Source organism: Colwellia sp. BRX8-9, from assembly GCF_014077245.1.
Classification (GTDB): Bacteria; Pseudomonadota; Gammaproteobacteria; order Enterobacterales; family Alteromonadaceae; genus Colwellia_A.
The window spans coordinates 115,344-156,405 of the sequence record NZ_JACGVN010000011.1; the positions used below are offsets into that span (position 1 = coordinate 115,344).

The following is a 41,062-nucleotide window of genomic DNA, read 5'->3' on the forward strand; positions in this document are numbered from 1 at the left end:
ATGCCTTTATAGCGTTTTTCTATGGGTAGTGTTGCCATGGTTAGATACTTCGAAACCTTATGGCTTTTACCGAACACTTTATTGGCAATCCCTGCAAAGAAGTTACTACCTGTTTGACCAACTACCGCGCGATATTTGTCTAATACATTCATATACTGATATAAATCGTAACCACCAAAAATTTCGTCTGAACCTTCACCAGACAAAGCTACTGTTACTTTTTCTTTGGCTAATTTAGCGACAAAAAACAATGAAATAGCAGCAGCTTCGGTAACAGGCTCATCCATTAACGCAATATACTCAGGAATAAATTCTTTGAACTGCGCAGGTGTTATTTTTATTTCATGATGATCTGTTTTAAATTTATCAGCAATAATTTGTGCATAGGGTGTTTCATCAAAGCCTTTACCAAAATCATAACCAATTGAAAATGTTTTAAGAGGTTCTTTAACTTTATCTGCAAGCAAACCAACTACTGCACTAGAATCAATACCACCACTTAAAAATATACCAAGAGGTACATCGCTGCGTAAACGTAAATCAATAGCGCTTTCTAATAATTTTTTACTACCATCAACATAATAATCAAAGCCTTTATCCTGACTATTGCTGTTGTTGAATTTAAGATCCCAATATTGGGCAATGGTTAATTCTTGCTTATTAGGCTCTTCACCATTTACCTCACCGCTTTTAAGAACAGCATAATGACCGGGCATCAAGCGTTTAATACCTTGATGCAAAGTGTTCTCACCAGGAATATATCCGAAGCTCATATAACTATCTATTAACTGTACATTAAGTGCTGGTTTTTTACCCAGCCCTTTTAAGATAGCTTTAGTTTCAGAGGCGAAAGTAAATTCATCTTCGTTATGTAAATAATAGAGTGGTTTTATACCAAGACGATCTCGCGCTAGAAATAATTCTTTTTTATCGCCATCCCAAATAGCAATGGCAAACATACCGTTAAAATGTTTTAAGCAATCATGACCATATTCAATATAAGCTTTCAGTACCACTTCAGTATCGGCGCCTGTTTCAAAGGTATAACCTTTAGTTTCTAATTCAGCACGTATTTCAAGATAATTATAAACTTCGCCGTTATAAGAAATAACACAATTATGCGCCGTTTCAACCCGAGGCTGATGTCCTGCTGGGGTAGGGTCAAGAATACTTAAACGTAAATGTGCCAAAGCTATTTTTTCAGCATCGTCAAACCAAAAGCCATTACTGTCTGGACCACGATAAGGCATAGTATCGCGCATAGCTTTGAAACGACATTTGTCGATTGTCCCTATAAAATTAATTTTTCCTAAAATACCGCACATTATTTAAAGAAACCTTTTTATTAAAAATTGTAAAACCATATAAAATAAGTCAAGTGACTTAGTGACCAAAAAATTTGCTCCTTATATTATTGTTTATCAACCGTAAAGACAAAAAACGTCTGAGCAATTCTTTAGGCTGTTTCAGTAACGCTTTTTTATAAAAAAAATGTTCAAACAAACCGCTAGACTTACTATGGGCGTCACTGTGACCTATTCTATAAATAGCCCCATTAAAAGGTAACTTTAACAATGGTGTCCCATTTTCATCTAAGGCTTTCTTTATTTTTATATGACTACCAAACATATCTTTAATATAATTCATATCTGCATTTTCTAAACTACTTGGGAGCTTAATTAATTTGGCTTTAATTATGTGGGATGTACCACAGTACAAATAAAACTTTGAATGTTTTAGTAGAAATTTTCCTCCATCTCCCCAAACATAACCATCGTAAAAGTACCAACCGTTTTCCTTTGAATTACAACTTACAAATTTAACTAAATCTCGATGAATAAAATCATCATCATCAACAACCATAAAGTAGTCCAATGTTTGTGCGTATAAAAGACCTAATAGAATACGGCTACCTTTATCTAACCTTACGGCTTCCCAGAAATCTTCTTTGCATGCATCTCCTTGTAAATGGTGTTTATTTGGCGGTAAATCAACTCGACAAACTTCAAATTTCGCTGGTAATTTGGGTAATTCAGAACCCACATTAGCAACGATGATACAGCGCCAAGAGTTTTCAGTTTGCGCATTAATTGAAGCTATCGTAGCTTCTAAATTACGTATTGTGTTCTGCCAGTTAGGTGCACTTTCATGGTGTCGGATGGGAATAATAAATGTAAGTTTTTGTTTCATTTTAAAACGATCCTTATTATGTCATTACAAGTTTATACAAACTTAAACTAATTATTATCTATGGGTATTTTAATTCTTTACTTTGAAATTCATGAAAGACCTCTTTCAATCTCTCTTTTTTACTATTAATAATTAGAGAATCAGAAAGCACAAAATATTTACTGTTTTTTAATTTATTTAGTTGATTTTTTGCAATCATATTTTTGAGAGAGGTTTTAAGTTTGGAGCTCATTGTGACTTCAGCATGCTCCCACAATGGAGTTAATCTAAATGGTTTATAATCTAGTTCCATCGATAAACACCAATCTTCCCATTTAAATGGAAGAATATCTTCAGCAGTAATGACGGGCAGCCAAGGAACCCTTAAAGTATCAGCGAGTATCGCACCATGCATAGCGGAGCATAGAAGTTTTTCTGATTGATGTATATTATCTAATACTCTTGTCATCGACCATTTAGGAGAAATATAATTTATTCCTATTTCTTCACAAACAAGCTGATATCGGTAAGAATCTATATCAACATGAGGCATAAATGAATAGTTATACTTTTTAACGTTCGACTCAAATTTTACAAAATCGCTTATAAGTATTGCAGGATCAGATATAGCTAAACTTTTTTCTACTCCTAAGGCTTTGGCACTTAATGGTCCTCGAACACAATGAATACTCCATTTATTTCTATTTTTGGGAATTGTTGTTCCATACCCGACCCCACTCCCTAAAATATGGTACCGATTATCACTGTCTAAACTTTCATTAATTAAAGTCCCAATACCGACAGCAATTTCATTTATATTACCTTTTGATTGCCACTCATCTCCAAATACTTTATTCCAGAACCATGGGTTTAAAACATCTCCGAAATTATTTAAGGGAGATTTATGATAGTGTAATTTCAAAATATATTTCTCTTTATTATGTTATTCACAAGCACTCACATAAAGCTGTGAGTAACAAAAAAACTATTATTAATTAAACTTCAATAATGATGAAAAAAGCTGTTTCCAGCAAGCTTTTGAGTTCGGTAAAAATCTCAAAACTCTCAATGTATAACTAAATAATCCATAAAAATCACCTTCTTCACGGAGGTAATACGCATACCCCATAAACTCTATAACTAATTTATCTTTCAATCTAGCTTTGTAGCGTTTATCAAAATAAGGGGCATTTAATTGCAACATCCTTAAATTACAAGCACCTTGGTACTTTTTCCCTAAGTTTGAAGTCGCACTATTTGGTCTTAGCCTATATCCAGCCATGCATTTATCAACAAACGCTAAATGGGAGCCTATACACAGTTTATACCAAAGCTCTTCATCTTCACCATGTGTTAAAGTTTCATCAAAAAAACCTACGTTGTTAAAATGGGATTTCCTGATCATAACTGCACCCATCCAAATAACACAAAATTTGTCAATAAAATAACCGATGGGGTCATCAAATATATATTCACATTCGAAGTTAGGAGTGCCTATTTTTTCAAAGGTTTTCTTGCAATAACCTCGGGCATCAACAAGGTTTGCTATTTCAGTGAATTGAATAAAATCACCTGTTACTATATTTATTTCTGAATTTCTTTCTAAGTACTCCACCCTTATAGCTAGACTATTATTTAACACTACATCGTCAGAATCTAAAAAGGCTATATATTCACCTTTAGCGATACCTAGTCCGGTATTTCTTGCACCGGAAACCCCTTTTTTTCTATTATTTTTGATGAACTTTATTATATTAGGAAATTTTCTTGCTATAGCGTTAACAATTTTAGGTCCATCATCTGTAGAGCCATCATCAATAACAATGATTTCATAATGTTCAATCCCATTGTCAATAATAGAAAGGATGCACTCTTCAATGTAATTTTCTGTATTATATAATGGGACTATAATTGAAAGTTTCATCTTAAATGGCCATGTGATTTATAACGTTAAAAATTTTTAATGAATACATCTTACTACCTTTGTTATTCTAAATTAAACATCATGTCATCTGTTTATTTTCTCCACAACGTTAACAGTTATAAATAAAATATTAAGCCACCTAATAACATGATGATTACATTTGTGAATAAGTATTTTATTTTGTGTATTTAATAAAATACTTTAAAATACTTTTAATTAAAAGTGAGCAAGCTAAAGATGTAACTTTAGCTTTATATCCTCTGTTCTTTTTATAAGAAATTAAAACTTGAAAAGGGGTGATATTACTAGAATGATAAAGTAACTCAGTTATTAATGTGTTTCTTTTTTTCACCAACAAAATTATATGATTGCTATTTAAGTCTTCATATTTATGCAGAATGTAATCTGTTACATCAATTTGCTTTTGCAAAGTCAGGTATTTATTTTGCGGGTGGCTAGTATTATCACTATGGTGATAAACTGTAGACAAAACTTTATTAACCGCAATATAATTATGATTAAGCGCCAAGCGAAACCAAAGTTCAAAATCTTCTGAGACGCTAAACCTTTCATTAAAGCCACCTGCTTCTATAAAGGTAGCTCTTCGTATTGCTGCTGAACACATAGGTATTAAACTACCTTCAATTAGAAACTCAGAAAAAGATTGACCAAACTGAATACAACCATCATTTTCAGTCCAAAACTCGCCTCTATCAAGAAAACGAGGTAGGTAATTATCATAACTAGCCCACGAACTATCATCTCTTACAATTACGCTGTCACCAAAAAAACAATTAATATGATTGTACCTTTCAATGGCCTTGCTAAATTCAAACAAATGCTCTTTATGGAATTCATCATCAGCATCTAAAAAACAAACAAAGTCACTATTGCTTTTTGTAACACCTAAATTACGCGCTGAACTCCTACCATTATTTTCAGTGTTAATTAGTTTAATTGATATTTTATGATTCTGGTTATTTATATAAGACTCTACAACTTGTTGGGTATTATCCGTTGAACCGTCATTTACAACAATCACCTCATGATCTTGAAATGTTTGCTCTAATGCACTGGTTAATGCACGAATAATAACTTTCTCCCCATTATAAACAGGGACTATTATTGAGAATTTCATGATTCACTCACGGTTGTGTAGTTAAAAAAGAAAAATAGGAGTTTGCTAGGTATTTTGCCGGCTAAATTTTTTGACAATACCTTTTTAAGCTCAAGTGACAACATGTATCGGGTTAAAATAAACACATAAATTAACGTACCCAAGATACAAGTTATTAGAATATTTACATAACTGTTAATTTCAAATAAGCTCGAAATTTCATATAAAATATAAAGCATACTTATGCCATATAACCAATGCTTTATTATCATTTCCCAATAACTCCAGCGGTTTAATTCAACAATGGAACATGCATAACTCACTTGTAAAAGCCTAAATACTATTGAGGAAAAAAACGTTCCAAGTGCAACACCTATTAGACCAAAATTCATCGTTAAATAGATACTTAAACATAAATTCAAAACGCCTTCATATATATTCCAATATGCAATTTTTTTGTGGGTTGCCGTTGCATAAAATAGAGGGATAGTTGCCCTTGCAGAACTTCCAAATAGCATAGTTGCAATAAATACGACTAAAACATCAAAACTCTGATGGTAGTCTTCTCCCATCCAAAGCAGAATAAACTCTTCGCCAACTAGGAACATGAAGACAGAGATAAAGGTTACTAAGGTCACACAAACTTCCGCAAAAAGTAAAAAATTCTGCCTTAGAACGTCTACTCCTTGTTTATCGTTCTGTGAAAAAACGGTCATAACACCACCGAGTAGGTTACTGACCATTTGACCTGCATAAGTAAATAAACTAAATGCAATCGCATAAGTTGTTACAAATGACAACCCAAGCATTTTGGCAATAACAAAATCATCAACTTTGCTCTTCAACAAATTGCTCGTTTCAATTACAAATGTGAATTTTCCAAACTTAAATAACTCTTTAGCGAATACTTTATCAAAATATTTTTTGCCGTAGTTGGCTTCTGGGTATATGTTAACTGCGAATAGACTAATGGCGACAAAAGCACACATTTCACAGATAAAAGTAATTAGAGCTAGCGATACTATGCCGTAATCAAAGGTTAAATAAACCACAATGAGGATTGAGCGCAATATGTTTTTAGATATTTCAATGTATGAGGCAAGATCAAACCGTAGCTTGGCACTGAGCATGCCATTAAAAACCATTAACGGTAGTGTTAAAACTGTTTTTGCACCTAGAATAATAATGAGCCAACGCATTGTCGTAACTACTTCTGAATCATTCACCAAATAAGGGGTTACATATAAAAAAACAACAACAAAAAACGCTGCTACTACACTTAATAAACAAAGCACACAAAAAGCGGTGTTAATGACTTTATTCAACATTTCTTTTTCATATAAATATCGAGCTAAGTATCTTTGTGTTGCTGACAGCAAACCAAAGTCTACTACCATGTAATAGCCCATTAAGGAGCCAACTAAAACCCATAGCCCGTACCATTTATCTCCGATAGAATGGACAATAAACGGCATCATAAAAAAACTAATTATTATGGTAATAACTAAACTAATTGTTCTTAAAATACTACCTGATAACAAGCGATTAAAGGTTGTTGACATAAATAATTCTTATATGATTTTTTAAAAGAAATAGCGTACTTATAAATAATAAACTGCTTACTTTTTAAGTCCGCTTAATTGCCTTTTCATTGTTACATTTTGGGCTACTATTATAAGCGCAATAATCCAAATGGTTATTTCTAATACCTTACTATTGGCAAATTGACTAGCGGCCATTACTCCAATCATTCCCCCGGTTAGACCGAACATTATTAACCTTAGGTCGCGGTCATGCTCTTTGTTTCTTGAAACGGATAAACCTGTTTTTATCACACTAAGAATAATGAGAAAAAACAGTGTTCCACCTATAATTCCATGGTCAGCCAACATTGTCATTGTTAAGTTATGTGAGCCGCGCAATGCTCCTGCTGCAGTGTTAGTTAAATACTTTTGATCAATATACACAGGGCTTAATAGCAGTGTTGTGCGGTGCCCATTACCTATTAACATATTCTCATTAAACATTTCTATTTGGGCATTAATAATAACCATTCTTGACTGCGCGCTGATATCCACTTCCTCAGCACTTTCAGCTTCTGTAATAGACGCTATTCTTTGAACAATTAAATCTATTGAAACAAATGTTAAAGCTATTACTACAACAGCCCCCCATTTTATTAACCTCCCCCTAAATTCTTTTGCAGAAAACAAGATTAAAAACAAACCTGTTACTGCTAATGCTCCTATCGCGCCACGACTGCCCGACATAATAATTAAGTTGCCGGCAAAGGCTAATGGTATAAGTAGCCAGTATTTCTTTTTAACAGCACCACTAAGGAATAAAAATGCTCCGGCAACCACTATAGGAATAACGTGTATCGCGAGTAAATTTGAGTCATTTATGCTCGGTAAGCCAGCACGTTCAAACCTACCGCCGGCATGTGTTTGTAATGCCGTAAAACCAATGTAAGCACAGCCAATAAGGTTCGCTATAATGACCATAACAAGTTTTTCTTTAGTATTGATTATTGTTATCAATAAAAAATACAAAATAAGAAGTTTTACTAATAATATAAAGTAAACTTGATGCCAGCCTGTACTTAACACAAAAGGAAATTGAAGCCCCACAAATACCAAAAAGGCTATCAGTAATTTTGTTTCTTTAAACTTGAGCCAGTCACCTTTATTTTTTTCATGAATAAACACACTGATTAACGTTAATACCGCAACAATTAATGTCCATCTTATTTCAGGTAAAAAGCTACCCCAATATTTGCCAGGGGGGTGCATATAAAAACAAAAAAAATAAAGCAAAATTCCTGCTAAAGGTTTTTTCAAGGTAAATAGCGACCCAACCATAAAAACAAGAACAAACCCAATAGCAGTAATTGGCATAAATTATCTCTTAATCTCAGGGTTAGCAGCTTTAAATAACTCAACTACTCGCTTGGCATTTTCTTGCCAAATAAATTGTTTGTCTAACACACTCGTTTTAACTGCGCTGCGCATTTCATTTAGTTCATTAATATGTTCAATGGCATACACCAGCTTTTCAATAAATGACGCTTGATCACCCTTTTCAAAAAACAATGCTGTATCGTCACTTAATATCTCTCGTATGTTTGGGCAGTCTGGTGCAATAATGACACTACCCACAGCCATATATTCAAACATTTTAAGGGGTGATGCATATGCAGTAACATCTGGCTGTAAAGCAATATCGAATTGCTGAACATAGTCTAATACTTTATCACGAGTTACTAAGCCGGCGAATTCAATTTTATCGGCTATACCTAACTCTTTCGCTAATGCTTTTAGTTCAGGTAAAATATTGCCATCGCCAACGCAAATAAGCTTTAGCGGTAGGTTTTTATGCTTAGCTATAGCTTCAATGGCTTTGTCCATACCATGCCATGGGTGAATAAAACCGGTAAAGCCGATAACAATTTCTTTTTTATTGTTTGCTATTGGTTTGGCTAACATTTCATCTATAAATTGCTGATTAACGCCATTATGAATAACGGTGATATTTTGCTCTTTAACGCCAACTTTTCTTAAGTGATCGGCAAGTACATCGGTAACAGGTAAGGTATGAGTAGCGTTTTTCCACGTATAGTTTTCTATCCACTTTGCAAACTTAACTAATGCTAAACCACTATAGGTTTTTCGCTCATAAACTAACGGAGCATTTACTTCTAAAATTAGGGGAATGTTAAATAGCTTACTTGCCCAAATGCCCGCAGGTTGGAAAAGGTTGTAGCGTTCATAAATAAATTCAGGTTTGAATTGTTTAATCGCAATAACAAGTTTGATGAATATCCAAAGACTATAAGAAAGCTCTAATAATTCATATAGCGCTCTTGGGAGTAATTTTTTTAGTTTAGTTACAAAACCGCCATCGTGACCAAAGTCACTGTTTTCGTTTAATGATGGGGCTACAAACTTTAGTTCGTTACCTTGCTCTATGAAGGCGTTTGTTAGCTCTTCTACGTGAACAAACTGGCCGTCTTTTGAGGCGATTCGGTGGTGGTAAAGTATTTTCATTTCAATTTTGTTCTTTTTTTAAGAATGATGCTAATACAAGTAGTGCCCATATCAGTACGCCGTTATTAATGGTTCGAGCTTGGTGAGCTTCAATAGTTGCTTTTAATTCATTTATATTAAAAATATTTAGCGATACTAGCGGTTTTGATAAAATTCTTTTTTCCAAGGTTGCCTGTGGTATTTGTCTTATCCATTCATCTAATGGTGAGGTAAAGCCCATTTTTTTTCGTTCTAATACAAAGTTAGGTAGTAATCCTTTCAATGAATTTGCCAGTACTTTTTTAACTTGTTGACCTTTTAGGTTTAGTTTTTCATTTAATCCTAAGCCCCATTCTACCAATTTATAATCTAAGAAAGGCACTCTAACTTCTAATGAACAAGCCATACTTGCTCGGTCTACTTTCGTTAGAATATCACCGGGTAAGTAGGTTTTAAAATCAATATATTGAACTTGTTTTACTGGGCTTAAATTATTAACTTCTTCTGCTAACGATTTAAATTGATTTAAAGCACTGTAACCCGCCAACTGACTTTTAAACTGATAAGAATATAACTTATCCAAAGTATTCTTATCAGATAAAGACATTGCGTTGTAAAAACTGGTGATAGGGTCACTTGCTAGTGCTTTAAAAGTAGATTTTGCCCGTAAAAAACGTGGCGCTTTATCAAGCTTCGGGTAATGTTGAGCCAAAAGTGTAAAAATGGGTTTAGTTAGTTTATTTACAAAAATAGAACGAAGTTTTTCTTCAAAATTTAACATTTGATAATTGCGGTAACCAAAAAACAATTCGTCGCTGCCATCACCCGAAAGCGCTACTTTCACTTTCTCTCGTGTTACTTTACTTAATATCAAGGTAGGAATAGCTGAGTTATCAGCAAAAGGCTCGTCAAAGGTATTTACAACGAGATCGACCATTGATAAGTCGTTTACTGATACATTAGTCGTCGAATGCTTAGTCTTAAAATGCTGAGAAACTTTTTCAGCAAAAAAAGACTCATCATACTTTGAAAGATCGAAGCCAATTGAACTCGTTATAATAGGTTCAGCACTTAGTTGGCTCATAAAAGCAACAATAGCAGACGAGTCTAATCCTCCCGACAGAAAAGCGCCTAGCGGCACATCGGCCATCATTCTGTCTTGTACTGTTTGACTTAAGTGGGCGTGTACATCATCAATATTATAATTTTTTGTATTGCTTGTTATATGGTCTTTTAAATCCCAGTAAGCTTTATTTATAAACAGCTCAGGCGAGTTTTGATCTAAAAGAATATAGTGCCCAGGCAGTAACTTGTTTATGGCTAAATAGATAGATTTTGGCTCTAAAATATAACCAAGAGACATGTAATCTTCTATTGATTTTAAATTAATATTTAGCGGTATTTGAAGATGTTTTTTTAATGCTTTTATTTCTGAAGCAAAAACAATTTGGTTGTCAGGCGTTTTTGCCCAATGAAGTGGCTTAATACCAAGTCTGTCTCTTGCTGCAAACATTTGCTTTGTATTTTTATCAAAAAGAACGAAAGCAAACATACCATTGAGTTTCTCTACACACTGGGTGTGCCATTCTAGCCAAGCATTTACAATAACTTCGGTATCGCTGTTCGTATTAAACTTATAACCTAAAGCTATTAGCTCGTTACGTAGCGCTTTATAATTATAAATTTCTCCGTTGTAAGTTATGCCAACGGTATTGGTTTGATCAAATAAGGGTTGCTCTCCGCCTTCTAAATCAATTATTGCCAAACGTGTATGCGCTAAAGCAATACCATTGGCAATATAACTCCCATTTCCATCTGGTCCACGGTGAGTTTGGCTTTTGTTCATTTGTTCTACGGTATTTTTGTCTATATCAAATAAATGATCATGATGAAAAATAGCAACAACACCGCACATTTATCTGTAAACCTAACTAAATCTATTTAATCGTTTGTAAAGGTTGGTTAAACCCCAGAAATATTTATGCTTATTCATTAGATAAAAAAGTCCTTTTAAATGAGAAAAATGAAACATTGAAAGCTTGAAACCACGAGACAACTCTTGGGCGTCATGAATGACTTTAGCTGAAGGAATATAAGTAATTTTAAAACCGTTTTCCCAAACACGTAAACAATAATCTACGTCTTCTGGTGAATAGAATATATTCTCATCAAACAAGCCGATTTTATCAACCGCCTCTTTCGTTAACAACCAACAGGCTGAAATGGCATAGTCTACATTTGTAGGTATAGTAGTTGACTGTAATGCATGTGGTTTTGATTCAATTTTTTTCAAAAATAAGAAACGCTTTAACTTATGAATAAGCGTTGGAAATACGTCGCAAGACAATTGAAAATTACCACTATTGTAAGAAAGTCTTGGTACGGCCATACCCACATCTTTGTTAGCTTCTAAGTAAGTAATTAAGCTTTTTATGGCATCGTGGTTAATATAAGCATCAGAATCTAATACTAAAACAAATTTTCCTTTGGCTTTTTTTAATGCGGCATTTCTAGAATAGGTAGTACCTGTGTTTTCACTAAAAAAGATAGGTTTAATTAACTCTGAATGTGATTCTTGATATTTATTCTCATATTGTTTAATTAACTCTACACTGCCATCTTTTGAGCCATTGTCTACAATAAAAACTTCACTTTCTTCATCAAATTTTAAAAGCGAACTTATTAGTTCGTCTAAACAACGTTGTATTGGGTTAACAGAATTATAAGAAAGAATAACGGTAGAAATGAGCATAATGTAATATAATCCCTTATTTAGCCAAAGTTAGCTGTTGTTTAATATCAAAAAAGTGCTGAAACATAAATAAATCTAATTGTTTATCTGCTTCGTGCTTACTCGCTGAAGACAATACAATAACCTCTCCGCCAAAGTCAGTCATCATTATTTTATTCATAAGTTGTAATAACTTAAATTTAATTTTATTTGCTGATAAAATACTATTTACTTTATATATAACCCTAACCTTACGCTCTTGGCCTTGCATGTTTACAATAGTAAAAGAGCTATAAGGTATTAGCTCACCCTTTGCAGTTGTTATTTCATTAGCTGAAATGCTTTTAATTGACCAGAAATCAACATCAAACAATCTGTTTTTATAACTGATAATTTCTTTATCATCAGTTTCATAAAGGTATTTAGCGACAAATATATCGATATTACTTTCGGTTGATGATGAGATATAAGTAGCATCGGCATCAGGAAAGGTTGGCATCCAATTATGATTAAACTTAGTAAGAATCATTGAGCTCAAAGGAGAATGAGAAGCCGATTTATTGATTTGCTGAGAAGACAGTTCAGCTATATGATTTTCATATTTATACTTTAATACGGGACCAATAAGTAAAAATGATAAAGCTATAGCGATGAAGGGTAATGAAGGAAACTTTTGAGAAGCGCATTTCTCGTTGGTGTTAATGGGCTTTTCTATTTCGTTTATTGGATCCGACATATAGTAGCCGATGATAAATAGAACAACTAAAATAATACTGAAAAACACACCACCATAAACGAAGTGATCAAAACCTACGGCGGCTTGCATGTTAGACAAATGGCCAATAAGTATCATTAAAAAAGCTCTAAGACCATTACCTACGATAGAAACAATACAACAGAGCAATACAAATAGTATTTGCTTATATAATTTACTAAAATTTAGGTAAGAATATAAAACACCAATGGTAATTGTTGAAATCAAAAAGCGTATACCACTACATGCTTCTGCAACAAGAAAGTTTCCATTAGGTATTTGTATGTACATACCGTCTCGAAATACTGGTATTCCAAAGACTTTAATCATAAAAACAGATATGTCGGCAGTAATAAACTGCAGATAAGGGATTAAAAAATCCCCAATAGGAATTGAAAGGTATAAAAATGATAAAGGAAATTTTAACGATAGTACTATTTTCCAGCCAAAAAAGGCCCATGTTAAAACAATGAATAAACTGAATAGGGCAAATTGCTCAACAACATTAATATAAGATAAAGCACTAATAAACCAAAAAAATGAAGTTAAACCAACAAAGAACAGTGCTAATACAGAAGGTTGAGTGCCTACTTTTGCAAGCAAGTGTTTTTTGCGATACACCAACCATAAAACGATGGGTAAAATTAAAAAACCATGCCCATAGGTATTAGAGCTTTGCCAAATATCAATAAGTTTACTAAAAGAGCTATTAAAAGCAAAAAACATGCATAATATTATGCCACTGGTGAGTGAAACATTAGTAACAAACTTATTGTTTAGCATAGTTAAGTCATTCCATTTTCTTTGGTATTTTTATTTAAATAAACACTCTTCATTGTGTCCCACTGATAATCCTTTAGCAGTCGTTCTAATTTACCTTCCATACGCGACAAATTTATGTAGTGCCTGAACTTTGATTTGAGTGGTGCGTCTTTCACCCTTGGTTGGTCAGGGTCTATCTCCCAAGGATGAAAATAAAAGCTGTAAGGTTTTTGTTCCTGTTGGTGGAATTTATCAATACGTTTCTTAGAAAGCCAATATGGATATAAACGAAAATAACCGCCACCACCAATACCTGTATTGATATTATTCTTACGCAGGGTTGGTATGGGTATTTCAATTATTTTTTGTCCACCAAAGCTTTCTGAACGTTCATGTATAAAACGAGGCCAATTCGGCACCCCATATAAGTCGTGTTGAATGGGATAAGTACTCGAGCTATATTGGAAGCCTAATTCAATTAATTTTTCATAAACCCATGTATTAGTATCATTAAGTGAAAAACTTGGCGCACGATAACCTATAACTTCAGTGCCAGACAATTGTTCTAAAATATTTTTACTCTTTACAACATCAGTAACAAAATCGTCTTTACTCATTTCAGTGATACGTTGATGTGCAAAACCATGGCTGGCTAATTCATGTCCTTGGTCAACTATCGCTTTAATCAAGTTAGGGCAACGTTCTGCGACCCAACCTAGTGTAAAAAAAGTACTTTTGACACCATGTTTTTCAAATAATTCAAGTAACCGATAAGTATTGTGTTCGACACGTAAAGGTGTTTTTTCCCAATCGGTTTTAGCAATAGTATTTTCAAACGCAGATACGTGAAAGTAATCTTCAACATCGACTGTCATCGCATTAATAATTTGGCTCACAAATATAACCCTTGTTCCAATATAATATTACTCACAGCAAGTAGAAAAAGCATTTTATTTATCTTCCTTTACCAAACAAAACAATTTCAACCGTTCTAATTAAAATTAATAAGTCCAACATAAAGCTACGGTGCTTAATATAATACAAGTCATATTTAAGCTTTTCTAATGAATCTTCTTCTGTTGAACCATAAGGGTACTTTAATTGTGCCCAGCCTGTTAATCCTGGCTTAACATTATGACGTTCGTTGTAGTAAGGTAAGTTTTTAATAAGCTGCTGAACAAATTCAGGACGCTCAGGACGCGGGCCAACAAAGCCCATATCTCCACGTATTACATTGAGTATCTGTGGTAATTCGTCGACACGGTATTTACGAATGAATTTACCAATAGATGTCGTGCGGTCATCATTTTCAGAAGCCATTTGCGCACCATTTTTCTCCGCATCGATTCGCATACTTCTAAATTTATAAATATTAAAAGCTTGTCCATCTAAGCCAACGCGCTCTTGCAGATAAAAGATAGGGGCTTTCATCCCTTCGTCTAATTTAATAAGAATGGCTGTTATTAGCATAACTGGCCAAGTAACTAAGGTTAAAGCAATAGCAATAGCCGCGTTAAAAACCCAATCTAAGGTATTGCGTAAATGGTTGCCTGAAGCAAAACCATTTGAATAGATCACCCAACTTGGATAAATAAGGTTTACGGCAATTTGGCCTGTTTCACGCTCGATAAAATCGAGAATTTCGGTAATTTCTACACCACGTATTTTACAGGCAAAAAGTTCATCAACCGGTAAATTATCGCGGCGTTCATCGCTGGCAACAACAATTTCGTCGATACCATGCTCTAGTGCATAATTCACCAATGAACCTTCTAATGCAATACGGTTTTCGTTGACGATACCTGTTTCGGTGTCACCTGGCATAATAACAAAGCCATGCATGTAAAACCCTTGCCTGTCGACATCTCGACGCATGCGTTTTTCAATGATAGAGGCTCTGTCGCCAGCGCCAAGTACTAACACTACCCGCTTACTAAAGCCAAAAAAGTCCACTTGCAGGGTAAAATAACGAAAAGCACTATCAATAATAAGACTAAATAATGCAGCAATTGCAAGTAATTCAATTTTTAAGGCGTGTTGACCATATAAGGGATTGATTAAGGTGACAATAAAGAAGCCAATCGCTACTGAAACAAGCAAACGCCTGACAATACCACGGTAATTTTCACGTAGCTTCGAGTTGTATAAACCTAAGGCTAATAACGATAGTTGCACAACAAGAGCAAAAACAATCGCACAAATAGCCAATAAATTAGTAGGGATATTTTGATGCTCGACAAATAAAAACAAGCTATTTAAATAGACGGTCAGTAATAATGAACCCGCGAAAAAAATCAGTTCAATAATAACTAAAGATTTACTACCCGAAGATAGATCTCGAAACTTTGGGCTAGACATATGAATTAATTATTCCCTTTATTATTAATAGATTCAACTTGTTCATTTATGATTTTTAGTAAAAAACACCCAAAACATAAGCGTGTAAGATAATAGCAATAATCATAAGTTTTTTACACCTATTAAATGTTGTGCAACCTTTGTAAAAATCACATACAATCAGATAGCTTAGTATCAATTTAATAAATTCGATGTATAAAGAAGGTTATAACCATGGAAAAGAATATGCTCGGTCAACTAAAAACAGCAATACTACTAACTATAGCTTATGTTATTTCAGGTTGTAGTACATTAACCTTACCACCAGCAACCATACACCAATCGAATACGGTTGATGTTAGCACTTATAAATATTTAATTGGTGCCGGTGATGTTGTTAATATATTCGTATGGCGTAACCCTGAAGTTTCAGGCACATTTGTTGTGCGTCCCGACGGCATGATAACCACCTCTTTAGTTGAAGATATACCTGTATCAGGCAAAACACCTACCGAACTCGCTCGAACTATTGAAGAAATTCTAGCAACTTACTTGAGAGAGCCCGTAGTTACCGTAACCGTAAATAATTTTGTTGGCCCATTTAGTGAGCAGATACGTGTTATTGGTGAAGCTGCAGAACCTAAGTCAATCAATTATATTCAGCAAATGACATTACTCGATGTAATGATTCAGGTCGGTGGCTTAACTGAATTTGCTGATGGTAATGATGCTATTTTAGTAAGAGTGGAAAATGGCAAACAAAAACAATATGAAATTTATATTGAAGACTTAATTAAGAATGGCGAGATAGCGGCTAACGTTGACGTTTTGCCAGGTGATATAATTGTTATCCCTGAAACTTGGTTTTAGTTTTAGTTTTAGTTAAATAAGAAAACAATCGCCTATTTTATTAATTGCCTGTATTTAGAGGTCAGGAATGCAAGAAACACTTGAACAAATTTTAGATTATTTAAAAGGTATGTGGATAAAACGCCGCTATCTTATGATTGCTACTTGGCTTATTTGCCCTTTAGGTTGGTTCGCCGTTTCACAGCTACAAGATATTTATGAATCAGAAGCGCGAGTATTTGCCGATACTCAATCTATTTTAGGTCCTTTGTTAAGAGGGATGACGGTTGAGTCGAATCCTGATGTACAAATCAGCTTAATGGTAAAAACATTGCTCAACCGCCCAAATTTAGAGCGTATTGCTCGGATGACCGATCTAGATGTTCAAGCTAATACCCCGCAACAATTTAATAACTTAATTGAAAGATTAAACAAGGGTATTTCAATTAAAAAGACTGGTGGCAGCAGACAAAACATTTTCAATATTACGTTCTCTGATACAGACCCAGCAATGGCACGCGATGTTGTGCAAGCGGTTATCACGGTGTTTATTGAAACGACTCGAGGTGAAAATCGTCGGGATTCTGATTCTGCACAAAAATTTCTTGATAGCCAAATTAATGAATACGAAAATCGCTTATTAAAAGACGAAGCCAGGTTAACTAATTTTAAACAGAAATACAGTGAAGTGCTGCCTAACCAGTACGGTGGTTATTACCAAAAGCTAAATAACTCAAAAGAACAATTAAAAACTATTGAACTGATTTTACTAGAAACAAAAACACAATTAGCTGGCTCAAAAGCTAAATTGACACAATCTTCAACGTCAGAATCTAATCAGCAAAATAATATTGTTGATTCGAACAGCATAAAAACGACTTTTGATGACCGTATTGCTGAGTTAGAAGGACAATTAGATTCACTACAGCTTAGATATACCGAGCAACATCCTGATGTGAAAGAAGTTCAACGTCGCCTTGAGCATTTATCAAAGAAAAGAGATGATGAAATTGAACAGTATTTAACAAGCAGTAATGATGCAGGTAGTGACTACACGCCAATAAGTCAGAACCCAGTAATTCAAGATATTCAAATTCAAGTGAATCAACTTGAAGGACAAGTTGCTTCAATGGAAGTAAGAGCTAATAATTACAGAAATACTGTCAGAGATCTTGAAAACAAAATTCATACTTTGCCTGAAATCGAAGCAGAATTAGTGGCACTTAATCGCGGCTACGATATTACTAAAAAACAATATGAAGACTTGCTACAACGTAAAGAAAAAGCACAAATAGGTCAGTCAGCTAACGAAACGACCAGTAAAATAAATTTCAAAGTGATTGATCCTCCTCGTGCACCTTTACAACCTACAGGTCCTAAAAGGTATCTATTTTATGTAGTTGTTACCTTTTTAGGGGTAGGTGTTGGATTGGGATTTTCCTTTTTATTCAGTCAAATTAACCCTGTTGTAACTTCGAGCAGCCAAGTAGCTCGGGCAACGGGCATTCCTATTTTTGGTATTGTTTCGGCTACTGAAAATTTAGGTCTACAAAGTAAAGATAAACGTAAAACAATACTGTTTTTTGTCTCTAACAGCTTATTAATTTTAATATTATGCTTTTTTATCGCTTATTCGTTATTTCCGGATGCAATACAAGCGCCAATACATAGGATTTTTAATTTATGAGTACCATAGAAAAAGCACTCGCTAAACAAAAGATGGCTCAACAAGACAAAGCACCGGCTGTTACTGACAATGTAACGATTGATAAACCAACTAAAACCGTTGATAGCTCGACAGCTCCAGTAAATTCTGAAAATAATGATGTTTTAGTGCTTAATAAGAATGATCTTGAAAGTCGTGGTTTCTTAATCGATAACGGTACCAGAAAAAGTATTAAAGATGAGTTTCGTCAAATTAAACGTAAGCTCTTAAATAATGCCTTTGGCTCAGGCTCTAAAACGCTTAAAAACAGTAATTTGGTTATGATAAGTAGCTCTAAACCAAATGAAGGCAAAACTTTTATCTCAATAAACTTAGCGCTCAGTATTGCTTTAGAACAAGATAAAACAGTGTTATTAATTGACGCCGATGTTCTACGCCCAAGCATAAATAGAGAATTAGGTTTTAAGCAAGTCCCCGGCTTGATTGAATACTTACTGGGTGAGAAGCAGGATATTTCTGAAATAATTTACAGTACCAATATTGATAAGCTTAAAATAATACCTGCAGGTGAACCTCATCATCTTTCTAATGAATTACTCGCCAGTGACCGTATGGAGTCTTTAGCTAAAGAACTTGCAGAGCGCTACCCTGACCGTATTGTAATATTTGACTGTCCACCGTTAATTGGTGTTACAGAAACGATGGTCTTAGCCAACTTAATGGGCCAAGCGCTGGTCGTAGTTGAAGAATCAAAAACGCTCTTAGCAGATATTCAAAAAGCGACAGAAAACCTCAACGAAGATTTAGCACTGGGTTTAGTGCTAAACAAAGCAATCAGATCTCACAAGGATATGTATGGCTATTATGGTTATGGATACGGCACTAAATAAGACAGTATTAGCTGCAGCAATCTTTGCCATTTTATCTGCAAATACTTTCGCAGGGGAATGGCAGTTTACACCACAGTTGATTATTGATGAAACCTATACAGATAATGTTAATTTATCTGTTAACGACACAACAGCAAGTTTAGTTAGTCAAACAGGTGTTGAATTAAGTACGCTGTTTTCATCAAAAAAATTAGATTTTACTTTTGATGCAAAAAGTCTTTATGCAATGTACACCCATGACCATGATACCGATGATGACTATCATACATTGGACAGTTCTTTTCGCTTAAAGCTAGGTCCTAAAGGACTTTCTTTAATCGGTAGTGCTGCAATATCAAACCAAGCACGTAATAATTCCAGTAATGCGCTTGCAGATATTGTTTCTGGTGACACTATTAGAGTTGAAAATTATTCGGGTGGTTTTCAGTACACGATTAATAATAGTGACTTTATTGTTGGTTCGGGTATTCAATACCAAACAACTAAATCACAAGACGGTATAGGTGAACGAGAAGGCTATGCAGTACAGTTTTTGAGTAAAAATGGCTCTGCTGCTCGAAATGTATATTGGGATGCGTCATCTGAATATTCTGATGCGACTAATCAAGGCCGAGACGGACAGTTATTCAAAGGCGAAGTTAAAATCGGTTTGATTACGGGTTATAAGATAACTCCGTTTATACGATATTATGATGAAACTAATGAAGGTGATCTTGTTAATAATAGTTCATCACTTGAGTCAGACTCTTATGGCGGCGGCTTACGCTGGTTAATAAGCCCTAGGCTCCTATTAGACCTATCTTATAACACACCTACTGGTACTCAGCTAGACCTCGATGGTAAAGAACAACAAGACTATGCTGCGGCCACAATTCGCTGGGAGCCTAGTCAAAGAACGACCTTAATAGTTGATTACGGCCAACGCTTTTACGGAGAAAGTTATGGATTTGACTTTGTACATAAAAACAAGCGTTTAACCAATACCATTACTTATGTTGAAGAGGTTAAAGCATTTACCCGTAATAATTATGAAAGTGTCGCCTTAGGTAGCTTTTGGTGTCCACAAGGCGACATAACTGACTCTTCAAGTTGTTTTGTCAATAATAATGATAATATCGATTTTGATAATTATCAGCTAGTCAACTTAAATGATTTTGTTTTAGTGGAAGATTTGGGCCTTTCATTAAACAAAGAGTTACTGTGGTCTTCAGAATTAGCACTACCGCGAACCACTTTCAGCGTTGAGCTATCAAAATTGACCCGTGAAAATTTAAATACCCGTACCCAAGATGAAAATAAAAAAGCATCATTTGCGATTAAACGCAAAGTGAGTGGTAAATCAAATATAAATTTCATGCTTGAATATACTGACACCCACTATTTACTTGCACAAGATAATGGCCGTCAAGATCGCTACCGACGTTATAGTCTTGAGTATGACAAATCCTTAAATAGTAAACTAACTGTTAAATTAGGTGTAAGCCATCTTAACCGCAGTTCTACGACGCAATCATTCAATTATGAGGAAGACAGAATCACCCTCAAATTCAGTAAAGGTTTTTAGCAGTATGTACGAAAATTATTATGGTTTTAAAGAGCGTCCTTTTCAGTTAAGTCCCGACCCACGTTTCTTTTTCGCGTCAAGCAATCACCAAAGAGCAATGTCTTATTTACAATATGGTTTAGATCAAGGCGAAGGCTTTATCGTAGTTACTGGGCCTATAGGCACGGGTAAAACAACAATAGCGCGTAACCTTTTAAACAATATTGCTGACGATTCAATTGTTGCCGCTCAACTTGTCACGACTAAGCTCGACCCGCAGGAATTACTTGAACTTGTTGCTTTTGAATTTAAGATCTCGGTTAAAGGTAAAAGTAAAGCTGAGTTACTACAGTCAATTGAACAGTTTCTTATTGATTTGAATCGCCAAGGTAAGCGCGCTTTGTTGATTGTTGATGAAGCACAAAATTTGCCGATAGAAACTGTTGAAGAACTGCGCATGTTATCTAATTTTCAACTGGATAATAAGCCATTGATACAAAGTTTTCTTCTCGGACAAGAAGAACTTAAAGATATTATTCAAGCGCCTAATATGGAGCAATTTCGTCAACGTATCATTGCATCTGCGCATTTAAAACCACTGACTAGTGACGAAGTTAAAGAATATATTAATCATAGATTGCAGCAAGCAGGTTGTATTAAAGAGGCACTTTTCTCAGATGAAGGCTTTAATGTTATTCATGAAAAAACTTTAGGCGTTCCCAGAAAAATCAATATTTTTGTTGACCGTTTATTATTGTTTGGATTTTTAGAAGAGCTAGCTTGTATTGATGTTGACGCAATTAACGAAGTCGCGTTAGAGATGCAAGTAGAGTTAACCGGTTCACTGCATAAAGTACAATTAGCCAGTAATGAACCTAGCCAGGCAAGCGCACAGCTCATCGTTAATTCAACTGAAAATGTTGAAAACATGAAAGAAATATTAAGAGAAGTAGAAGAGATATTAGAGTCGTCGATTAAGCAGAAAATTAAAATGGCGCGTTATGTTGATAAACTCCTTAAACAGAAGAGTCGTTTATATGCTGAAAGTAATATCGATGAAAGTATTGAAGCCAACTCAGAGCTAACGGCTGACACAATTGCCGATACTGATTCTGATTCTGAACGAAGTAGTGAAAACGATAAGAGTTAACATCCTTATTTAATGGAGAAGACTTTATAACAAAACCTTCTCCGTATTTCAAATCATCTAGGTTTCGTTAATTGTTAGGCCATATTTTTCAATTAATGAATACAATGTTGGTCTAGTAACACCCAGTAATTCTGCAGCTTTTGACATATTGCCTTCGGCTAACGCATAAGCTTTTTGAATAGCCAGTGACTCTGCTTTTTCTCGCACCGAACGCAAATTCAAAGACAGCCCAAGTTCAGTACTCGTATGATCAAAAAAGCCTAAGTCAAAGGCGGTCACTTGTGTGCCAGTCGTCATAATTACCGAACTTTTTACTTTATTTTGTAACTCACGAATATTACCCGGCCATTTATGAGCCTTAATAGCACTTAAACCGTCTTCTGAAAAACTTTTTACATTTCGTTTATATTCAAGTGCGTACATCTGTAAAAAATATTGAGCCAGAATTAATACGTCTTCATCTCGGTCACGTAGCGGGGGGATATTTAAGGTTATTTCACTAACGCGATAAAATAAGTCTTCACGGAAAGTTTTATCTTTAACCATTTGTTCTAAGTTTTGATTGGTTGCACAAACCACTCGAACATCAACATTAATTTCTTGTCGACCACCAAGGCGTTCAATCGTTTTTTCTTGTAAGAATCGTAATAGTTTTGCTTGCAAGCTAAAAGGCATATCACCAATTTCATCAAGAAATAATGTACCGCCTTCTGCACACTCTATTTTACCTTTAGTCGCACGATGAGCACCGGTAAAAGCTCCTTTTTCAAAACCAAATAATTCACTTTCTAATAAGTTTTCAGGGATAGAAGCACAGTTGATGGCAACAAAGGGCTTATTACTGCGCTCACTGGCAATATGCACGGCATTGGCGGTTACTTCTTTACCTGTGCCGCTTTCGCCCAGTAATAAGGCTGTTATTTGTGTTGGCGCAATACGCTTTACCATCATGCGGAGACGGTCAATAGCTTCACTGTTACCAATAATGCCGATATCACTACCCGCGACTTGACGCATCTTACGGTTTTCTTCTTCAATTGCCGAAACACTAAAAGCTCGAGCAATAATGACATTGATCACATCAGCATCTATTGGCTTTTGATAAAAGTCGTAGGCACCCGCAGAAATAGCTTTTAACGCATTAGTACGATCGTCATTGCCGGTGATCACTATCACCTTAGTATGAGGCGCTATGGTCAAAATTTCCTGTAATGCCGCTAAACCTTCAGTAGCATTAGCTTCATCTGGCGGTAAACCTAAATCAAGCGTAACAACTTTGGGTTCAAAGCGACGTACTGCAGCAATAGCACTTTCACGATCACCTGCTAATACAGCCTCATAATCAGATAAGCTCCACTTAAGTTGCTTTTGTATTCCTTTATCATCATCAATGATCAGTAACTTTTCCATACGACTAAAACCCTTTTATTATTTATACGCTTTATTTGAGCGCGTAGTTCTGAATTCATGTACGTCGTACTGAATCGAAGTACGTCATTCTTAATCGAAGTACGTCATCCTGAATTTATTTCAGGATCTCAGCCCGGATACTGAAACGAGTTCAGCATGACGGGAAAGAACAACCTCATCTGTCGTCATTATAAATTCACAAATGTTATTCTGAATCCACGAGCGTCATCCTGAATTTATTTCAGGATCTCAACCCAGATACTGAATCGAGTTCAGCATGACGGGGAAAACAACCTTACCTATCATCGTCATGAAACCACAAACGTTATACTGAATCTACGTACGTGATCCTGAATTCATGTACGTCATCTTAAATCCACGTACGTCATCCTGAATTTATTTCAGGATCTCAACCCAGATACTGAAACGAGTTCAGCATGACGGAGGAAAACAACCTTACCTATCGTCGTCATGAAACCACAAACGTTATACAGAATCCACGTACGTGATCCTGAATTCATGTACGTCATCCTAAATCCACATACGTCATCTTAAATCCACGTACGTCATCTTAAATCCATGAACGTCATCCTGAATTTATTTCAGGATCTTAACCCAGATACTGAAACGAGTTCAGCATGACGGAGGAAAACAACCTTACCTATCGTCGTTCTGAAACCACACACGTCATCCTGAATCCATGAACGTCATCCTGAATCCTCGTACGTCATCCTGAATTTATTTCAGGATCTTAACCCAGATACTGAAACGAGTTCAACATGACGAGGAAAAACAACCTTACCTATCGTCGTCATGAAACCACACACGTTATACTGAATCCACGAGCGTTAGCCCAAATCAGCGTACGTCATACTGAATCCACTACGTCATCCTGAATTTATTTCAGGATCTCAACCCGGATACTGAAACGAGTTCAGCATGACGGGGAAAAACAACCTTATCTGTCGTCGTCCTGATTCCACGTACGTCATCCTGAATTTATTTCAGGATCTCAGCCCGGATACTGAAACGAGTTCAGCATGACGGGGAAAAACAACCTTACCTGTCGTCAGCCTAAATCCATGAACGTCATCCTGAATTTATTTCAGGATCTGTATTCTACGGTAATATATCATTTATAAACTTGGGTTTATTGGTAAGTCTATTATAAAAACAGTGCCTTTATCTTCAATACTCTCGACTTTAATTATTCCGGCGATACCTTCAACAAATTGCTTGGCCTCAAAGACACCAATGCCCATACCCGCATTACCTTTAGTGGTATCAAAAGGTTTGAATAGTCGATTATTAATAAAGTCTACCGACATACCACAGCCATTATCAGAAATTTTAATGCCTATATGGTTTTCTCTCTGAGTAAGCTCTACTTTAACCCAGCCATCTTTGCTTGTCGCTTCCTGTGCATTCTGTATTAAGTGATTGAGCACTGAATGAAAAGTTTCATTATCAATAGCCATTTCGCAATGGTTGATTTTATCAAAGGTCACCTTAGGTAACTCAATATTTCTCTGCTCTATTACACTGTTAATGACTGCTGAGATATCAACCAACTCACTTTTAGGTTGAGCTGCTTGCTTATTACGTAATTGCGAAAGTACTTTAGATAAGCGTTCTGTCGCTGACTCTACCGTTTCAAAAACATCAGCAATAAACTCTGGGTTATCTCGGTGTTTTTCTGCATTAGAGGTAATAAGTGCTAACTGTGCTTGAACATTTTTCAAATCATGCACTAAAAAGGCGGACATACGGTTAAAGGCATCAAACTGTTTTGATTCTGCTAATTTATCATTAGCTTCATGTAAAGAAACGAAATTTCCTAACTGTTTTGATATAGCAAACAGTAAATCTCTGTCTTCCCAATTTAATTGCTTAACTTGGTTTTTTCCCGCTAAAATAAACATCCCATAGAATGCTTTACCAATAAAAATAGGGACTATAATTCTGATACTTTGGGTATCGAATAACGATAAGTCTAGAGATAAGCCAGGATAAACAGTTGGTGTTTGGCGATATTCTTCAACATCAATTATCCAACCTTGGCGCTGACAAAAAAGACTGCACTCGACCAGTTGCTGATTAAAGGTATCATCTAGAAGCAACTTTTCAGAATATTGAACACTGAAACGTTGACCTGTTACTTTTTTCAAAATAGCGCCAGCATAAGCATCTACTTTTGACATCATTATTTGAGTTGCCATTTGGTAATAACTTTCTGCATTGGTGGTTTCTATTTTTCCGATAAGATTTAACCATTCATCGCGGTATTCGTATTTATTAGCAAAAAAGTTTTTTGCTATAAACACTTTTAATTTCCGGCGCAACGATTCGGTAATAAATAAAGCGACTAATACAAAAGCACTTAACATTAGAAAACCGATACTAACAACGCTGCCCCACTCTCCACCTATGTAGTTAATAACATAGCCAGCAAAGGCCATAACCAACAAATATATACCGGCAATCATCAACATTGAGCTATAAAAAACAACATGTCGAGAAACAAAAATTCTTACTGCACCATTACGAATCCGTCGAGTACTGATCAGTAATAAAGGCACAATAATAAGAGAGATAAAGCCACGACTAAACCAAAAATCAAAATCAATACCGTCAACCATAGTGGCTTGTGCATATAAAACAAAGTCAAAAATCGCAACGCTGGCTAATGCAATAACCATCGGCCAAATAGCCCAGCGCACTTGTGAATCAGCACTTCGGTATAACTGCTCTAATAGCACTAAACTCCATAAATTAAGCACAATAAAAAGTAGGAATAAATACTCATAAGAATAATTCAATAAGACACTCGCCAACCAGCAAGCAACCATTAATATGGTCCAAATTTTGATATATTGACGAATATGTGAATTGGCAATAACCGCCCGAAAAGAGCGTTGTTCTGTGTTACAAAGCAAGATTAACAACGACCAGCAAGCTACTTTAAAGCCATCTGCAAGCATCGCCCACTGCAAGCTAAAGCCTAACTTTATTTGTAAGGCCGCAACCCCATTAGCAATAACAGTGACAAATACAGAAACTAATACCCAGCGAGCGAGCGTTGTCTTATTTCGTGCAGCAAAAATCAGTAGCGCAAAAACTAAATATGCAATGCCAGCTAATGAATAACCAAATAGACCTAATGAATCCATAATATAAACTTCTTATTGAGTTTTTGTTTAGTCGGTGTTTTGTTTTTTATCTTCAGTAAATACGTCAGTTAATACCGGTACTAATAAAAAGCTCGCGATAGCCGATACACATAAGCCTGAAATAATAACAGTGCCTAAAGGCTGCCATAACGCACCACCAAAAATAGTTAAGGGCAACAGTCCACCAATAGTTGTTAGCGTTGTTAATAATATTGGGGTAAAACGGCTTGCGCTAGCCGTTATAATGGCTTCTTTTAAGTTAGCTGACTCTGCAAGGTTTCGATTGGTGGTATCAATTAATATTATGGCATTATTGACCACTATCCCAAACAGACTAATTAAACCAATAAATGCCATCATTGAAAATGATTGTCCGGTTAAATATAAACCTATTACCGAGCCTGCCATAGCAAAGGGAATTGAAGTAAAAATTACGATGGGTTGTAAAAATGACTTAAACTGTAAGACCAGCACCGCGAAAATGCCAATAGCAGTAACAAGCATGATTTGAGTGAGCCCAGAGAAATTTTCTTGACGAGATTCTTCTTCTCCTCCCAAATTATAACTAACACCATTTGGCATTTTATACTCATCTAAGTACGCAATAACGTTAGCCGTAAGCTCACTTACCGTATAATTTTCATCTACATCTGCAGATACTTTTGCCATACGTAATTTTTGATAATGGTAGAATTCAGTGCGACCTTTTTGCAGTTTAGTACTAATAAATTGATTAAGCGGAATAGCTTCACCTAATCGATTAGTAACATTAATATCAGCTAAACCATCAATATCTGGATTTTTACGACGCACAATAATAGGATAATTTTCACCGTTATCATCATTAAATTGTCCGACGGATGTTCCAGAAAGTATCGTCTGTAAAGTAGTATCAAGGGTATTGATATCTATATTGCTTAAACCTGCTTTTTCATAATTGATATCCAGCAGAAGCTCTGTATTAGCAACACCAATTGGGTTATCAATATTTATGATGCCTTTTGTATTTGCCATCATATTGGCAAGATCATTAGCAACCTGCTCTAAGTCAGACAGTGACTCACTCATTAACCTAACGCTTATGGGTAAGTCAGTAACCGGACCTTGGGTAAACTCACTAACCGTAATTTTAGCTTCCTGCCACTGACCGAACTCTTCACGCAGTTCACTAACGAAACTAGAGACTCTTACCGCGTCATATTCAGCCAAGACAACAATAACCTGGCCATAAGTTGCCACACCACGTTTAGGAATTTGATTGTAATAAATACGAGGGTTGGCACTACCAACATTTAAAGCAACTTTTTCTACTAAATCATTTTTCTCGATGATTTTAGTCATTTTTTGCATGACTTTATCAGTATAAGCTAACGATGAATTAGGCGGTGTTTCAACATCAAGCATGATCATTGGCTTTTCCGCTTTAGGGAAAAGACTCACGCCCACCTTGCCAAATAATGACAACATGCCCACTAAGCATAAAACTGCAATAACAATAACAATCCAGCGTAAATTGATAAACCGACTTAACCATTTTGCATAAGTCTGCTCGGCAAATATATTAACATAATGCTGCAAAGTCTTTATTTTAGAGGTGTTTTTATCTGTATTGGTTGCAAAAAATCGGCTCGCTAACAGTGGCGTTAACGTTAGTGCAATTAACAAAGAAGCGAGTAACACTAATACCACAGTAACAGGCATTGAGCGAACAAAGTCACCGGTACTGCTCGCTAACATTAGCATAGGTAAAAACGCTAACATCGTGGTAACAGTGCCACTGGTTATTGCCCAGCCAACCTTGCTTGTACCAGATGCAGCCGCGTCACTAAGAGGAGTGACTTTTTTCTTTTCGCGATGAATACTCTCGGTAACAACAATGGCATTATCAACTAGCAAACCTAATGCGATGATCAATCCGACAATCGACATTTGTTGCAAACCGAAGCCAATAAAATCTAACCAACCTATTGCCACTAAAAATGACAACGGAATCACCGCGATGACTACTAAAGATTCACGTAACCCTAAGAATATTAGCGACATAATGCCAACTAAGACTAGTCCTTGCCAAAGGTTATCAAAGAAACCATTTACTCTTGATTCAACACTATTCGCTTGTTTAAACAACACATCAACATTCATGTTGTCAGGTAAACTTTTGGTGAAACTTGCTATTTCATTATCAATACTTTCAGTTAACACAAAAATATTCGTATCGGGTCGTTGCTCTACGGTCAGAAAAATAACCGGTTTATTATCATAATATGCTAAATAATTAGGCTCTAATCCAGAAAATTCAATTGTCGCAACATCTTTTAAACGCAGTATAAAACTATCATCAGAGCGAATAACCGTTTCACCTAACTCGGCCAATTGCACGAAATTCCCACTGGCTTTTACATTAAAACGCCTTGAACTTGCATCAACATAACCTGGGGTAATATTTACCGCACGGCCTTGCAAAATTGCGTTGATATCGGTAACAGATAAACCGTAATGCTTTAACAAGGCTAAATTAACGTCAATCGCAACAATTTGCTGAGGATATCCCCATATATTCGCTTTTCGAACATCGTTAATCGCTTCTAAACGTTTTTCTAACTGTTTGGCGTAAAACTCCATAACTTTATAATCAATCGGCTCACTCCACAGTGCCAGTTGCATAATAGCGACACCAGAGGGTGTTGCTTTTAAAACAAGTAAGTCATGAACACCTTGAGGTAAACTGGGTTTAACGGATGAAACCGCTTGCTTTACTTTGTTAAAAGCAGCTTCAGAGTCTGTGCCATATAAAAAGGTAATTTCAATACGAGCTCCACCATTTTTGACCTGAGATTCAATTTTTTTGATGTTTTCTATATCAGAAAATTCTTCCTCAAGTGGATTTATCACTAAAGTTTCAATGTCTGCGGGTGAGGCACCAGGATAAATCACTTCAATTAAGGTGATGGGCATATCAAATTGCGGGTCTTCTGAACGTGGCATTTGAAAGTATGAAACAATACCAACCAGTACTAATAGCACCACTATTGTTAGAGTAAACTGAGCGTTTTTTATGGCGAGTTTAGGTAGTAGCATAAAATTACTTACCTATTGAAATATGTTGCCAACCACTCGTCACTATTTGTAAGGGTTGGTCATCAACCGAAGCAAACAGATAAACAAACTGATTATCTAAACGATAAATATCATAAGATTGATACGTAAGGTCTTGCTCATTCCTTACAATAACAACGGCCTGACCATTATTATTAACAGTTACCAATGCCGATATTGGTAAGCGATACACAAAGTTATCACTGGTAAAGTCGATAGTAATTTCAGCAATTTGACCAGCAACAATACCATTGTTCAAATTAATATTTGGCAGTAACACTTCTATAATAAACATATTGCCTTCGGTATTAGCAATAGCAGGTATTTTGCTTACCTCGCCAATAACACCGCCAAGTGCTTGTAAAGAAACATTCACTTTTTGACCTAAACGCACTTGGCTGACTTCGTTACCTGTTAAGGCAACTTTTACCACCCAATTTTGCTCTAAAGCGGCTATTTTTAGTACATTACTTCCTGGCGATTGTAGTTCACCTAGTTCGGTATAACGATTTAATACCACGCCTGAAAATGGCGCAAAGATTTGTGCTTTTTCAAAATGATAAAAGGCAACTTGATAGTTAGCTCTGCTTGTTTCAACACGAGTTAAGGCAAGATCAAGATCTTGTTCTGAGCTTAATTTATTTTCGAGTAGTTTTTGTTGGCGGTTAACTTCGCGCTTTGCTTGTAATAATTCAGCATAAGTGGCGTTTTTATTTTGCAGTAATTCACGAGTGTCTAAAGAAGCAATGAGCTGATCTTTTTCAAAGTACTGCCCTTCATCAACGGCTAACTCAGCTAAATATCCACTACTTTTAAATGACAAATTTAACGTTCGTTTAAAATCAAGTTTCCCTGTCCGTTTTATCGTGTCGGCATAGGGCTCAACAATGATCTGTTCAAAATCGTAACTCTGTGACAATGTAAAAAATGATGCGGAAAGTGTTATTCCTATCATCAAAAACTTAATAAAACTATTCCATGATTTCATATGCAATTCTATAACGCGTTAAATTAACTGATTTTATTATAGCCAATACTTTAGGGTTGTTGCGGAATAAAGTACATCTTTTTCCATTATTTATCCTTAGCTTGACTAAGAACTATAGAATTAACCCCTGTACCTAAAATAAAGACGACAAAGCTAGACAATTTTCACGATTAATTATAGTATTTGCCGCGCTTAACACAGCAAACCACCCGTAGCTCAGCTGGATAGAGTTCACGCCTCCGAAGCGTGAGGTCACAGGTTCAAGTCCTGTCGGGTGGACCACTTTTTTCCTAAAAAAAATTCACATTAAATAAACAGTTTCATTTTTACAATGACCGCTTATCTATTTTACTACATCACTCATTCGCTATAGTAAGCTGTTACTGCGGCTAAAAACGCTTCAATCTTATCTTTAGCAAGCGCATTGATTCCAGCGGCAGCGGCACGTCCACCTCCTGTAGCAAACTGACTACAAATATCTCCAGCACCTTGTTTATTCGCTAATGGCGCTCTTAAAGAAACCGTATAGGTGTTATCTGTATTTATTGTAAAAATAGCGTGTGCTTTCTTTGGGTTTATATTGGCTAATTCATTGCCAAACACACCACTTATTCTTCTGGCCCATGTTTCATCCGGTAATTCAAATGTAGTTAATAACGCTGTGTCATAAAATGCTTTGGTGTTAACGGCTTTTAAATGGTCTTGGTTATATAGTTTTTGCAAAATATAATAAGGGGAGTCTGCATCTTTAATCGCATCAAAAGGGCTTGAGTAAGCTAACAGTAATTCGTATAACCTTGCCGGATGAAAATGCAAATCGTCAATATGTGAACCATAACCATTGTAGTTAATTAAGGTACCTAACGTTTCTAACTGCTCGCATTCGTTATCGTTTAAACCCGCTAACTTGGCTAACTTGGTCGCTTTAGCAATAAGATTGTCACCAAAAGCCGCACAAATTGCCCAATGGTGAAACTTCCCAGCTAAAATCTTATCAACGATTAAAGCCGTACAAGTATTTGCATCTAAATCAATATGCGTTTGTAAATTTACATGTTCCGGAATGTCACCCGCACGGTGATGATCGATATAAGTTACGTTGCCGCCTTCAGCTAATAAGGTATTCAATGCGTCTTTATTTTTTTCCATTGAAATATCTAAAACGCGGATAACACTCTCGTCTCTACTATTGCCTTGAGCATTTGTTATTTCAACGACCTGTTGCAGTAAAGCAATATCACGTTTAACGCCGGTAATTTTGACACTTACTGTCGGATTGGCTAATTGCAATTGCAGCAAGGCGATAATACCGTCGGCATCACCATTAAATACGTCATAATTCACAGATAAATCCTTTATTTTTAGTCTTTACAATTATTTTTTCGATAAAGCCATGGGTAAAAACTATGATTTTATAATTTGTTTTTTTATTAAAGCGTCAATCACTAAATCAGCACATTGCTCAATAGACAAATGCGCTGTTTCGATATGTATTTCAGCAGCTTCAGGGGCTTCATAAGCCGAACTTATCCCGGTAAAATTAGCGATTTCACCCGCTCTGGCTTTTTTATATAAACCTTTAGGATCACGGCTTTCGCAAACATCTAAAGGCGTATCAATAAATACCTCTAAAAATAACGCGTCTTTGAGTAACGCTCTGGCTTGGTCTCTGTCTTTTTGAAAAGGCGAAATAAAGGCCGTGGAAACAAGTAAACCTGCGTCTACAAATAACTTAGCAACTTCACCTATCCTGCGTATATTTTCAATACGGTCTTCGTCAGTGAACCCTAAATCGTTATTTAAACCGTGGCGAACATTGTCACCGTCAAGTAAATAACTGTGACAGCCACGTTCCAGTAATTTTTGCTCAACTGCATTGGCAACGGTAGATTTACCCGAACCACTTAGGCCGGTATACCATAGTAATACCGCTTTATGGCCCTTTAATTGAGACTTTTGCTCAGCAGTGACACTCTGTTGATGCCAAACCACATCTGACGATTTTTCTGTGTTGTTTTTTTCTATATAAGGACTTGCTGGGTTATTTTTTTTCATAATTCACATTTATCATTGAACGCTATTAATAGCTAAAAAGGGAAGAAATATAAAATACTACAAATCGCAGTAGTGCAATATATAACGCTAATGGGCACACCTATTTTTATAAAATCTATCAACTGGTATTGCCCGGCACTAAAGACCATTAAATTGGTTTGATACCCGTATGGGCTAATAAAACTAGCGCTGGCACCAAAGGCTACAGCCATAATAAAGGGAGTAATATTAACGCCATAGTTCAACGCTATACTATAAGCTATTGGGAATATTAGCGCAGCTGCGGCATTATTAGTGACCAACTCGGTTAATAATACCGTTAATAAAAATATAATAATTAAGGCGACGGTCGGCGTAATACTGCCCGACAAAGAAGTAATCGTTTCAAGAGACGTTAGTAATCCACTATTTATTAATGCACTGGCAAGCATTAGCGCCGTAGAAATAATCAGCCAAATTTGTATTGGAAAACGTCTAATCACTTCATCTTTAGACAAGCAATTCGACAATAAGAAAAAAGAAAATAGCACTAACATTCCTTTGAATAAAGAAATAATTCCTAGTGCACTTAATGCTACGGTTAAGAAAAAACTTATAATAACAAAAGGTTCTTTTTTACCGGTCAGTTTTGATTCTGGCTCAACGCCATTGACGACAATAAAGTTTTTATCAACATTATTTCTGGCTTTAAAATCTTGGCCCGTTGCTAACACTAAGTAATCACCCGGACGAATGCTAACATCGCCAAGCTTACCTGTAACGGCTTGCCCGTCTCTTTTCATTGCTACCACAGCAGCGTCAAACTTAGCTCTAAAGCCAACACCTTTTAATGTTTTATTAATGAGTACACTTTCAGAACGAACAAAGACTTCCGTTAAGTTGTCATCAGACAAGCCTTGTTTGTGTGCAAAAACAGTTAAACCATCAAACTGCTTAAGTTGGTTTACTTTAGTAACGTCACCATTAAAAATAAGCTTATCGTTGGCACTAATAACTTGGTCGGGAGAAACAGGGGTAATCGTTTGCCCAGCGCGAATTATTTCAATCAAAAATAAAGAGTCTAAATGTCTTAAAGCGTTTTCTTCTACGGTTTTGCCAATCAATGCCGAGTTAAGTTCTACTTTAGCATCTAATAAATATGAACTTTCTAGCGTTGAATTAATATCTGTTTCTGGGAGATATTTAGATAAAAACCACAGCGCACAGCCACAAGTAATGACGATAAAAACACCTACCGGGAAAAAATCAAAAAAGCCTAAGGCAGGTAAATCAGCATTTAAGACTAAACTGTTAACAATTAAGTTAGTAGACGTGCCAATTAAGGTTAGCGTACCGCCAAAAATAGCCGCATAAGATAAGGGTAATAATAATCGACTGGCAGAATGATAAGGGTTATTGCGAATCGGCGCCAGCATGGTAGAGACAACAGCGGTATTATTTAACAAGGCTGAAGAAACAACCGTTAAACTAAAAAGCCTGATCCATGTTTTGCCATAACTGGAGAATAAAACTTTGCTGGCGAGTATACGCAGTAAGCGGGTTTTTTCTAACGCTAAAGAACACAGTATTAACAAAATAAGCGTTATTAAGCCTTTATTAGACATACTGGCTAACACCGCTTCATTTGAAACTTGTCCGCTAATAATAAGGGCAATAAAAGTAAAGCCAAAAACCTTTCCAGGCTGCTTTTGAAACTTTAATAAACCTATAATTGTACTAATAAAAATTAATAGTACGAACGCTGCATCTATATTCAAATATATAAACCCTGTTAACTTTTAACAGCTAATCTTAAGAAAAATTAGAGACAAATAATAACTAAGAGCAAAGCGGCTGAGTAAAAAACTGAGATATTGCTAGCTGTTTTTTACACGACCTCATTGCCCTTAGTTTACATCTTTTAGTCTCGTTACTTTTTAGCTAAGTTTTTAGCTCCCCAATGAGGAAAGTGCTTACAAACAAACGCATTAAGTTCAAGTTCGTAATCACTGTACTTTTTAGGCTGTCCTTTTTCCAATTGCGTCAGTTGTGAAGCTATCATGCCAGCGCCAACCGTTGCATTGGTCAAACGGTCAATAATAATAAAAGCACCTGTTTGACGGTTCTCTTGATAAGCATCAAACTGCACAGGCTCGTTTAACGTGAAGTTACAGCGCCCTATTTCATTCAACGCTAAATGCTGTACGTCTTGCTTTTCCATGGTATTAACATTAACGCTATATTCTATTTTATCAACAGAGCCAAACGTAGCATGAGTGCCCACTTTAATAATGTATTCACGGTCTATTTGTAGTGCCGCTTCATCCATCCACACAACATCTGCACTAAAGGTATTAGAAGAAGCGGGTTGCTCATGCGGTCGCACAATCATATCACCGCGACTAACATCTATCTCATCTTCAAGCGTCAGTGTTACAGCCATATCGGCATAAGCCGTTTCAAGTTCGCCATCAAAAGTTACTATCGACTTAATTTTACTTTGCTTACCTGAAGGTAGTGCAACAATAGTATCACCAACACGAATTTCACCTGAGGCGATCGTACCGGCAAATCCTCTAAAGTCTAAATTAGGACGGTTAACGTATTGAACAGGAAAACGAAAAGCACTATTTTTTTCACCGCTAATTTGCACGGTATTCAATAACTTAAGCAAAGGTGAACCCGGGTACCAAGGCATATGCTCGCTTTCGTTGACTACGTTATCGCCGCGTAAAGCTGAAATAGGCACAAAACGCACATCTTCAATTTTTAATGATTTAGCAAATTCACGGTAATCACTTTTAATTTTTTGGTATGTCTTTTGGTCATAATCTACTGCATCCATTTTATTAATAGCAATAACCACATGCTTAATACCTAATAATGAACAGATATATGAATGACGTCGTGTTTGTACTTGCACGCCATGACGCGCATCAATTAATATAATGGCTAAGTCACATGTAGAAGCACCCGTTGCCATGTTACGTGTGTACTGCTCATGCCCTGGAGTATCGGCAATAATAAATTTACGTTGCTCGGTAGCAAAGTAACGATACGCAACATCTATAGTAATCCCCTGTTCGCGTTCAGACTGTAAACCGTCAACGAGTAACGCTAAATCAAAGTCACCATCTGTGGTATTAAACTTTTTAGAATCTTTTTCAATAGCAGCCATCTGATCTTCAAAAATCATTTTGCTATCAAAAAGTAAGCGGCCTATTAATGTCGACTTTCCGTCATCGACACTGCCACAGGTGATAAAACGCAGCATATCTTTGTTTTCATGCTGTTTTAAGTAGCCTTCAATATCTGTTGCCAATAATGTTTGTTCAGTGTTCATTAAAAGTACCCTTCCATTTTTTTCTTTTCCATTGAACCAGCTGAATCATTATCAATGACTCGGCCTTGTCGTTCAGAAGTGGTTGTTAAAAGCATTTCTTGAATAATTTCAGGCAATGTTGTTGCAGTCGATTCAATAGCGCCAGTAAGTGGATAACAACCTAGTGTTCTAAAACGTACTGATTTCATTTCAGGCACTTCGCCCTCATTTAGAGGCATGCGTTCATCATCTACCATGATTAACGAGCCATCACGCTTAACAACAGGTCTTTTGGCTGCAAAATAAAGTGGAACCATTTCAATATCTTCTTGATAAATATACTGCCAAATATCAAGCTCGGTCCAATTAGACAATGGGAACACACGAATACTTTCGCCTTGATCAACTTTAGAGTTATAAATATTCCAAAGCTCTGGACGTTGATTTTTCGGATCCCAACGATGATTTTTATCACGAAATGAGTAAACACGTTCTTTAGCACGAGACTTTTCTTCATCACGACGAGCACCACCAAAAGCGGCGTCAAAACCATGCATGTCTAATGCTTGCTTTAAACCTTGTGTTTTCATGATGTCGGTATGTTTTGCACTACCATGAGTAAACGGACCTACACCCATAGCAAGCCCTTCAGGATTTTTATGGACGATTAAATCGAAGTCATACTTTTCTGCTAGATTATTACGAAATTCAATCATTTCTTTGAATTTCCAATCAGTATCAACGTGCATTAATGGGAAGGGAATTTTACCCGGATAAAAAGCTTTACGCGCTAAATGCAAAAGAACAGAAGAATCTTTCCCTATTGAATACAACATAACAGGATTATCAAATTCAGCAGCAACTTCACGCATTATTTGAATTGATTCAGCTTCCAGTGCTTTTAAATGTGTTAATTTATTCTTATTCATATATGCCCTATTTTACATTTTTGATGTCAAAATCTTACAAAAAAGTATATCAAACCAAAATGAAATAGCGAAATAACTAAATAACTTAGGTTATAACTAGCTTGCAATAATCTAACTATAGATAAACTAAAGCTAACTTAGACAATTAAATTAAAACGACTTAAATAAAAGTAAAAGCACGACTATTACAAACGCTATGCTGGTATTATTAAAGATGGCTATCATGCAATGATTATGGCGGTGGCGGGGTTGTTCGGCAATTAAATATTTAGCTGATTATACTGATCTATTTTTCTATATTTAGCGTTATTATTGAGGATTTCTGGCAAAAAAAAACCGATAGACAAATCTATCGGTTTTTATTCAGATAATAGTTACTGGGATTAGTTACCGCCAGTACCACCTGTACCGCCAGTACCACCTGTACCGCCAGTAATGTCGTCATCTAGATCAACAGAAGCTGCGATATCATCAGGATTGATTACGTCAGGAATATTTACAATACCGACAGCATTACCTGTATCGCCTGCAATAACTGATGCTAAATCTTTAATTGCTTGCGAAACTTTAGCTTGAACAGCATTAATTCTTGCCATTGCCGCTACTGAGTCAGCATCTAATGCTGCACTAGGGTTATTAATAATCGCTTTAGTAACTAGTTTAACAGCAGCGATATAAGTTTTAATTGCATCAGCAAGAGTTTCATCAGTGCCTGGCTCTAAACCTGAAAGCGAACCGTTAATAAGCGTTAACGTTGCTGCTATCATATCGTCTGTTGATACATTTGCAGATACAGAAGCATCAACAATTACAACGTCAAAAATGTTAGTTTCAGATAAATCTAAACCTAGAGTAGCACCAATCACTCGAGAAGCATCTACTTGAAACGCTTCAAAAACTTCTGGGTCAGAAAGGTCGATATCTGCATCGTCTTCAATTACAGCTAAAATAGTTTCAGTTGCAAGTGTTGTTAATGCGTTAACTTCAGCAGAGATTGTACCGCTACCGTCAGAATTACTCATGGTTGAAAGTTCTAAGCCCACTAATTGTGATGCTGGAACAACGCCACCTCTAACTACGTCACCACAAGCTGGAGCATCACAAATCATTGTAGTATCTTCGTCAGCACTTACGCGTACGAAAAAAGTACCTGTGATTGCTTCACCAGAAGCATCAGTTAATGAAAGTGTGTAATCACCATTTTCATCTGTTTGAGTGTTAGCTAGAGCAGTTTCTACATCTGAGCTATCAAAAACTTCAACTAAAGCGTTAGCTAATACACCTTTGATACCAGAACCTGATACATCTAATGTAGAAGGCGTTGGTGGAACCGGTGGCGCTTGGTTTGGCGCAAGAACAGTACCATCATCTTGGTAACATGCCGATAAAGTCAAAGAAATTGCCGCAGCAACTGTTGTAAGCATAATTTTATTCATTGTTAATCCCTGATTTGAAAGTAAAAAACCTAACATTCCTTGTTATATAGATAAACAACAGAATGATCTTTGTAGTAAATATTAGCATCGACATCACGCCTGATCAACAAAAAGAATAACAATAAAATAAATATTTAACGGCTGATTTGCATTATTAAAATCTTAAGCCTTTATTGCATTTTTATTACGGTGCCGGATGTTCAATAACTTAAATAAATCACCGTGATACAAAAGTAACTTCACGATATAAGTTGATATAAACTACTAAATAGTCAGTAACTAAATTCAATAGAGCTACTTTATAAATAGTAGCTATTACTGAGTAAATTACTGAGTAAATTACTGAGGATAATAAAGATAGTACAGATTAAAATAATAATGTTATTTTTTCTGTTAACAAGCCTAATTGGTCAAAAAGTACAAACTGCTGGTGTGCCTTAGCCATTAATTTTTGCGCTTGCTTATGTTGATAGCCGGCCTCGAAGTACCACAAGCCATTAATGAGATAACAACAAGCGAGATATGCACGCACTTTTTCTTTATCAATCGTGGCATTGGTAAATTGCTGATAGTCTTGTATCAGAGCATCTATATCGTTAACACTGAATTCGTTAATCGCGATAAACATGGCGAGATCATATTCGGCTTCAGCTAAACAACTGCATTCGAAATCGACTAACCAAGTATGCTTTTGCGGATTTTCATTAGTAAACAAAGCGCTTACACGAATGTTTTCATAATTAACATCACCATGACAAAGTACTAAGTGATTATGCTTGGCTTGCGGAGGTGTTATTTCGCTGATTATTTTCTGTAGCGCGATATGCTGAGACTGCGAGAGTTTACTATTGGAGGCTTGGTGGTTAAGCAGTTCTTCAATGGCTAACACCGGATGGTTTTCTGGCAGCGTTAGCTGATGAGTTTTTACCATTAAGTACATCGCCACCGTAACTTTGTTATTAGCTACACTGTCAGTTTGTTGCTTATAAAAATCGCTTAATGAATCACCGGTAATAAATTCGGTAACAAGCCATGATGCTGAATGATAAATTATAGCCGGTGCTACACCGATTTCTGCTACGAATAAGTGACTGGCAATCTCGGCTTGTGCTGTTTGTTGATGGCCGTTGAAAGACTTTACAAAAAAATTTTGCTTAGTAGTGTTTTTGTTAACCGTCACTTTAAAACATTGATGACTTTCACCCCCTGTTAATCGCTCAATTTTACAATCGCGATGAATAAAACAAGGTAAGGCTTTGATCTCTTCACAGCTGCTGTTACTTTTTTGATTAATTAAAGCCACCACTCAACTACTCAGTCGCCGAGGCTACATTGCCTGATGCTTGTTGATGACTCTTTTGATATTTACTATACCAAATTGCATAACCGACCATAGCCATTACTACATATAAGCCAAATAACACAGCGGTAGGTTGTAAGCCTTTTTCTAAATAGAGATAAATGGAAACAAAATCGATGACTATCCAGTATAACCAATTCTCTAAGACCTTTTTAGTGACTAAATAGGTCGCAAACACCGCAAATACCGTAGTTGCAGAATCTAAATAAGGGAAGTGTGTTGGCGTGTAATTGTCCATTAGCCAGCCAACAGCCAAAGAGCAAGCAGTTAGTAAGACCACTACTTTGGTATGAAAGAGTAGCGACCAGCTTTGAATAGCCAATGCTGTGCCTGTATGACTATTATTTGTTGCGTTATTTTGCGACGAAGAAACATGACGCCAGCAATACCAGCCAAAGATGGCCATCGCTAAATAATAAACCTGCAGTAAGGCGTCCATCCATAAATAAACATCATAAAAAATAACGCTATAAATAATGGTACTCACGAGCGCTGCTGGCCAACACCAAATATTTTCTTTTGCCGCTAACACCACATAAAATAATGCTGAAATTACCGCTAATAATTCCCAGAGAGGCAAATGCGCAAAATAATTGACTGTTGCTGATAAAGATTCAACCATTAGCTTTCAGCTTCGACTTCTGAGCGATCACCACCAATAAACTTACACACAAAAACAGCAGCATTTAAGGTTTGATGGACATGTTTTATTTCTGCCATAACATGATGGGTAGCTAAGTCGTAGTCTCCAAATACTTGTGTACTCATGCCATTAGTCACTACATTTAAGCCCACAACATTGCGTAGGCGCTTGATGAACGCCCAAATTTCAGTTTTAAACTTTTCTTCTGCTAGAGGGTACAAACTAATTTCTATAGATATTTTCATATTATTTCCTAATGGTATGCCACTTTTTCCAGTGAACAAAAAAAACCGTCATCCTGAACACCCCCCGTCATCCTGAACTTGTTTCAGGATCTCATTACTTGAAGCCACGAATACAGATACTGAAATAAATTCAGCTGACGACGTGTTACTTCAGTATTACGGCATGTTACTTCAACGTAACGCCAAGGCGCTTTTAATAACTGCTCTGCCAAGCTAAAAATCCCGTCATCCTGAACTTGTTTCAGGATCTCATTAATTTAAGCCACTAATACAGATATTGAAATAAATTCAGCATGACGACGTGTTACTTCAACATGACGGCATGTTACTTCAACATAACGTCAAGGCGCTTTTAATAACGACTCTGCCAAGCTAAAAATCCCGTCATCCTGAACTTGTTTCAGGATCTCATTACTTTAAGTCACTAATACAGATACTGAAATAAATTCAGCATGACGACATGTTAGTTCAACATGACGGCATGTTACTTCAACATGACGGCATGTTACTTC

Annotated in this window: 31 protein-coding genes and 1 tRNA gene (1 of these 32 running past the window's edge); 6 read left to right on the plus strand and 26 right to left on the minus strand. The window is 36.0% G+C overall.

Annotated elements, in window-relative coordinates; all coding sequences use genetic code 11:
- From asnB (H4J70_RS11265) to H4J70_RS11325, 13 genes are all read right to left on the minus strand, one after another.
- Positions 1-1,325: the 5' portion of an asparagine synthase (glutamine-hydrolyzing) gene (gene asnB, locus H4J70_RS11265; RefSeq protein WP_182251143.1), read on the minus strand. Its footprint begins 592 nt before the window's first position; 1,325 of the gene's 1,917 nt are visible here — the first part of the coding sequence; it begins with the start codon at positions 1,323-1,325; its stop codon lies off the left edge, out of view.
- A 58-nt stretch (positions 1,326-1,383) separates the two neighbouring features.
- Positions 1,384-2,190 carry a glycosyltransferase family A protein gene (locus H4J70_RS11270; protein ID WP_182251144.1) on the minus strand — a complete coding sequence of 269 codons (807 nt, stop codon included), beginning with the start codon at positions 2,188-2,190 and terminating at the stop codon, positions 1,384-1,386.
- Between the two features lie 58 nt (positions 2,191-2,248).
- Positions 2,249-3,091 (minus strand): polysaccharide pyruvyl transferase family protein, encoded by an 843-nt coding sequence (locus H4J70_RS11275; RefSeq protein WP_182251145.1) that lies wholly within the window; start codon positions 3,089-3,091, stop codon positions 2,249-2,251.
- 69 nt (positions 3,092-3,160) lie between these two features.
- The gene (locus H4J70_RS11280; RefSeq protein ID WP_182251146.1) at positions 3,161-4,093 is read right to left on the minus strand and encodes a glycosyltransferase family 2 protein; all 933 of its coding nucleotides are present in this window, start codon (positions 4,091-4,093) and stop codon (positions 3,161-3,163) included.
- Between the two features lie 175 nt (positions 4,094-4,268).
- Positions 4,269-5,231, minus strand: coding sequence for a glycosyltransferase family 2 protein (locus tag H4J70_RS11285; RefSeq protein ID WP_182251147.1), 963 nt, complete (start codon positions 5,229-5,231; stop codon positions 4,269-4,271).
- Entirely contained in the window at positions 5,228-6,772 is a 1,545-nt protein-coding gene (locus tag H4J70_RS11290) for an oligosaccharide flippase family protein (RefSeq protein ID WP_182251148.1), read from the minus strand. Before H4J70_RS11290 ends, H4J70_RS11285 begins: the two co-directional genes overlap by 4 nt.
- A 57-nt stretch (positions 6,773-6,829) precedes the next feature.
- Positions 6,830-8,107, minus strand: coding sequence for an O-antigen ligase (locus H4J70_RS11295; protein ID WP_182251149.1), 1,278 nt, complete (start codon positions 8,105-8,107; stop codon positions 6,830-6,832).
- Positions 8,108-8,110: 3 nt separating this feature from the next.
- A complete protein-coding gene (locus H4J70_RS11300; protein ID WP_182251150.1) occupies positions 8,111-9,256 on the minus strand; it encodes a glycosyltransferase family 4 protein in 1,146 nt (381 codons plus the stop codon).
- Between the two features lies 1 nt (position 9,257).
- Complete coding sequence (gene asnB, locus H4J70_RS11305) at positions 9,258-11,150, minus strand: asparagine synthase (glutamine-hydrolyzing) (RefSeq protein ID WP_182251151.1); 1,893 nt, start codon at positions 11,148-11,150, stop codon at positions 9,258-9,260.
- A gap of 12 nt (positions 11,151-11,162) precedes the next feature.
- On the minus strand, positions 11,163-11,987 hold the full coding sequence (locus H4J70_RS11310; protein WP_182251152.1) for a glycosyltransferase family 2 protein: 825 nt from the start codon (positions 11,985-11,987) through the stop codon (positions 11,163-11,165).
- Positions 11,988-12,003: 16 nt separating this feature from the next.
- Positions 12,004-13,503 carry an exosortase A gene (xrtA, locus tag H4J70_RS11315; RefSeq protein WP_182251153.1) on the minus strand — a complete coding sequence of 500 codons (1,500 nt, stop codon included), beginning with the start codon at positions 13,501-13,503 and terminating at the stop codon, positions 12,004-12,006.
- Between the two features lie 2 nt (positions 13,504-13,505).
- The gene (locus tag H4J70_RS11320) at positions 13,506-14,357 is read right to left on the minus strand and encodes an XrtA system polysaccharide deacetylase (protein ID WP_182251172.1); all 852 of its coding nucleotides are present in this window, start codon (positions 14,355-14,357) and stop codon (positions 13,506-13,508) included.
- 79 nt (positions 14,358-14,436) lie between these two features.
- Entirely contained in the window at positions 14,437-15,840 is a 1,404-nt protein-coding gene (locus tag H4J70_RS11325; protein ID WP_182251154.1) for a TIGR03013 family XrtA/PEP-CTERM system glycosyltransferase, read from the minus strand.
- 213 nt (positions 15,841-16,053) lie between these two features.
- Here H4J70_RS11325 and H4J70_RS11330 point away from each other — a divergent pair, with 213 nt between their 5' ends.
- The 5 genes from H4J70_RS11330 (at position 16,054) to H4J70_RS11350 (ending at position 21,917) form a co-directional block, all read left to right on the plus strand.
- Entirely contained in the window at positions 16,054-16,689 is a 636-nt protein-coding gene (locus H4J70_RS11330) for an XrtA/PEP-CTERM system exopolysaccharide export protein (protein WP_182230736.1), read from the plus strand.
- Between the two features lie 67 nt (positions 16,690-16,756).
- A complete protein-coding gene (locus tag H4J70_RS11335; RefSeq protein ID WP_182251155.1) occupies positions 16,757-18,355 on the plus strand; it encodes an XrtA system polysaccharide chain length determinant in 1,599 nt (532 codons plus the stop codon).
- Positions 18,352-19,224 (plus strand): XrtA-associated tyrosine autokinase, encoded by an 873-nt coding sequence (locus tag H4J70_RS11340; protein WP_182251156.1) that lies wholly within the window; start codon positions 18,352-18,354, stop codon positions 19,222-19,224. The genes H4J70_RS11335 and H4J70_RS11340 overlap by 4 nt, the downstream gene beginning before the upstream one ends.
- Entirely contained in the window at positions 19,190-20,788 is a 1,599-nt protein-coding gene (locus tag H4J70_RS11345; protein WP_182251157.1) for a TIGR03016 family PEP-CTERM system-associated outer membrane protein, read from the plus strand. Before H4J70_RS11340 ends, H4J70_RS11345 begins: the two co-directional genes overlap by 35 nt.
- A 4-nt stretch (positions 20,789-20,792) precedes the next feature.
- A complete protein-coding gene (locus H4J70_RS11350; RefSeq protein WP_182251158.1) occupies positions 20,793-21,917 on the plus strand; it encodes an XrtA/PEP-CTERM system-associated ATPase in 1,125 nt (374 codons plus the stop codon).
- A 57-nt stretch (positions 21,918-21,974) separates the two neighbouring features.
- Here the strand turns inward: H4J70_RS11350 and prsR are convergent, their stop codons facing one another.
- The 4 genes from prsR to H4J70_RS11370 form a co-directional block, all read right to left on the minus strand.
- Positions 21,975-23,327 (minus strand): PEP-CTERM-box response regulator transcription factor, encoded by a 1,353-nt coding sequence (gene prsR, locus H4J70_RS11355; protein WP_182230741.1) that lies wholly within the window; start codon positions 23,325-23,327, stop codon positions 21,975-21,977.
- A 1,136-nt stretch (positions 23,328-24,463) separates the two neighbouring features.
- Positions 24,464-26,497: an XrtA/PEP-CTERM system histidine kinase PrsK gene (prsK, locus tag H4J70_RS11360; protein WP_182251159.1), complete on the minus strand. Its 2,034-nt coding sequence runs from the start codon at positions 26,495-26,497 to the stop codon at positions 24,464-24,466.
- A gap of 27 nt (positions 26,498-26,524) precedes the next feature.
- Positions 26,525-29,575, minus strand: coding sequence for an efflux RND transporter permease subunit (locus tag H4J70_RS11365; protein WP_182251160.1), 3,051 nt, complete (start codon positions 29,573-29,575; stop codon positions 26,525-26,527).
- 4 nt (positions 29,576-29,579) lie between these two features.
- Positions 29,580-30,581, minus strand: coding sequence for an efflux RND transporter periplasmic adaptor subunit (locus H4J70_RS11370; RefSeq protein ID WP_182251161.1), 1,002 nt, complete (start codon positions 30,579-30,581; stop codon positions 29,580-29,582).
- Between the two features lie 205 nt (positions 30,582-30,786).
- On the opposite strand from H4J70_RS11370, the gene H4J70_RS11375 reads away from it, so the two are divergent.
- Positions 30,787-30,863: transfer RNA gene (locus tag H4J70_RS11375), tRNA-Arg, on the plus strand.
- Positions 30,864-30,941: 78 nt separating this feature from the next.
- Here H4J70_RS11375 and H4J70_RS11380 read toward each other — a convergent pair.
- From H4J70_RS11380 to H4J70_RS11420, 9 genes are all read right to left on the minus strand, one after another.
- Positions 30,942-31,925, minus strand: coding sequence for a DHH family phosphoesterase (locus H4J70_RS11380; RefSeq protein WP_182251162.1), 984 nt, complete (start codon positions 31,923-31,925; stop codon positions 30,942-30,944).
- A 60-nt stretch (positions 31,926-31,985) separates the two neighbouring features.
- Complete coding sequence (gene cysC, locus H4J70_RS11385) at positions 31,986-32,636, minus strand: adenylyl-sulfate kinase (RefSeq protein WP_182251163.1); 651 nt, start codon at positions 32,634-32,636, stop codon at positions 31,986-31,988.
- 32 nt (positions 32,637-32,668) lie between these two features.
- Positions 32,669-34,393, minus strand: coding sequence for an SLC13 family permease (locus H4J70_RS11390; protein ID WP_182221470.1), 1,725 nt, complete (start codon positions 34,391-34,393; stop codon positions 32,669-32,671).
- A gap of 152 nt (positions 34,394-34,545) precedes the next feature.
- On the minus strand, positions 34,546-35,958 hold the full coding sequence (gene cysN / locus H4J70_RS11395; protein ID WP_182242057.1) for a sulfate adenylyltransferase subunit CysN: 1,413 nt from the start codon (positions 35,956-35,958) through the stop codon (positions 34,546-34,548).
- Entirely contained in the window at positions 35,958-36,866 is a 909-nt protein-coding gene (gene cysD, locus H4J70_RS11400) for a sulfate adenylyltransferase subunit CysD (protein WP_070375155.1), read from the minus strand. Before cysD ends, cysN begins: the two co-directional genes overlap by 1 nt.
- Positions 36,867-37,249: 383 nt before the next feature.
- Positions 37,250-38,302 carry a hypothetical protein gene (locus H4J70_RS11405; protein ID WP_182251164.1) on the minus strand — a complete coding sequence of 351 codons (1,053 nt, stop codon included), beginning with the start codon at positions 38,300-38,302 and terminating at the stop codon, positions 37,250-37,252.
- Between the two features lie 367 nt (positions 38,303-38,669).
- Positions 38,670-39,605, minus strand: a complete 936-nt coding sequence (locus H4J70_RS11410) for a phosphotransferase (protein WP_182251165.1) — start codon at positions 39,603-39,605, stop codon at positions 38,670-38,672.
- 7 nt (positions 39,606-39,612) lie between these two features.
- A complete protein-coding gene (pnuC, locus tag H4J70_RS11415; RefSeq protein WP_182251166.1) occupies positions 39,613-40,284 on the minus strand; it encodes a nicotinamide riboside transporter PnuC in 672 nt (223 codons plus the stop codon).
- Positions 40,284-40,550 (minus strand): hypothetical protein, encoded by a 267-nt coding sequence (locus H4J70_RS11420; RefSeq protein WP_182251167.1) that lies wholly within the window; start codon positions 40,548-40,550, stop codon positions 40,284-40,286. Before H4J70_RS11420 ends, pnuC begins: the two co-directional genes overlap by 1 nt.
- Positions 40,551-41,062 lie beyond the last annotated feature (512 nt).

Bases quoted from the DNA above. Each gene is read 5' to 3' on its own strand.
- H4J70_RS11270 (WP_182251144.1), bottom strand. From the start codon at position 2,190: ATGAAACAAAAACTTACATTTATTATTCCCATCCGACACCATGAAAGT.
- H4J70_RS11280 (WP_182251146.1), bottom strand. From the start codon at position 4,093: ATGAAACTTTCAATTATAGTCCCATTATATAATACAGAAAATTACATT.
- H4J70_RS11285 (WP_182251147.1), bottom strand. From the start codon at position 5,231: ATGAAATTCTCAATAATAGTCCCTGTTTATAATGGGGAGAAAGTTATT.
- H4J70_RS11290 (WP_182251148.1), bottom strand. From the start codon at position 6,772: ATGTCAACAACCTTTAATCGCTTGTTATCAGGTAGTATTTTAAGAACA.
- H4J70_RS11295 (WP_182251149.1), bottom strand. From the start codon at position 8,107: ATGCCAATTACTGCTATTGGGTTTGTTCTTGTTTTTATGGTTGGGTCG.
- H4J70_RS11300 (WP_182251150.1), bottom strand. From the start codon at position 9,256: ATGAAAATACTTTACCACCACCGAATCGCCTCAAAAGACGGCCAGTTT.
- asnB (WP_182251151.1), bottom strand. From the start codon at position 11,150: ATGTGCGGTGTTGTTGCTATTTTTCATCATGATCATTTATTTGATATA.
- H4J70_RS11310 (WP_182251152.1), bottom strand. From the start codon at position 11,987: ATGCTCATTTCTACCGTTATTCTTTCTTATAATTCTGTTAACCCAATA.
- xrtA (WP_182251153.1), bottom strand. From the start codon at position 13,503: ATGCTAAACAATAAGTTTGTTACTAATGTTTCACTCACCAGTGGCATA.
- H4J70_RS11320 (WP_182251172.1), bottom strand. From the start codon at position 14,357: ATGACAGTCGATGTTGAAGATTACTTTCACGTATCTGCGTTTGAAAAT.
- H4J70_RS11325 (WP_182251154.1), bottom strand. From the start codon at position 15,840: ATGTCTAGCCCAAAGTTTCGAGATCTATCTTCGGGTAGTAAATCTTTA.
- H4J70_RS11330 (WP_182230736.1), top strand. From the start codon at position 16,054: ATGGAAAAGAATATGCTCGGTCAACTAAAAACAGCAATACTACTAACT.
- H4J70_RS11335 (WP_182251155.1), top strand. From the start codon at position 16,757: ATGCAAGAAACACTTGAACAAATTTTAGATTATTTAAAAGGTATGTGG.
- H4J70_RS11340 (WP_182251156.1), top strand. From the start codon at position 18,352: ATGAGTACCATAGAAAAAGCACTCGCTAAACAAAAGATGGCTCAACAA.
- H4J70_RS11345 (WP_182251157.1), top strand. From the start codon at position 19,190: ATGGCTATTATGGTTATGGATACGGCACTAAATAAGACAGTATTAGCT.
- H4J70_RS11350 (WP_182251158.1), top strand. From the start codon at position 20,793: ATGTACGAAAATTATTATGGTTTTAAAGAGCGTCCTTTTCAGTTAAGT.
- prsR (WP_182230741.1), bottom strand. From the start codon at position 23,327: ATGGAAAAGTTACTGATCATTGATGATGATAAAGGAATACAAAAGCAA.
- prsK (WP_182251159.1), bottom strand. From the start codon at position 26,497: ATGGATTCATTAGGTCTATTTGGTTATTCATTAGCTGGCATTGCATAT.
- H4J70_RS11365 (WP_182251160.1), bottom strand. From the start codon at position 29,575: ATGCTACTACCTAAACTCGCCATAAAAAACGCTCAGTTTACTCTAACA.
- H4J70_RS11370 (WP_182251161.1), bottom strand. From the start codon at position 30,581: ATGAAATCATGGAATAGTTTTATTAAGTTTTTGATGATAGGAATAACA.
- cysC (WP_182251163.1), bottom strand. From the start codon at position 32,636: ATGAAAAAAAATAACCCAGCAAGTCCTTATATAGAAAAAAACAACACA.
- cysN (WP_182242057.1), bottom strand. From the start codon at position 35,958: ATGAACACTGAACAAACATTATTGGCAACAGATATTGAAGGCTACTTA.
- cysD (WP_070375155.1), bottom strand. From the start codon at position 36,866: ATGAATAAGAATAAATTAACACATTTAAAAGCACTGGAAGCTGAATCA.
- H4J70_RS11405 (WP_182251164.1), bottom strand. From the start codon at position 38,302: ATGAATAAAATTATGCTTACAACAGTTGCTGCGGCAATTTCTTTGACT.
- pnuC (WP_182251166.1), bottom strand. From the start codon at position 40,284: ATGGTTGAATCTTTATCAGCAACAGTCAATTATTTTGCGCATTTGCCT.
- H4J70_RS11420 (WP_182251167.1), bottom strand. From the start codon at position 40,550: ATGAAAATATCTATAGAAATTAGTTTGTACCCTCTAGCAGAAGAAAAG.